This window comes from Desulfopila aestuarii DSM 18488 (assembly GCF_900143695.1).
Classification (GTDB): domain Bacteria; phylum Desulfobacterota; class Desulfobulbia; order Desulfobulbales; family Desulfocapsaceae; genus Desulfopila; species Desulfopila aestuarii.
The window spans coordinates 346,029-403,699 of sequence record NZ_FRFE01000001.1 but is presented as its reverse complement, the minus strand read 5'-3'; the positions used below and the strand labels follow the sequence as shown (position 1 = coordinate 403,699).

At 52.4% G+C, this 57,671-nt stretch carries 50 protein-coding genes (2 of these 50 cut by a window edge); 31 read left to right on the top strand and 19 right to left on the bottom strand.

The features are described 5' to 3' along the window. Both hpt and BUF15_RS01680 read right to left on the bottom strand, forming a co-directional pair. Positions 1–8, bottom strand: partial view of a hypoxanthine phosphoribosyltransferase gene (hpt, locus tag BUF15_RS01685; protein WP_073611684.1) — the beginning only. Its footprint begins 526 nt before the window's first position; only the first 8 of its 534 coding nucleotides appear in the window; it begins with the start codon at positions 6–8; its stop codon lies beyond the left edge, outside the window. A gap of 252 nt (positions 9–260) precedes the next feature. After that, a complete protein-coding gene (locus tag BUF15_RS01680; RefSeq protein ID WP_073611683.1) occupies positions 261–1,016 on the bottom strand; it encodes a substrate-binding periplasmic protein in 756 nt (251 codons plus the stop codon). 411 nt (positions 1,017–1,427) lie between these two features. Here BUF15_RS01680 and BUF15_RS01675 point away from each other — a divergent pair, with 411 nt between their 5' ends. Then, the gene (locus BUF15_RS01675) at positions 1,428–2,240 is read left to right on the top strand and encodes a DUF2092 domain-containing protein (protein ID WP_159441195.1); all 813 of its coding nucleotides are present in this window, start codon (positions 1,428–1,430) and stop codon (positions 2,238–2,240) included. 15 nt (positions 2,241–2,255) lie between these two features. After that, a complete protein-coding gene (locus BUF15_RS01670; RefSeq protein ID WP_073611682.1) occupies positions 2,256–2,762 on the top strand; it encodes a hypothetical protein in 507 nt (168 codons plus the stop codon). A 26-nt stretch (positions 2,763–2,788) separates the two neighbouring features. On the opposite strand, the gene BUF15_RS01665 is transcribed toward BUF15_RS01670, so the two are convergent. From BUF15_RS01665 to BUF15_RS01655, 3 genes are all read right to left on the bottom strand, one after another. After that, on the bottom strand, positions 2,789–3,952 hold the full coding sequence (locus BUF15_RS01665) for a glycosyltransferase family 2 protein (protein ID WP_084553341.1): 1,164 nt from the start codon (positions 3,950–3,952) through the stop codon (positions 2,789–2,791). Positions 3,953–4,054: 102 nt separating this feature from the next. Then, positions 4,055–4,627 carry a class GN sortase gene (locus BUF15_RS01660; protein ID WP_073611746.1) on the bottom strand — a complete coding sequence of 191 codons (573 nt, stop codon included), beginning with the start codon at positions 4,625–4,627 and terminating at the stop codon, positions 4,055–4,057. A 2-nt stretch (positions 4,628–4,629) separates the two neighbouring features. Then, positions 4,630–6,783 carry a marine proteobacterial sortase target protein gene (locus tag BUF15_RS01655; protein WP_073611681.1) on the bottom strand — a complete coding sequence of 718 codons (2,154 nt, stop codon included), beginning with the start codon at positions 6,781–6,783 and terminating at the stop codon, positions 4,630–4,632. 253 nt (positions 6,784–7,036) lie between these two features. Here BUF15_RS01655 and BUF15_RS01650 point away from each other — a divergent pair, with 253 nt between their 5' ends. After that, positions 7,037–7,732, top strand: a complete 696-nt coding sequence (locus BUF15_RS01650; RefSeq protein WP_073611680.1) for a response regulator — start codon at positions 7,037–7,039, stop codon at positions 7,730–7,732. A gap of 17 nt (positions 7,733–7,749) precedes the next feature. Continuing rightward, positions 7,750–9,903 carry an ATP-binding protein gene (locus tag BUF15_RS01645; RefSeq protein WP_073611679.1) on the top strand — a complete coding sequence of 718 codons (2,154 nt, stop codon included), beginning with the start codon at positions 7,750–7,752 and terminating at the stop codon, positions 9,901–9,903. A 9-nt stretch (positions 9,904–9,912) separates the two neighbouring features. Here the strand turns inward: BUF15_RS01645 and BUF15_RS01640 are convergent, their stop codons facing one another. Beyond that, a complete protein-coding gene (locus tag BUF15_RS01640; RefSeq protein ID WP_073611678.1) occupies positions 9,913–10,800 on the bottom strand; it encodes a LysR family transcriptional regulator in 888 nt (295 codons plus the stop codon). A gap of 189 nt (positions 10,801–10,989) precedes the next feature. On the opposite strand from BUF15_RS01640, the gene BUF15_RS01635 reads away from it, so the two are divergent. Then, entirely contained in the window at positions 10,990–11,190 is a 201-nt protein-coding gene (locus BUF15_RS01635) for a hypothetical protein (protein WP_143170597.1), read from the top strand. Positions 11,191–11,235: 45 nt separating this feature from the next. After that, positions 11,236–11,679: a C-GCAxxG-C-C family protein gene (locus tag BUF15_RS01630; protein WP_073611676.1), complete on the top strand. Its 444-nt coding sequence runs from the start codon at positions 11,236–11,238 to the stop codon at positions 11,677–11,679. A gap of 4 nt (positions 11,680–11,683) precedes the next feature. On the opposite strand, the gene BUF15_RS01625 is transcribed toward BUF15_RS01630, so the two are convergent. Continuing rightward, positions 11,684–12,910 carry a tetratricopeptide repeat protein gene (locus tag BUF15_RS01625; protein WP_073611675.1) on the bottom strand — a complete coding sequence of 409 codons (1,227 nt, stop codon included), beginning with the start codon at positions 12,908–12,910 and terminating at the stop codon, positions 11,684–11,686. 241 nt (positions 12,911–13,151) lie between these two features. Between BUF15_RS01625 and BUF15_RS01620 the strand changes: the two genes are divergently transcribed. The 7 genes from BUF15_RS01620 to BUF15_RS01590 all read left to right on the top strand — a co-directional run bounded on the left by BUF15_RS01620 (position 13,152) and on the right by BUF15_RS01590 (position 21,216). Then, on the top strand, positions 13,152–13,793 hold the full coding sequence (locus BUF15_RS01620; protein WP_073611674.1) for an HAD family hydrolase: 642 nt from the start codon (positions 13,152–13,154) through the stop codon (positions 13,791–13,793). 3 nt (positions 13,794–13,796) lie between these two features. Then, positions 13,797–14,813 (top strand): XdhC family aldehyde oxidoreductase maturation factor, encoded by a 1,017-nt coding sequence (locus BUF15_RS01615; RefSeq protein WP_073611673.1) that lies wholly within the window; start codon positions 13,797–13,799, stop codon positions 14,811–14,813. 36 nt (positions 14,814–14,849) lie between these two features. Then, the gene (locus tag BUF15_RS01610) at positions 14,850–16,085 is read left to right on the top strand and encodes a diaminopropionate ammonia-lyase (RefSeq protein WP_073611672.1); all 1,236 of its coding nucleotides are present in this window, start codon (positions 14,850–14,852) and stop codon (positions 16,083–16,085) included. A 125-nt stretch (positions 16,086–16,210) separates the two neighbouring features. Beyond that, positions 16,211–16,708, top strand: a complete 498-nt coding sequence (locus BUF15_RS01605; protein WP_073611671.1) for a putative pterin-binding protein — start codon at positions 16,211–16,213, stop codon at positions 16,706–16,708. A 20-nt stretch (positions 16,709–16,728) separates the two neighbouring features. Next, positions 16,729–19,101, top strand: a complete 2,373-nt coding sequence (locus BUF15_RS01600; protein ID WP_073611670.1) for a putative bifunctional diguanylate cyclase/phosphodiesterase — start codon at positions 16,729–16,731, stop codon at positions 19,099–19,101. 151 nt (positions 19,102–19,252) lie between these two features. Next, positions 19,253–20,077 carry a rhodanese-like domain-containing protein gene (locus tag BUF15_RS01595; RefSeq protein WP_084553337.1) on the top strand — a complete coding sequence of 275 codons (825 nt, stop codon included), beginning with the start codon at positions 19,253–19,255 and terminating at the stop codon, positions 20,075–20,077. 23 nt (positions 20,078–20,100) lie between these two features. Further along, a complete protein-coding gene (locus tag BUF15_RS01590; RefSeq protein ID WP_073611669.1) occupies positions 20,101–21,216 on the top strand; it encodes an NAD(P)/FAD-dependent oxidoreductase in 1,116 nt (371 codons plus the stop codon). Positions 21,217–21,297: 81 nt separating this feature from the next. Here BUF15_RS01590 and BUF15_RS01585 read toward each other — a convergent pair whose 3' ends face one another. Then, positions 21,298–22,119, bottom strand: a complete 822-nt coding sequence (locus BUF15_RS01585) for a crotonase/enoyl-CoA hydratase family protein (protein ID WP_073611668.1) — start codon at positions 22,117–22,119, stop codon at positions 21,298–21,300. Between the two features lie 120 nt (positions 22,120–22,239). Continuing rightward, on the bottom strand, positions 22,240–23,361 hold the full coding sequence (locus tag BUF15_RS01580; RefSeq protein ID WP_200802305.1) for an AI-2E family transporter: 1,122 nt from the start codon (positions 23,359–23,361) through the stop codon (positions 22,240–22,242). A gap of 329 nt (positions 23,362–23,690) precedes the next feature. On the opposite strand from BUF15_RS01580, the gene BUF15_RS01570 reads away from it, so the two are divergent. Further along, complete coding sequence (locus tag BUF15_RS01570; RefSeq protein WP_159441194.1) at positions 23,691–25,970, top strand: mechanosensitive ion channel family protein; 2,280 nt, start codon at positions 23,691–23,693, stop codon at positions 25,968–25,970. 124 nt (positions 25,971–26,094) lie between these two features. Here BUF15_RS01570 and BUF15_RS01565 read toward each other — a convergent pair whose 3' ends face one another. After that, the gene (locus tag BUF15_RS01565; protein ID WP_084553332.1) at positions 26,095–27,570 is read right to left on the bottom strand and encodes an HD-GYP domain-containing protein; all 1,476 of its coding nucleotides are present in this window, start codon (positions 27,568–27,570) and stop codon (positions 26,095–26,097) included. Further along, on the bottom strand, positions 27,468–29,432 hold the full coding sequence (locus tag BUF15_RS01560; protein ID WP_143170596.1) for a hypothetical protein: 1,965 nt from the start codon (positions 29,430–29,432) through the stop codon (positions 27,468–27,470). The genes BUF15_RS01565 and BUF15_RS01560 overlap by 103 nt, the downstream gene beginning before the upstream one ends. A 526-nt stretch (positions 29,433–29,958) precedes the next feature. Here BUF15_RS01560 and BUF15_RS01555 point away from each other — a divergent pair. The 11 genes from BUF15_RS01555 (at position 29,959) to BUF15_RS01505 (ending at position 45,355) form a co-directional block, all read left to right on the top strand. Further along, positions 29,959–30,948 carry an AAA family ATPase gene (locus BUF15_RS01555; protein WP_073611744.1) on the top strand — a complete coding sequence of 330 codons (990 nt, stop codon included), beginning with the start codon at positions 29,959–29,961 and terminating at the stop codon, positions 30,946–30,948. Between the two features lie 33 nt (positions 30,949–30,981). After that, positions 30,982–31,896, top strand: a complete 915-nt coding sequence (locus BUF15_RS01550; RefSeq protein ID WP_073611663.1) for a DUF58 domain-containing protein — start codon at positions 30,982–30,984, stop codon at positions 31,894–31,896. Then, a complete protein-coding gene (locus BUF15_RS01545) occupies positions 31,893–32,570 on the top strand; it encodes a DUF4381 domain-containing protein (protein WP_073611662.1) in 678 nt (225 codons plus the stop codon). Before BUF15_RS01550 ends, BUF15_RS01545 begins: the two co-directional genes overlap by 4 nt. Beyond that, positions 32,570–33,556: a vWA domain-containing protein gene (locus BUF15_RS01540; protein WP_073611661.1), complete on the top strand. Its 987-nt coding sequence runs from the start codon at positions 32,570–32,572 to the stop codon at positions 33,554–33,556. Before BUF15_RS01545 ends, BUF15_RS01540 begins: the two co-directional genes overlap by 1 nt. Positions 33,557–33,568: 12 nt before the next feature. Further along, complete coding sequence (locus BUF15_RS01535; RefSeq protein WP_073611660.1) at positions 33,569–35,500, top strand: VWA domain-containing protein; 1,932 nt, start codon at positions 33,569–33,571, stop codon at positions 35,498–35,500. Further along, positions 35,500–37,386, top strand: coding sequence for a BatD family protein (locus BUF15_RS01530; protein ID WP_073611659.1), 1,887 nt, complete (start codon positions 35,500–35,502; stop codon positions 37,384–37,386). Before BUF15_RS01535 ends, BUF15_RS01530 begins: the two co-directional genes overlap by 1 nt. After that, positions 37,383–38,138, top strand: a complete 756-nt coding sequence (locus BUF15_RS01525) for a tetratricopeptide repeat protein (protein WP_073611658.1) — start codon at positions 37,383–37,385, stop codon at positions 38,136–38,138. Before BUF15_RS01530 ends, BUF15_RS01525 begins: the two co-directional genes overlap by 4 nt. Positions 38,139–38,523: 385 nt before the next feature. Then, on the top strand, positions 38,524–39,450 hold the full coding sequence (locus tag BUF15_RS01520; RefSeq protein WP_073611657.1) for an ABC transporter ATP-binding protein: 927 nt from the start codon (positions 38,524–38,526) through the stop codon (positions 39,448–39,450). A 14-nt stretch (positions 39,451–39,464) separates the two neighbouring features. Then, positions 39,465–42,368 (top strand): Gldg family protein, encoded by a 2,904-nt coding sequence (locus BUF15_RS01515; RefSeq protein WP_073611656.1) that lies wholly within the window; start codon positions 39,465–39,467, stop codon positions 42,366–42,368. Positions 42,369–42,371: 3 nt separating this feature from the next. Next, positions 42,372–43,424: a DUF4340 domain-containing protein gene (locus tag BUF15_RS01510; protein ID WP_073611655.1), complete on the top strand. Its 1,053-nt coding sequence runs from the start codon at positions 42,372–42,374 to the stop codon at positions 43,422–43,424. A gap of 242 nt (positions 43,425–43,666) precedes the next feature. Next, complete coding sequence (locus BUF15_RS01505) at positions 43,667–45,355, top strand: sensor domain-containing diguanylate cyclase (protein WP_073611654.1); 1,689 nt, start codon at positions 43,667–43,669, stop codon at positions 45,353–45,355. Between the two features lie 36 nt (positions 45,356–45,391). On the opposite strand, the gene BUF15_RS01500 is transcribed toward BUF15_RS01505, so the two are convergent. After that, positions 45,392–46,048 (bottom strand): SH3 domain-containing protein, encoded by a 657-nt coding sequence (locus BUF15_RS01500; protein WP_073611653.1) that lies wholly within the window; start codon positions 46,046–46,048, stop codon positions 45,392–45,394. Positions 46,049–46,440: 392 nt separating this feature from the next. Here BUF15_RS01500 and BUF15_RS01495 point away from each other — a divergent pair, with 392 nt between their 5' ends. After that, the gene (locus BUF15_RS01495; RefSeq protein ID WP_234981075.1) at positions 46,441–46,776 is read left to right on the top strand and encodes a hypothetical protein; all 336 of its coding nucleotides are present in this window, start codon (positions 46,441–46,443) and stop codon (positions 46,774–46,776) included. A gap of 74 nt (positions 46,777–46,850) precedes the next feature. Here the strand turns inward: BUF15_RS01495 and BUF15_RS01490 are convergent, their stop codons facing one another. From BUF15_RS01490 to BUF15_RS01455, 7 genes are all read right to left on the bottom strand, one after another. Then, the gene (locus BUF15_RS01490) at positions 46,851–47,828 is read right to left on the bottom strand and encodes a hypothetical protein (protein WP_073611652.1); all 978 of its coding nucleotides are present in this window, start codon (positions 47,826–47,828) and stop codon (positions 46,851–46,853) included. 212 nt (positions 47,829–48,040) lie between these two features. After that, positions 48,041–48,421 (bottom strand): hypothetical protein, encoded by a 381-nt coding sequence (locus BUF15_RS01485; RefSeq protein WP_073611651.1) that lies wholly within the window; start codon positions 48,419–48,421, stop codon positions 48,041–48,043. A gap of 8 nt (positions 48,422–48,429) precedes the next feature. Further along, the gene (locus tag BUF15_RS01480; protein ID WP_073611650.1) at positions 48,430–49,032 is read right to left on the bottom strand and encodes a glycogen-binding domain-containing protein; all 603 of its coding nucleotides are present in this window, start codon (positions 49,030–49,032) and stop codon (positions 48,430–48,432) included. After that, complete coding sequence (locus BUF15_RS01475) at positions 49,029–49,502, bottom strand: RNA polymerase sigma factor (RefSeq protein ID WP_073611649.1); 474 nt, start codon at positions 49,500–49,502, stop codon at positions 49,029–49,031. Before BUF15_RS01475 ends, BUF15_RS01480 begins: the two co-directional genes overlap by 4 nt. A 1,069-nt stretch (positions 49,503–50,571) precedes the next feature. Next, on the bottom strand, positions 50,572–51,003 hold the full coding sequence (locus BUF15_RS01465; protein ID WP_073611647.1) for a flavodoxin domain-containing protein: 432 nt from the start codon (positions 51,001–51,003) through the stop codon (positions 50,572–50,574). 78 nt (positions 51,004–51,081) lie between these two features. Next, complete coding sequence (locus tag BUF15_RS01460; RefSeq protein ID WP_073611646.1) at positions 51,082–52,149, bottom strand: DUF362 domain-containing protein; 1,068 nt, start codon at positions 52,147–52,149, stop codon at positions 51,082–51,084. A gap of 290 nt (positions 52,150–52,439) precedes the next feature. After that, a complete protein-coding gene (locus tag BUF15_RS01455) occupies positions 52,440–53,447 on the bottom strand; it encodes a LacI family DNA-binding transcriptional regulator (RefSeq protein ID WP_268753148.1) in 1,008 nt (335 codons plus the stop codon). 274 nt (positions 53,448–53,721) lie between these two features. On the opposite strand from BUF15_RS01455, the gene BUF15_RS01450 reads away from it, so the two are divergent. The 5 genes in view from BUF15_RS01450 to BUF15_RS01430 are tightly spaced (at most 9 nt apart) and all read left to right on the top strand, a layout consistent with a single transcriptional unit that may run on beyond the window. After that, positions 53,722–54,774, top strand: a complete 1,053-nt coding sequence (locus tag BUF15_RS01450; protein ID WP_084553326.1) for a TRAP transporter substrate-binding protein — start codon at positions 53,722–53,724, stop codon at positions 54,772–54,774. Positions 54,775–54,783: 9 nt separating this feature from the next. Next, on the top strand, positions 54,784–55,329 hold the full coding sequence (locus tag BUF15_RS01445; protein WP_073611644.1) for a TRAP transporter small permease: 546 nt from the start codon (positions 54,784–54,786) through the stop codon (positions 55,327–55,329). After that, complete coding sequence (locus BUF15_RS01440) at positions 55,326–56,603, top strand: TRAP transporter large permease (protein ID WP_073611643.1); 1,278 nt, start codon at positions 55,326–55,328, stop codon at positions 56,601–56,603. Before BUF15_RS01445 ends, BUF15_RS01440 begins: the two co-directional genes overlap by 4 nt. Positions 56,604–56,609: 6 nt before the next feature. After that, positions 56,610–57,161, top strand: a complete 552-nt coding sequence (locus BUF15_RS01435; RefSeq protein WP_073611642.1) for a VOC family protein — start codon at positions 56,610–56,612, stop codon at positions 57,159–57,161. Positions 57,162–57,166: 5 nt separating this feature from the next. After that, positions 57,167–57,671 carry the beginning of a RuBisCO large subunit C-terminal-like domain-containing protein gene (locus BUF15_RS01430; protein WP_073611641.1) on the top strand. The gene runs 812 nt beyond the window's last position, so only the first 505 of its 1,317 coding nucleotides appear in the window; its start codon is at positions 57,167–57,169; its stop codon lies beyond the right edge, outside the window.

Below are 57,671 nucleotides of genomic sequence, written 5' to 3'. Positions count from 1 at the left end.
TCCAGCATATATCCTCCCTGGAGTAAAAGTCTCAAAAGGTTGTCACGTCGCGTTCCGACCGTCGGAACAATTATTCACCCTCTCTACCATGTACAATCAATTTTTCGAAACCAAATAGTTATCGTGAGCTGGTCTTTACTTGAACCAAATAGATAATTGCACAAACAATTCAGGGGACAGAAAAAAATCTTTTCTGTCCCCTGAAAAAGCATCATGAAGGCAATCGCTCAAAACCTTCTTGCTGTTTTGTCTCGCTCTATCTATTTCGCAGTATCCGTAATACCGTAGCTTTCCATGATCTTGGCAAACTCCCCGCTCGCTTTTATCTCTGTCAGCCCTTTGTTAAAGGCATCTACGATCTCTTGATGGCGAGGGTTGGCAAGGCCGGTGGTCAGATACAAATTTTTACTATCCAGGGGTTTTTCAACAAACGTTATTTTCGTCAGCATTGACGGGTCGGTTTTCGCGATCTGCGCCTTTGCCACGATTTCATCTTCCAATGTCAGGTCAATGCGTTTTACGAGTAATTTTTTCACGTTGGTGATAAAGTCGACGACATCATCCCGGGTAAAATCTTTTGGCTCAGCAAAATCTTCATTGTAGACGTAGCCCCTTATCGTCCCGATTTTTTTACCTTTCAGGCTCTCTAGGCCTGTGTAGTCAAAGGGGTCATCAACATTTTTAATAAATTTAATAGTGTTAACGGCGTATGGCTCACTGAACTGCATGATTTTCAGATTCTCATCGTTCATCCAAACATCAGGGAGGATATCAATTTTTCCCTCTACGACCTGAGTCTTAGCCCTTACCCACGGAATAAAATCCATTTTCACAGTATATCCCTGGGTCTTGTACGCAGCTCGGATAATCGCTAGTGACAGGCCCTCCTGCGGGTCTGACTGATCCACAAAAGGTGGATATGGATCTGCAGCTGCCGTAATCACTTTTTCTTCGGCCATGCACATGGAAGCAACCGACAATAACACCATCATCACAGCGATAAGTCTCATTTTCATAGGTGCACTCTCTTCTGTAAGTGTTTGATACCTACCAGGGAATTATTATATTCCCTTCGTCCTCAAATGAGCCTAGCAAAACGATAAGTAAATATCAAATCGAAGATTATTGTTAACGTCTTTATCTTTTGTTTTGAAATAGCATAGTGTAACAAATCGGATAGATAGTCGGTCTTCACAAATACCTGATCAAGCTTGGTAGAGAGAAAGCCGCTTTCCCCTTTTGCCATCCCTGGCAATCGGCTTTTTTTATAACATGTTGTTGAATCATCTATGCGCCCCGATGTTCGGATGGTATAGTAACTCTATCATTACGCAGAACTCTTCAAATCTCTTTGAATTTAGAACAGTTCACGTTATCCAGATCTCGGCACTCACCGCCGCTCAACACGAAACCACATGGAGGAAACCATGACCAATCGATGGCGAAATCGTATCGGAATGCTGTTGGTTTCAACACCGTTTCTGATGCTTTCCGCAACGGGATGTCTGGCAGCAAAACCCACCGCCGCGGAACCTGGCGATGAGATTCAAATCGAGCCGGAAGCAATGACAGCCCTCAACGAAATGGGCAACTACCTCAGAACCCTCAAATCATTTACCGTGAGTTCAGAAATGTCCATGGATGAAGTACTCCTTTCCGGTCAGAAGATCCTCCTCACCGGCACCACCGAGTACAGCACCAGACTCCCCGATCGTCTACGGGTTTCCTCAAAAGTTGAGGGGCTGGACAGAGACAACGAATATTATTACGACGGTAAATCCTTTACTATATATAGTAACCTGGACAAGTATTACGCCACCTTCGAGGCGCCGGATACCATCGGCAAGCTGCTCGACATTGCCGAGGATCGTTATGATGTGGAAATCCCATTGCGGGATCTTTTCTACTGGGGAACCGAGAAGGATCGGGGGGAAGATGTCCAGGCCGCCTATTTTATTGATACCAGCCGGATCAACGGTACACCTTGTAAACATTACGCCTTCAGACAGGAAGACGTGGACTGGCAGATCTGGATCGAGGATGACGACACCCCCCTGCCACTCCGACTGGTTATAACCAGCAAACTGGAAATAGGCGCACCGCAGTATATCTCCACCATGACCTGGAATGTGGCCCCGCAACTGACCGACAGCACCTTCGTGTTCACTCCGCCGGAAGGTGCTCATAAAATCGAGTTCGCCGTTATCGACGATCCCGAAGAAGAATCAACACAACAATAAGCGGAGGACATCAGCATGAAGACAAGATCACTTTTTTTTCGCGTCAACACCATTGCCATTGCCTCCATTTTCCTCATTGCTACCTGCGCTATCCCCCTTGAAGCCAGAACGACGGAAGGCAGAACCCGCACCAGTGTCCATCAGAAGAACAGGGCAAATATCAATACCAGGGATGTCCAGCGCAACAGGGATATCAACCGCAACACCAACGTCAACAGGAATGTCAATGTCAACAAAAACGTCAACGTCAATGTGAAAGGCGACAGACGGTACTATGACGGACGGCATTATTATGATTATAATCGGCATCATCATCACCATAATGACGTGGGAAGGGCTTGGGCGATAGGAGCACTTACCGGTCTGATGGTCGGTACCATCATCGCCTCCTCCTCCATGTCGCCGTCCTGCGGAACGGTCTATGTGAACGGCTATCCTTACAGGCAGTGCGGTAGCACCTGGTACCAGCCGCAATACGTTGGCAGTCAGGTTAATTATGTTGTGGTGAATCCACCCCGATAAACGGACAAAGGGAGAGACCGCTTCACTCAAAAGAGCAGCGGCCTGCTTTTGCGAAGCTCTTGCAGGTCGTAATGGCTACCGCGCCAGGATATGCCGCCGTTCTTCAGGGTTATCCAGGCGCCGCGGCCAATGATGTAGATGCTCATACACGGTGCCAGCACCCCACCGGCGACGGCAGAAAGAGGCATGCCGGAAAGCCTGGCACCCAATGCTAGTCCCAACAGCCGCAGCAGGACAGTTATGCCGAACAGCAGGCGTACCGAGCCAGAGGAGAAAAAGGGACCTATCAGTGGCAGGACGTTCAGGATGAAAACCAGCATCATCGACAAGAATGCCAGCCAACCACGATAGTGAACCACGGAAAAGACGTTTTTCATGAGCCCCGCCACCATTTCGATGGCGGTGGAGTACCAGCAGACCGTCACATATGGTTGGCCGAGCAGGCATTTTTGTTTCAACCCATGCTCTTTTACAATCTTGCCAAGCATGATGTCGTCAATCGGGTGCATGGCAATCAAACTATGTCCCGATACAGCGCGATACGCCTCGGCCCGCAACATATTGAAGGCCCCCACCCCCATGAAGTAACGGCTCTTTTCATCGTTTACCCGCCAGGGCTTGAACACAGCCAGCAGCCCGCTTGCCGCATCGAGAATCATCCCGTTTAACAGCCAACTTCCACCCACCTGCTGGAACATCAGTGAGAGGTGATCCAGCTGTTCCGTTTCCAGAACCCGTACGGCCCGACTCACCGTCGTTTGTTCCATCTCAATGTCAGCATCGGTAAAGATCAGGATCTCGCCTGTGGCATGATTGGCACCGGTCTGCAAGGCATGGGATTTCCCCAACCACCCTGACGGCAGTTCGCTGATGGTAAGAACTGAAAACGGTCTGGAGGATTCGCATTGGAGCCGTTCGAGCAATTGCGCAGTAGCATCAGTTGAGCGATCATTGACCACAATTATTTCAAGATGAGGGTAGTTCTGGGCTAGCAGGCTTTTCAGGGCAGGCTCAATGGTTTTCTCCTCATTGCAGGCCGGCACAATGATGGAGACAAGGGGGAAAGGTTCGACGACTTCGTCCGGGATTTCACCCAGCCACTGCATTCGCAAGAGACCCCAGCCGATATCGGCCAGGGTCAGGATATGGATAATCAGGATGGCAAATGCCAATACAACGAACATTGACATGGATGGCCTCGCACTGCTGACTGTTGCACCACTCTTGACCTCGATTAAGAGTACAAGCAAACATCATAGAGAACAAGGGTAGCCTTCAGGCAGCAGCAGAACTCAAACACCTCGACCCTCCTGCAACCTGGCAAAGACAACATACCGCTGGTCGGTCCCGGGTTGTATCGCGTCGAACGGGTAGCAGGTAACCAGGGTCAGCCAGGGGCTGTCGGACTGTTCGAAATAGAGCCCCTGATTGTGTTCGACATGGGTTGAAGTCACCTGAAAGGTGTGACTTCTCCCGTCTGCAGCCTCAATACTCAGCGTATCGCCCGGCTTGAGCTTTTCTAAAAAGGTAAAGCTGGTATCCCGATGACCAGATAGAACGCAGTTACCCTGCCCGCCAGGAGCTGCGCTGGAACTCAGGTGTCCCGGACCAAAAGCCAGGACTTCACCGCTATCGCCTTCCAGCACGATATGGTCGATACCAAGACGCGGAACCCTTAGCCGCGCCACCGGCCAACTGTCTGCCCAGGGCCAGGCTTTTACCGCCACGCCGGTGCGGACAGTCTCTTCCCACGCCTGGCGCAGCAGATGCTGGGCCAGCACGGCTTTTGCCTTCAGCCACATGCCGTCGCAGATTAACAGCCCCCCACCGGCAAGTAACGCATACAATGCTAATGTCATAATCATTTTCACTTGAACCTCCTCCGTAACAGCTGTAACAGCCCAGCCAGCATCAGGGCGATGGAACCACCCAGCATCTGCAGCGCCGCCGGTGTAGCCGTCTGAGATCCGCCACCGAAAATCTTGTCCATCTGCAGGCCAAAGGGTGCAGCTGTCTTCACCATAGCCTTTGACGATGGCGTACCCTGGGGACGGCTAACCTGTTTATCCACTGCTACCAGGCTGGTGTATTTGCTGACCAGCTGGTGGTCGAGCGCCGTCGCCAGCACTGTTTTTTTCACTTCAGCTTCATCTTTCCCAAGAGCCAGTGACTCCATTTCCGAGCGAATCTTCTTTCGCGCCCAGAGCGCCGCGATTCCAGGACGTGAACCATGATTCTCGGCATTTACGGAAAATTCCAGCCGCTTAGTGTTCTGCTCGCCGACGATCGTAAAAGTGGTCACCTCTTTCGGGGTGCGCACCGCCACCATCAACGGCTCACCAAAATAGAGGTCGGGGATGGGGTCCGGGTAAGATTCAAATTCCACAGATACACCTTCGGCTGTCATCATGGTGATATTGGTCAACGCCGGGCTTTCCAGCCGGGTGAGCAAGGCATCCATTCGGTTCCGCACTTCTCCGACATCGCCAATGGAGGTATGCGTTCCCCGACCGACTGTGGCGGCCCGGGTCATGAAATAACTATTAGGCGCCGAACCGATGCCAACGGTGAAGAGACGGGAATCGCCCAGCCGCTGGTGGATGAGCGCTAATAATTCTTCCTCGTTACCCACAGCCCCGTCAGTAAGAAAGATCACCTGTCGGATCCGCTCGCTAACATCAGAAGCATCGAGTGCCATTTCAAGTGCCTCGCGCATCTCGGTGCCGCCGTTAGCCTGAAGCATGTCGAGCTGGTCGATTGCTTCGAGAACCCGCTCATTGCTGGCCGCCACAGGAGAGGAGAAAAAGGACCGGGCCGAATCGTTAAAACAGATCACATTGAACCGGTCGGATGGTTGCAACCGATGCAACGCCTCACGGAGGGCCGCCTTGGCCTGGACGATGGATGGCCCGGCCATTGAGCCGGAGACATCAAGAATAAAGATGGCTTCACGTGGAACATGTACCTCGCTTCGCTGCTGCGGTGGCATCAGCATCAGGAGCAGATAGCGGTTATCACCCCGTACCTCGCCAAGAAGGGCGGCACCTGCCTGTTCGGTTTTCTTCGGCTGCCATTCCAGTACGAAATCCCGGTCAGCAAGTACCTTGCCGGTAAAAGTGAGGCTATGGTGGTCCTCCGATAACTCTTTGCTGTCCATCTGGTGGTAGAGACTCTTCAGGCCGGTTATGGGAAAACCGCTCATAAGATCGACAGCCAACATGGTCCGCGGCCCCTCACCCGACTCCGGAGGAGCCACCGGCGGCGTGATCTGCGAGGCATCGGGAACCTGGTCGGTATCCTGGGCCCAACCTTCACCGGTGAACGATACGGTGTGTTTTTCCACCGGCACGATTGGGCTGCCGGGGATATATCTCGGGGTGATGGCCATGGGAAATCGCAGGGAAAAGGTGTTGTCTGTGTACTGGACCAGCTGCTGGTATTCGATGATGATTGTCACTTTTTCACCGGGACCGATGTTGGCAACACGGGTGGTGAACATATTGGGGCGGTTCTGGGAAAGGAGCGAGGTCTTTTTGCCCTCCGCCTTGGCCTTTTCATAGATGGCCTTTGCTTCCTCACGCTCTTTTATTTCGCCGACAATCTCCCGCTCGCCGATCTTCATGCGGAGCCGGTCCACTGCACTCTCATCAGGCAACGGAAAAACATAGACGCCGTCCACCCAGTCCGGTCCACTGTTCTGGAACTCCTGGGCCACTCGCACCCGTGCGGCGATCCCACTCACGGTGATGGCAACATCCTGGCCGAGATGCAGGGCTGGAGAGCCGTTGCCAGCAGCGTCGGGAATGAGCAGCTCGCCCTGGCGGATATCATCAAGCCGAAACGCATCAGTCTCAGTCTGCTTATCGTCGGGCCGTATCGCCGCACCTGCCGGCAACAGACCACCACAGAGGATGATCAGCCCGATCACCAGGGTATAAATCAGCAGCATCAGGTTGCCCGGATCGAGCACTACATGTTTCTCTTTTGGTTCTTCCATAATCGTCGCTTTATTTTTATCCATGATGCACTCCAGTAATCTGTTTGCAGTGTCTCTTCGGTAATGAGCTCTTTTTCACGTATAATGAGTAGACACGACAAATGTGATTTTGGGCTGAAGCGATCATGACATCTGAACCAGCAAAAATGATCGATTATGACAAAGGGAAGGTACCGCTGGTAAAACGGGACTGATTTGGTTACGCTGAACTTCTTTGTCGGACTGCTTTTGCAGGTACAAAGCGCTCAACATAACATTTTTTCAGGGACAGGCAGTCATGGCGTATACCATCGCACTTGTAGAAGATGACGAAATGCTCCGGGCCAACTACACCCAGGCACTGCAGCGTGAAGGCTACCTTGTCGACAGCTACCGCAGCCGGCCTGAGGCCGAGGCCGCCTTTGCCAGAAAACTGCCCGACATGGCTATCCTCGACGTGATGCTGCTGGATGAAAAGGAAGGCGGCTTTGAACTGTGCCGGCAGCTGCGGCAGCTTTCACCCACCATCCCGATCATTTTTCTCACCGCCCGCGATTCAGATCTCGACCGGGTCTCCGGGCTCAGGCTCGGCGCCTGGGATTATCTCACCAAGAACACCACCACCCTTGATTTCCTGCCGGTTCGCATCTCTTCGCTTTTTAAGATGGTGGAGTCGCTGAAGGGCAAAACTGACATCCAGGAAACGGTGATAGAAAGCGGCAGCCTTCGCATCGTCGAAGAGCGAAAGCAGATCTACTGGCAGGAACAACTGCTCAATCTGACGCTTACCGAGTACTGGCTGCTGCTGGCACTGGCTCGAAGGCCGGGCCATGTCAAGTCACACGAACAGTTAATGGAAGCGGCCAACGTGGTTGTGACCAACAATGCCATCACCGCCCATATCCGCCGAATCCGCGACAAAATCCAGGAAATCGATCCCGACTTCAACGCCATCCGCACCGAATACGGGATGGGATACCGCTGGCAGGCCTGAAGGATCGGTGAAATGCGATGCGATTCTCCCTGCGTGTAAAACTGACCCTGGCCTCTCTCTTACTGCTCGTCATTCCATTTATCGGTTTTCGTTTCAGTGAAATCATCACCCGAGATCTGGTAGAGAGCCGCAAGGAGACGTTACTTTTTTCCGCCAGGGCGGTGGCCTCGGCCCTGGCCGGCCGTACCGGTCTGCTTGACCAGGAACTGTTTCACTCGCTCAACCAGAGCCGCGATCTCTACCTGTTTCACCTCACCAACCCGATCCGCTTAAACGGCAAGAGCGACGACTGGCTGCCGCAACTGAAAGAAGCAGAGGAATTTGCCGGCGAACACCTGCTGACCCCTGAAAGCAGCTATAGCTACAACTCCCTGCATTTCAAACATATGCTTGGTGTTCAGGGCGAATATCTCTACGCTATCTTTCTGGTCACCGACGACCATCTGGTCTACCGTTCTGAACAGTCTTTGGATATCGACTCTGCGGACCACCTGCAGATCGCTTTTGAGAGCCAGAATGGTACAATGCGCCGTTATCTTGTCTCGACCAGCGAACCCGGCTGGGTCAACGGCTTTCTCATGCCGGAAAACCCTGAAGAACGTCTGCCGGTCATACGAGAACCTCGTATTCAGGGAATGTGGTCGGAGACGACGGATGGCTATATCATTGAACTGCGCATCCCCCGGGATCTCATCGGCGAGCGATTCGCCTTTGCCATTGCCGATGTGGACGAGACCACAACACGCCAGACAACGGCCATGATCGGCACAGCCAACCCGGATCACCCAGAGAAACTGGGGTGGCTGCTCTCACCGTCAAAGACTATCGAGCATATTCTCCAGTCCATTGGCAGGCCCCAGTCACGCATTCTGATCGTCGACTCCAACCAGCGGGTACGAGCCAGTTTCGGTTCACTCACCCCTGAGAAACAACCGGAACAAAAAGAGACAAAATCTCTTCTCAGTTCAGTGAGTGGAGCCATCTACGGTGCCCTAGATCCGCTCTATCGGATCTTCACCACCCCTTTTACCGAGGAGTTCAAAACCCCGGTAGCCATGCCGACCACCCTGGACATTTCCGGCGTAAAAGAAGGATTACAGGGCAAAAGTACCATTACCCGCTACCGCATCGCCGCAGGCCAGGTCGAGGTCATGGCGGCCATTGCCCCCTTGAAAGAAGACGAAAAGGTGATCGGGGCAGTGGTAGTGGAGCAGACTACCAACTCCATCCTCGCCCTGCAGAATCGAGTTATCGAGGAAGCGCTCAGCCTCACCATCCTCGCCTTCTGTTTCGGCGCCCTGAGCCTCTTGTTTTTCGCCTCACGTCTCTCCTCGCGTATTCGTCAGCTGCGCGATCAAGCTGCCGGGGCCATCAGTAAAACCGGCCAGATCCAGGTTTCGCGCATTCGCACCAAAGCCCGTGATGAGATCGGTGACCTTTCCCGTACGCTCAGTTCCATGCTGAGCCAGCTGCGCGAACAGAGTATCTACCGGGAGACCATGGCCGATAACCTCGAGCATGAGATGCGCACGCCGCTGGCAGGTATTTCCGCCTCGCTGAAAAACCTGCGCGGCGAGATAGACAATCCGCCGGAACGGATCCGCAACTATCTGGACTGGGCCCTCAGTGACGTGATGCGTCTTGAAAAACTCCTGAGTGCGATCAGAGATGCCACCAATCTCCAGGAAGCACTCGACCGCGACAGCCACGAAGACTTCAACCTCGCAGAGGCGCTCCAGGTCTGGCTTCAACACAGCTGGCGGCAGGCTTTTCCAGAAGTGGACTTTTACTACGACAGACCGGAAGGCGACATCATTCTCCATGGTGATCCTGGCCGTATCCGTCAGCTGCTCGATAAGCTCATTGAAAATGGGGTGAGTTTTAAAAAGGAAGGGACTCCGATCGTCATCGGCCTTAAACAACTGGATCGAGATATTGTGCTGACCGTCATTAATGAGGGACCGCCTATCCCTGAAGAGCTCCGGGGCCAGATCTTCAACTCTATGGTCTCACGGCGCACACGACACGACTCGCGCCCTCATTTGGGCCTCGGTCTTTACGTAGCCAGGACCATCATGCTGCACCATCAGGGCAGCATCTCGGTCGACAACCTCACCGATGGTCGGGAAGGGGTGGTCTTTACTTTGCGTTTTCCGGCAGCAGCAGTATAGCAACAAGCATCATGGCGCATCCATCTCCCATATCCGGGAAAGATTAGCGAACAATGCCTGTAATATTGGCTCGTCCCGACGTCGCTTCAAACAGGCGATCGAGAGCTTGAGGTATAACTCTTCCCCCTCCCAGATTGCCAGTTTACCGGAATTGGCATCCTCCACCACATCCTGCTTCAACATCAGCGATAGACCAACACCTGCCCGGATCATAGATTTGATAATTGACTCCTGGTCGACCAAAGCCACCCGCTGAGGTGCAATACCATGTCTGTTGAACAGCTCGGAAGCGACGGTATGAAAAGGGCAGTCGTCAGGTGTCATGATCCAGGGAAAGGTACCGAGATCCTTGGCTGTTGCGCCTGCAAGATCAGCCTGCCATTCGCCAGGACCGGCCACAACAAGGGGGAGTTTTTGCAATTCAGCAGCATAAAGCCTCTCTCCATCAATGTCCCCATACATAAAGCCGGCATCAAGAGCATCGTTTTCCGACTTCTGCAACACCTCGCCAGACATAGCCTGCAGCAGATGAATATGCAGCTCCGGATGATGTGCCTTCATGGTGGAAAAAAGCTCAGAAATGCGAAGCGTCTCGGGCTCAGCGTTGATGCCGATACGTAATTCTCCCTGCAACACACCCCGCATTTTATCGGCCTCCCTGGTCATCTCATCGATGGTTGTGAGTACCCGTTCAGCATGTGCTTTCAGTTTCACTCCATCGGCAGTCAACAGCATACCTTTCGGCGTTCGCTGAAAGAGGCTGAGTCCCAGTTCGTCCTCCAGCGCTTTTATGTGAGCGCTGACAGCAGGTTGGCTGGCATACAGCCGTTTGGCAGCCCTGGTAAGATTCCCCTCTTCAGCAACCACCGTAAATGTTTTGAGTTGGTAGAGTTCCATATCAGCTCGTGAATTGGTTTTTTACAAATGTATTGAGAATATACCTGAGATCTGTCGACAGAAGCGATCATTTTATCTGAATACCGTCATCCGAAAGCACAATTGGACGAAGCATCGCCACCGGGCTATTGTTCTCTCGACTTCATGGGTTTGACAAAACACCTCACCATCATCTGCCGGAAGGGCATCATGAAACGACGAGCACTCATTGGCCACATCCTGATCTATATTCTCCAGCCTGAAGACACTTCAACCGTTTTTGCAGAGAATTTTCCGTCGTCTCTCAAAAACATGGAGATCAACATTATCCGGGTGCGGATATTGAAAGCAATCTTCTGGACAATTATCGCAATAATCACCCCGATCGGTTTCGTTCTGATCACGCATTGATCATGAACGTAACCCGTCAATTCTTTAAAAGGACAAACACTTACAATGACCGACTCAACACTCATACCCACACGAGTAGCCCACTATTACAGGGTCGATAATCTGAGCTGCACCACAACGACCTTGAAAATTTTATCGGAAATTTATGATGTGGAGATATCCCAACAGGTGTTTGACGCAGCACTGGGATTACATGGCGCCGGCAAATATGGCGCCCAATGCGGGCTGGTCGAGGGCGGGCTGATGTTCATCACCATTTTCGGCAGAGAACTTGGCTTGCCAGATGAACGATCGGTGCTGACATGCAACCAGTTTGCACAGGATTTCGAGCAGCAGTTCAAAAGCCTTATCTGCCGCGAGCTGCGTCCCCAAGGATTTTCGCCGAAACTCCCTCCTCATCTATGTGAAAAACTCACATGTGAAGCTATAGAGTTTACGGCAAAATTCGTCCAGGAACTCTTCGAACCGGCTGACCTGACCTGCAAATAGCGTTTTATATTACTCTGCTGTCAGCCCCGAGAATCCACAGCCTGCCTTCGAGCCACTCTTCTCGCTCCTTACGCAATCTGGTAGATTCTTCCGCCAACACCGTCCAGCCGGTGTTGGCGGCGGTTGTGCGAATATAATCTGAGGAATAGGCGAATCTTCCGGTCTGCCGCAGACAATAGCCTGTGCCTTCCAGGTATTCCGTGGAAAAACAGAACAGTGCTTCGGGCAGGGCAATACTGGCCAAAGATGAAAATATTTGCTGCAGTTCCCCGACATAGATAAAAACATCGGTGGCGAGAAACAGATCATAGTTGCAAGTGGCTGTCTGCAGAAAATTACAGATACTGTCCTGGTAGAGCGCACTGTAACATTCCTTTTCTGCCGCCTGTCGGAGCATATTTGCCGATAAATCGACCCCATCCAACACGCGCAACACATCCTGGAAGGCAACGCCGGCCAACCCTGTTCCACAGCCGAGATCAAGACCATGGTCATAGATGATCTTACGTGTCTGGCATCTTGCAAAACAGCTATAGAGCTGCCGTGGGTTGTCATAACCCAGTCCGTCCACCAGGCTTTGTTCAAACCCTTCCGCATAGGCATCAAAAAAACTGCGGACGTACACATCAGGAGCGCAATCAAGAGTTTTACCGGAAATCGAGGCAAGCATATACTTCGCCGACTCGTCTTCCGGTCGTAGAGCAAGAAGCTGTTGATAGCATACTGCTGCCTGCTCATGATCCCCCTGGCGATGATAGAGATAGGCAAGGTTGTTCAACGCCGGCAGATAATTGGCATTAAGAGCCAGTGCCTGGCTATAGCAGGTAATTGCCTGGCTGTCATCATGGATTTCACGATAGCAACCGGCAAGATTATACCAGCAGTCGGTATGATCCGGCATTGTCACGAGAAGCTGGCGAAAAACGTCAATAGCTCCTGTGATGTCGCCCGTTTTCTTCAGGCAGAGCGCGAGATTGAAACCCATATCGGCGTCATCAGGCTGCAGGTCATGGGCCAGCGAGAACTCTCTCAGCGCCTTAGAAAAATCTTCCAGACTGTAGTAGACCAGTCCAAGATTGTAGTGCAGCAGAGGCGCGTCAGGAAATGACTGCAGAAGCAGCAGATAACCCTTTTCAGCCTCGGCAAAACGCCCTTCTGTCTGAGCGGTGCAGGCCCCGGCGAAAAGACGATTCAGCTCGTCTTCCTGGCAGCTTTCTCGGGAAATGTCCATGGTGTGGTTGGTCCTGTGAAAAATGATGGAGATCTGTACGACCTGGACAACACAATTGACCCGCCGCAGGAACGAAAACCACCATACCTCTTTTCATGCGCTACGGGGCAAAAATGTTTCATCATGCTCATTGAAGCAACGCCACACCGAAAAACCACTATTTTCCACGAAAGATGAGAATTGCCCGGAACTGCTCCCTGGTGTATCCTCAGATCTCACCCTTACCATGTGGAGAAGCACCATGAAAGTTTATGACAGCTATCTGTTCGATGCAGATGGTACCCTCTTTGACACCGTCGATCTCATCTGCACCTGTTTTGACTATATCTCTCAAAAATATGCTAACATAACCGTGGACCGAGCCACCATCATCAGTGGCATCGGCGCACCGCTCAGAAGCCAGCTCATCACCCATCTCGGTCCGGAACTCGACCACGAAGTAATTTTGAGTGATTATCTCCATTACCAGCTGTCGATCATGGAAGATAAGATCACGCCGTTTCCCCATGTGACCGAAACCCTCGCTGCCCTCAAAAATGCAGGCAAAAAGCTGGCGGTGGTCACTTCACGCCGACGACTCAGCCTTGATAAGATCCTGGACGCAACGGATACCGCCAAATATTTCGACGTACTGATAACCCCCGAAGATACCCTCAAGCACAAACCTGAGCCAGAGCCAGCATTAAAGGCCATGGCACTTCTTGGCGCTGACAGATCAAGCACTGTGTTCACCGGTGATGCCCACTACGATATCTGCAGCGGGGCCAGTGCCGGGGTCGACACCATCTTTGTCAACTGGAGCCATATCGAACGCTCGTCGCTGCCTGTACAACCCACCTGGGCCATCGACTCCCTCACTGAACTCACTCTCGGGCTTGAGTAAGCAATGCGACACGTTCTTGATCATCTCGTAGAGACCCTCAACCGTGATGAATCCGCAATTCTATGCACGATAATCCGCAATACCGGTTCAGCCCCCCGTACTTCTGGCGCACGGATGCTGGTGACAAGGAGTGGAGCGCTGGCAGGCAGCATTGGCGGGGGTGCCCTCGAAAACGCCTGTCAGGCCAGGGCCAGGCAGATGTTCGAGAGTTCTGAAACCTTTGCTGAGATGACTTTTCAACTCACGGCCACCTTGGCAGCAAAGGATGGCCTCATATGCGGAGGCAACGTATCGATCCTCCTTATGCGGATCGAACCGGAACAACATCCATTTTTTGTCAAACTGCAGGAAACATATCGAAGCCGCAAGCGGCCTCTTCTGGTAACGGCCCTTGCTTTTGCTGATGTCCCCCCACAGTTGACATTGGTCACTTCAGACGAACGCGGTGAGCTCCCCACTGACATTTGGCGAGAAATACTCCGCCAAAACAGTCGACACACTTCCCTCACCACCTATGCAGGACGAGAGTATTTTATCGAACCGCTCCTCAATCCCGGCACAGTCTATCTGGCAGGTGCCGGTCATGTAGGACTGGCGACCGCTACCTGTGCAGCCTTTGCCGGCTTTGATGTTGTGGTCATGGATGACAGGGCCGAGTTTGCCAACAGAAGCCGCTTTCCCAAGGCTCATGACATACGGCTGCTCTCCTCCTTCAACAATTGCCTGCCCAAAGAACTGGGAGCCGAGGACTATGTGGTCATCCTCACGCGGGGCCATCTCCATGACCGGAATGTCCTGGCCCAGGCACTTAACACCGATGCCGGCTATATAGGCATGATCGGCAGTCGAAGAAAACGCGAGGCCATCTATCGGTCGCTTCGTGACGAGGGGGTCTCCGAGGCAGAACTGCAGAGGGTCCACTCCCCGATTGGGCTTGACATCGGTGCCGACACTCCGGAAGAAATAGGCATCAGCATCGTTGCCCAGCTTATCCAGACCCGGGCAGGCACAAGACAATGAGTTTGTCGTTCTGTCCCTTATAGTATCAGGTACATCATGCCAACATTCTATCTCAACCCGCGTGCTTCTCACGCTCCCTATCCGCCAGAACTGCAGCATATTCTTAACATTGGAGCAGCTGCCGAAAGCAGAGCCTGGCTGAAGCACTGGGATCGTATCAACATGCAGGGAACTCCGTTACGGGAGCTGCCAGGGCTGGCAGCCCGACTCGGAATGAAGAATATCGTCATAAAAGATGAATCACTCCGTTCTCAGGTCGGCAGTTTTAAGGCTCTGGGTGCCCCCATAGCCCTGGTGCGCTTGCTGCTTCGGCTGATGCCGGAGAAACGACTGAACATTGATGCCCTGTTCATGGGCAGCTATCGAGAGCTCCTGCAGGATATAACTGTCATAAGCGCCACTGACGGCAACCATGGCCGGGCCCTGGCGGCTGCCGCCCAGTCGGTTGGCTGCCCCTGTGTCATTGTGCTGCATGGTGGCGTCAGCAGCGAACGGGAAAACGCCATTGCAGACTACGGTGCAAAAATCATCCGCATCGGCGGGAATTATGACGAGTCCGTCGAAGAGGCGGCCCGCCTTGCCAGCGAAAACCGATGGTATGTGGTATCCGACACCTCCTATGAAGGCTACGAGGATATCCCCCGCGATGTGATGCAGGGCTACGCCATTATCGGGGCCGAAGTGATCGAACAGTGCCTATGTCGCCAGGAGACCCCTGCCTTCTCCCACGTTATTCTCCAGGGCGGTGTTGGCGGGTTCGCGGCAGGAGTGGCGAGTTTTCTCTGGCAATATCATGGTAAGCACCGGCCCCAGCTGATCGTGGTTGAGCCGCGGGAAGCAGACTGTCTCTACCAGAGCGGCATCGCCGGTCAACCAGCCAAGGCAACTGGTGCGGTTGACTCACTCATGGCGGGTCTTGCCTGCGGGGAATGTTCCCCGCTTGCCTGGAAAATATTGCAGCCGTGCATCGACGCCTTTCTTGTCATCGAAGACGAAGCAGCCGTCAGAGCAATGCAGGTGCTTGCAGCCGGCAGAGACCAGGATATTCCAATAATCGCCGGTGAGTCAGGCGCAGCGGGCCTTGCCGGATTACAGACGCTGCTGGCAGATGAGCAGCTGAAAAAAAAGGCCCGGCTTGATCACAACGCGCATGTTCTGCTGATAAATACCGAAGGAGCCACCTCGCCCTCAATCTATCATCAACTCGTTGGGGAAAATGCACTTTCAGTGAAGGTACGGCAGGACTGCTGGCAAAACCGAAGGGTAAAATAGAGCGACATTGATGAGAAATCAGGACTCGTATAGTCATTCTCCGCCTCCATTCATTTTTCCCCTGTAATATCATTACGCACATCTTATATTTGAAAGAACCTACACCAAATCTACTGGAGGTTCCGATGAAAACGCTTTTGGCCTATATCCTCCTGCTTGTTGCTCTTCCTACAACCATTGCCCTGGCTCTTGACCCGCCCCAGGGTACGGTACTGCTCACCATCAACGGAAAAATCACCACCACCAACACCGAAGGCGCTGCTCAGTTTGATGTGGCCATGCTCCAGGCCTTGCCGCAAAAGACAATAAAAGCCGAAACACCCTGGACCGCAGGTGTCACCAAATTCTCCGGTCCGCTGCTGCGAGATGTGCTGCAAATGGTGGGTGCCAATGGTGACAGTTTGCTTATGACCGCCATCAACGAGTACCAGGTGAAAGTGCCAGTGACCGATGCAAATTTTTTTAACTGCATCCTTGCGATGTCAGTAGATGGTGAAATATTGACCATACGCACCAAAGGACCCCTTTGGCTGATTTATCCCTGGGACACGTTTGATGCCCTCAGAACCGAGACCTATTACTCCCGTTCTATCTGGCAGCTCAAAGCAATCGAGATTCAGTAAGCATTGATGGGCATCTGCCGATGATCTCCCGCCGTCTGAATATCACCTCCTTGGGACTGCTTCTCACGATCGTTGCCGGAGGTGTCGGCCTGATCTTGCTGCTCTCCAGCCTGCAGGAAGAGCTGGCTATCCAGCGCCGCATCTTTCGTGAAGATAGGGTGTGGCTTGCCGGCCAGCTGGAGCGGGAAGCGAGAATGTTCCGACACGCCGTACTGATCTATTCCGAAGGCAACAACTCGGTATCCCATGAAGAAATGAATCAGCTCTTCGATGTACTATGGAGCCGGATCGAGTCCATGGATAAGGGACAACTCGGCCAGATGTACCTGCAGCTTGAAGGCTCCGCAGAAGCACTGCAATACGGACGCACCATGCTCCACGATCTCGAACCGGAGGTGGCCAAGTTGCAGCCCGGAGATCGGAGCACCCGCGACCGAATCCTCAACCAGGTCGACCAGGCAGTGGAGCAGTTTTACCAGATTGCCCGCCGCTCCTCAGCCTTGAATCTCAAGCAGCAGGAGGCACGACGACGTAATTTTGAGCAAACCAGCTCACGGGCTATGTCAATGGTGCTGGTCATCTTCGTTTCCGGTGGCATATTGGTGATCCTCCTCACCATCAAACAGCGGGCAATCAACCGATTGACCCAAACATTGGAAGACAAAGTCCGCGACCGCACACGGAAGCTGGAGGAAAGCAATGAACGGTTGCTGATGCTTTCCGTCGCCATTGAACAAAGCCCTGCATCGGTGATCATCTGTAACTGTGATGGTTTCATCGAATACGTCAATCCCCGTTTTGAACAGGTTTCAGGCTACAAAGCCCATGACGTTATCGGCCGCAATCCCCGCTTTCTCCAATCGGGCCGTACTACCGACAGCACCTATGAAGAAATGTGGAGTACTGTTCGAGCGGGTCATGAATGGCAAGGCCAAATCTGTAATCAACGACCTAATGGTGACCTTTACTGGGAACAGATGTCGCTTACCCCAATCAAGGACACAAGCGGAGCAACCATCCGTTACCTTGCGGTCAAGGAGGACATCACCCAGCGCAGACAATATGAAGAACAGCTGTTGCGCCAGGCCAATTTCGACAGCCTGACCGGCCTCCCCAACCGGATGCTGGCCATCGACCGGCTCAACCAGGTGCTCCGGCAGGCCCGTCGTCGCAACGCGTCTGCCGGACTGATGTTTGTCGATCTCGACCATTTCAAACGCATAAACGATACCCTGGGACATGAGGCGGGCGATCAGCTGCTAAGGGAAGCGTCACAGCGTCTTAGCGGATGTCTGCGTGAAGGTGATACCGCTGCACGGTTCGGCGGCGATGAATTTATCGTCATTTTGCCGGAACTGAGCAGCACAGACGATGCCCACCATATCCTGCGCCGGATCATCGAGGCCTTCAGCCAACCGTTTATGATCGCTGGAACCGAGATATTTACATCCACAAGTATTGGTATCGCGCTCTATCCCGGCGACGGAGACAGCCCCGCGCTACTCCTTCGAAACGCCGATGCCGCCATGTACCAGGCCAAAGCCGCTGGCCGCAATACCTACCGCTTCTTCGTTCATGAGATGAATGAACAGGCACAGTTAAGAGCGAGAATCGAACATCATCTGCGCACGGCCCACGAGCGCAATGAACTGCAGCTACGCCTGCAACCCATCGTTGATACCGAAACCGGTCGTCTGGCAGGAGCAGAAGCACTTCTGTACTGGCTCTCACCGGAATTGGGCGAAGTCCCTCCGAAAACCTTTATCCCTATCGCGGAAGAGTCGGGCCTGATCGTTGATATTGGCAACTGGGCCCTGCTTGAAGCCTGCCGTGAAGCCAAACGCTGGCAAAATGCGACAGGTACCCTCATCGATATCTGTATAAATATCGCTGGCCGCCAGTTCCGGGACGAGGATTTCCCCAAAACTGTTCGTAAGGTTCTCGCCACCACGGATATTACACCATCACGTATCTGCCTTGAAATAACCGAAAACACCCTGATGGAAGATGAGCACCACGCCCGAAAAATCATAGAGCAATTGGTGCAGATGGACTTGCGAATAGCCCTTGACGATTTCGGCACTGGCTATTCAGCGCTGAGTTACCTCGGTAAGTTTCATATCGACACCCTGAAAATCGACGGCAGTTTTCTCAAAAACGTTCTTCCCGACTCCAACGAAGCCACACTGGCTGCAGCCATCCTCTCCCTCGGCAGGAGTCTGCAGCTCAACATGGTAGGAGAAGGCGTCGAGACTCTGGAACAACTCAACTTTTTACGCGCGCACGGTTGCCCGATGTGCCAGGGTTACTATTTCAGCAAACCGCTTCCTGTAGCTGAATTTGAAGAGTTGGTGACAACATGGGAAACAACCCTTAGCAGTAAAATCGGATAACTCACCTACCATTCTCGCCAAATTCCATTGTCTCAAGGGCATAAAAGCGTTAGGCTTATATGGTATCCCTACCTTAATAAGAAAGAACATACATCTTGACGTTACAGGTTTTTACATTAAACCTTATCCTAAAGCCCGGTGGAGGTGCATCATGCGCTGGAAGCAGTTCTTCACCCCGGTCCAATCTATGGATGGACTTGAAACACGTAAATTTCTGGAACAGCTTTCTGGAGATGACTACAATCTCATCGATGTCCGTCAGCCGGGCGAATATAAAGATGGCCACCTCCCCGGAGCCAAACTGATACCGCTTGGCGATCTCGCCGATCGCGCTAGAGAACTCGATCCGGACAAACCAACCGTGGTCTACTGAGCCATCGGAGGGCGCAGCCGGGTTGCTGCGCAGATGCTGGCAGGAAAAGGGTTTGGCAAGGTTATCAACATGGCCGGCGGCATAAAAGGCTGGAACAGTGAGACAGCGGTGGGACCGGAAGACCTTGGCCTGTCGCTTTTCACCGGACATGAGTCTCTTGAAGAAGTCCTGGTTATCGCGTATTCACTGGAGAAGGGTCTTTTTGATTTCTACATCTCCATGACGGAAATAATAACAGACACCAAGGTCAGACAGCTCTTCAACCAGTTATCAACCATTGAGATCAAACATCAGGAGCGGGTTCTCGCCGAGTACAACGACCTGAAAAAGAACCACATAACCCGTGAAGAATTTGAACAACAGCCGGCTGCAACCATGATGGAAGGCGGGCTGACCACTGAGGAGTACCTGGCGCTCTACAAACCGGATCTCGATTCGATTCGCGATGTGGTTTCACTGGCCATGGGCATCGAAGGTCAGGCACTTGACCTCTACTCGCGGGCTGCGGACAGGGCCTCAAACAAAGAGGTGAAAAACAGTCTTTTGAAAATCGCCGATGAGGAAAGGGCCCACTTGAGACAGCTTGGAGCCCTACTGGACTAACTTTCTGCTGATCAAGGAAAACCATGACCAAAAAACTGGTAATAGCAGGCGCCGGCCACGCCCACATGCTGACCATGGCCAGGCTGCGGGAGTTTGTCGATGCAGGCTATGACGTCACGGTGATCGGGCCCTCCGAATATCACTATTATTCCGGCATGGGTCCAGGTATGCTTGGCGGCTCATACCAACCGGAAGAGATCCGCTTCGCCTCGAAACTTGTCACAGAGAAGATGGGTGGCCGCTTTGTTCTTGGTCAGGTCGAAAAAATAGATCCCTCTGCCCAACTGGTCCATCTCGATTCCGGTGAGGTCATTGGTTATGATGTTCTCTCCTGCAATCTCGGTAGTCAGGTTCCCAAAGAAGCAGTCGAGGGGCCGCTTGATGATGTCTACATGGTAAAGCCCATAGAGCGGCTCCTTGAAACCAGAAAGAGAATCATTGAGCTCGGTGCGGAAAAGCCAATCAGGGTCGGGGTGATAGGCGGGGGCCCTTCTGCGGTGGAGATTGCAGGCAATATCTGGAGGATTGGCCAGGAAAACAACATGCACGCCATCGCCATCACCGTTTTTGCCGGCAAGCAATTGATGCCGCATCACCCCGACAGCGTTCGCCGCCGGGCCACGAACTCCCTTCAAGCGCGCAACATAGAGATCCGTGAAAACTGTCGGGTGGGAAGTATCAAGAAAGGGAAGGTAACCGACACCAACGGTAACGAATATCTCTTTGATATCATTATGGTTGCGGTAGGCGTAAAGCCAAGCAAGGTCTTTATTGAGTCAGGCATTCCCACCGGACCGGACGGAGGTATGCTGGTCAACGAGTTTTTGCAGAGTCCGAAATATCCGAACATCTTTGGCGGCGGGGACTGTATCTGTTTCGAGAAATCACCGCTCAACAAGGTCGGGGTCTACGCAGTACGTCAGAATCCAGTCATCTTCCATAACCTCCTGGCCGCTCTCAAGGGAGACGCACTGCAACCATTTTCACCGGGCGGGAGTTATCTGCTCATCTTCAATCTCGGGGACGATACCGGCATCCTCCATAAATGGTCAATCCAGTTCGGTGGCAGACTGGCCTTTTTGATAAAAGATTATATCGACCGAAAATTCATGCGCACCTTCCAGGCATTGGAGAGCTAACTGATACAGCGCATATTCATAGCTACTGACAGTTCAGTTGAGACTGACAGGCAAAAGACATGATCAGTCACCCATCAACTCTCAGTCCATCCCACGAAACCTGGGCTTTCGTTTTTCCCTGAAAGCGGCCAGAGCCTCAAAAAGATCTGCCGAAGGAATGATATTGGTACTTACGGATGCGACATATTTCAGGCCGCTATCGATCGCGCCCTCAATTGCGGTATTGAGAACATCCTTGGTGGCCTCCACAGCAAGAGGTGAGTTTTCGGCAATCTCCTCTGCCATGACCTGGGCCGCGCTCATGAGTGCTTCCGGAGATGCATAAACGTCATTGACAAGGCCTATCCGGCAGGCACGTTCGGCATCGATCGTCTTCGCCGTCATGGCAAGCTCCCTCGCCAATCCCTGGCCAACAATCAGCGGTAACCGTTGCAGCACCCCAACATCTGCGACAAAACCGACCGCAGCCTCTTTGACGCAAAATAGAGCCTCTTTTGAAGCGAGGCGGATATCGCAAGCCGTGGCAAGATCAAGCCCAGCCCCAAGGCAGAATCCATGAATCGCGGCAATGACCGGTTTCCGGCAGCGCTCAACCGAACTAATTGCCTGCTGCAACACCTGGATCTTCGGCAAGAGACTCCACTTGGTCGCTCCCGACTGGTCCCTGTTCTGCAACTCCGGCAACTCGGGAACCATCTCCTGAAGGTCTATACCGGCACTGAAATCATCCCCCTTACCGGCAAGAATCACAGCCCGTATCTCTCTGGCAGCCGACAGCTCACTAAAGATTTGTGGCAGTTCCAGCCACGCTGCCTTTCCCATGGCGTTTTTCTTTTCGGGTCGGTTCAGCCAAACCACCGCAATTGGTCCCGATTTTTCAACATGATAGAACGTCGTCGTCATCTTTTAACCCCTCCTTTGTTTTTACTGCAATCTACCACAGGAAGGTTCGTATAGAAAACAAGATATTAACGTTCACGTAAAATAGATATGAAAAAGATGATCATAGCCGATAACGATGCCCTATGAAGCCGATGAATCGATAGGCTCCGCTTCCACATCCGGGTTTGTGTCCACCCACCTGATGAAGATTTGATAACCAAGAGCGAGGAGTGTGGCCCCGATGAACATGCCAAGGATCCCGCTGCTCGCCATACCTCCCAATGCACCGAGCAGAATCACCGGCATCGGCGCATCAACCCCTCGACCGAGCATCAGCGGTTTCAGGACATTATCCACAGTACCGGCCACTATCAGCAAAACGGTAAAACTGATTCCACCGACAGTTGAGTAATCACCAATAAACCAGATATAGCCTATGGCCGGCAGGGTCACCAGCAGCGCCGGCAACTGGGCAATCCCTAACACCAGGACACATAACGACAGGACTCCAGCCCAGGGGATACCGGCCAGGATCAGCACCAGGCCGATCAATAGTGCCTGAATGCAGGCGATGCCGATAACGCCTGCTGCCACCGCCCGTATCGTACCTGTTGCAAGTTTGGTGAATTCCTTCCCCCGTTCCACACCGGCAATACGCTGGAAAATCCTCTGCATTGCTTTTCCTCCCGACGTTCCGAAAGCCATGATGATTCCGGCAATAATAAACGAGAAGAAAAAAAGCAGCATCGTCCCCCCCAGTCCGGCAACGATTCCCAGGGCTTTTTTTGCCAGTTCACCAATTTTCGGCTGCATGGACTGCAGCACAGCCGGCAGGTCACTATGGGCCTCCGACCAGAATTCATACAGCTGCTCACCAACAATAGGCCACTCGCCAACACCAGCTGGAGGCGCTGGGACCTCCAGGGTATTGTTCTTTAAATCGTTGATCAGGCCATGGATGGAATCACCCAACGAACTGACCAACAACGTGGTCGGAATGACGATCACCACAATGCTGAAAAACACCAGCAAGGTAGCAGCAAGCCCCTGCTTGCCACCGATCCGGCGAGCAATCTGCTGATGGATCGGGTAGGTGGTCACCGCCAGGATCAGCGCCCACAACATTAACGAAAGAAACGGTGAAAATATCCTGTAACAGAGGATGATCATCGCAAGGAGCATTCCAGCCCGGATAAAAACATCCAGCAGCAGGGCGGAAATGCGCTTTTCCTGTTCATGGTCAGGGTTGGGAGCCATATTCATGAGCCATTCCTTTTTTAAAAAATTCGATGTTCGAGAACGTTGTCGCACAATTCTTGGATGAAGGGCAAAGGCAACGAATGCCTATCAAGAGTATGAACCATTTTCCTGTTACTGTCCAACGTGAAAAAAATATCTACTCCAAGGAGAGAGCGATTTTTTGCTTTCGACATTTTCACCTGCTGCAACATCTCATATTCAACTGATATCATAATTACTCTTTTCCTTTCCCTTGTCCTCCGGTATCATCACCCCTGAGGTGTTAGGAACCTCTGCTTTCTGACTGATAAAAAATTTCCGCCGATACATTATCTCTAGTTATGGGAGGTGCTATGAACCACAATCTCACACGTATATCCTGCACAGTACTGTTCATGTATCTGTGTCTTTTCGTTCCACTTGCATTTGGCGCAAGTACACCACTCTCCCCTCCTGCTCAACAGACAACAACAGTTGCCCAGGCAACTACTCCAGCTCCAAGCCAGGAAGTTGCCCAGAAGGAGCACAAATCTCCTGCTGTCGCCCTATGGCTGCATATGCTGGATACAAATGAATACGCCGAAATAGAAAACAGTAGTGTATTAGCCTTTGCGCCCCAGGTTCCAGGCGACCTCGCTCGGGTTCTCGCATCCGTCGGGGGCGAAAATGGTGCAAAAGGGTTATTTCACGCGCTGTTTCTTGTCGTTGTCTCCCTCGCCCTTGGTTTTCTCATCGTTTTCACGGCCAAACGTTTTGCTGGAAAAGTCATCGCCCAACTCGAACAGATTTCCCCTCCAGCAGGCGATAGCATCTCCGCGCTCTGGGCAGGTTTTGTGCAATCAATACCTCGTCTTGCCAGCGTCGTCCTGCTGGCAGTGTCATCAACACTCATCTTTCTCTTTCTGGGTGACAATGTAACGGTCGCCGGACGAATGCTGTTTCAGCTCATCCTGGGTATCGTGCTCGCTATTGTAATCTGCTCCTTGCTCAGCAAGATTGTTTTTGCCCCACAGGACAGGATGGTGCGGCCAATGGCCCTCAACGATTCTATCGCAAAATCCCTTTACCGCGCGACCGTCATCTCAACTGTCGTTATCCTGTCAGGTAAAATGACTGGTCGTTTCATCTTCGACCTCGGCGCTCAGCCTCAGACCGTTTCCTGGGTGGCAATCATTATCGGCACCACCGTCATAGCCGTTTTGTGCAGTCTGGTGATCTATCTTAAAACCCCTGTCTCAGAATCATTGCAGGCAGATAATAAAGGGGAAGGAAACGGCTGGATCAGGGAACAACTTGTCTCCTATTGGCATGTCCCAGCGATGCTCTATCTTTTTTTCGCGTGGTTTATCTGGCTAGGCGAGGAGCTTTCGGGAACCATCGTCAGAGACAATTCGTTTCTCATCAGTTTATTTATCATCCCCATTTACATCGTAGCCAGTTACGCCGGCCGATCCATCATCCGGTCCGTAATAGACTCTCTCGGCGTCGGGACAGTGCTCAGCCCGGCGACGAGCAGCGAGAAAACAGATGACGACGCAGCAGCCGCCATGGAAGGGGCACTTGCCCGTAAAAAAGAGATTGAATCGAAAACCTACCTCATTTTTCGTATTATTCTGGTCTCTGCAATGGCAACGTGGACCCTGACACTCTGGGGATACGATATTCCTTTTGCCAAGGATGCCATGAAAGCCATATTTGAATCACTCATCACCTTGGCCCTGGCATTGCTGGTCTGGCGCCTCGCATCAACCTATATTGCAAGGAAGATTGAAGAAGCGACCCCGCCACCTTCTGAAAACGCCGAAGATGACGACAATGAGTTCGGCGGCGCTGCCCCTGCCAGCCGCAGCCACACCCTTCTACCGATGCTTCGCAAGGTGCTTGCCTCGACCCTTATTCTCATAGTGAGTCTGACCATCCTTTCGGCCTTAGGCATAAATATTGCCCCAATTCTCGCCGGTGCCGGCGTGCTTGGTCTGGCAGTAGGCTTTGGCGCCCAGAAGCTCGTCTCAGACGTTCTTTCCGGCTTTTTCTTCCTGCTCGACGACGCGTTTCGTGTCGGTGAATACATTCAGGCAGGATCAATAAAAGGAGCCGTTGAAGCAATTACGTTGAGAAATGTTATGCTGCGCCATCATCGCGGCATGCTTCAGGTGGTGCCACATAGCGATCTGGGAGCAATCACCAACTATATGCGAGGTGGCATTATCGTGAAATTCCCGCTGGAATTCCCCTATGACACCAATATCGATAAGGTGCGAAAGATTATCAAGAAGGTCGGTATAGCAATGCTCGAGGATGAAGAGCTGGGCAACGATTTCATCCTGCCGGTCAAGTCCCAGGGCGTGAATGAAATCACCAATTCCGTCATGATCATCCGGGTCAAATTCACGGCCAAACCCGGCAAGCAGTTCACCATTAAACGAGAAGCATTCCGACGTATTACCGAGGCACTCACCGCCGCCGGTATCCATTATGCCCATCGCAAGGTCATTGTTGATTTTCCCGAAGACAGCCACCGCGACACCATGAGTGAAGAGACAAGAAAAAAAGCTCTGGAGGCCGGTGCTGCCGCAGTGATTGCCGCTGAAGCTGAGCAACAGCAGCAGGCCCTGCCTGTAAAAGAGGAATGAGCTGTGAGATAAATATGCTGTATTTCCGCTGGCACTGCGTCTCATTTACCATGCAGCACGATGAACTATTCCCAAATGACGGAGCAAAACCGGGTCGACAAAAGTGAAACCGGTTTTGCTCCGTTCAGCATTCCCGCTCAAGCCCTGTTATATACAATTTTTGAGATTCGGGACTGGCAAGATCAAGTCGATATCCGGGAGATCCTTTGTATTCTTCTGAGTCTTCCGCAACACTGATCTCGATCTGCGGACGCGAGAGATTTTTCCCCGCCGAAACAACAACTCCTTTGCGACCGTCCGATAGCTTTACAACATTTCCCGGAGGATAGAGGCCCACGACAGCAATGAAATGGGCAAGCAGGGCCGGATGATAGGTACCTTTATCGGCGAGCATGATCGAATAGGCCTCATGCGGGGAAAACGGCGGTTTGTAGGGCCGGATGGCTGTCAGCGCCTCAAAGACATCACAGATCTGCATGAGTGCCGTCAAAGGATGACGGGGCAGCCAATCCGGCAACTCGGGATACCCCTTACCGTTGTAGTGGATATGGTGTCCCCAGGCCACAGCAATATCCATGGCTGTCGTATTCGTGTGACCAAGTAGTATTTCGGCTCCGAGTGGAGAGTGGCCCTTCATAACAGCAAATTCATTGTCAGTGAGCCGATCGGGTTTGAAAAGAATCTCTTCCGGAATTTTGCTCTTTCCTACATCATGCAATAGGGCCGCCGTGCCCAGATCGAGTAGGGTCGTATCATCAAGTCCAAGGGTGGTGCCAATATACACGGCCAGGGATGCAACCCGTACTGAATGCCCCACTGTGTAGGTATCGAAATTCGGGTAGTGAATATGTTGCATAATATCCGAGAAATTTGAACGGGTATATTGCAAGAGATACTCACTGACTGACTTGGCACTCTCAATATCGATATTGCACCCGAGCAACGCGTTGCCGTGAGCGCTCTCCACAACATCGAACAGTGCCTGAAAAAGAAGATCCGGAGACTGCATCACCAAATCGGCGTCTTTACCCATCCACGTAAACTTCCTGTCCCTGGGAACCATCTCGGAAGGATCGCTATACTTGTAGGCAACCGTGATATTGTTTATGCCACGGGAAAGCAGCAGCTGTCGGGCTTCCGTCAAACTCCCCACCGGCTGGGAAAGCTCGACATTGAGATCTAGAAGGCGCGCTATATCCTGAACAGACACGGTGCGAAGGAAAGTAAAGCCACCGCAACTGAGCCTGTCTGCCAGCTGAACCAGTTGATGTCCGACCACACTGGGGCCGGTGAGTCTCCTGCCGTTGTAAATAAGGGTTCCCTCAATTATCCCGACAAAGAGTTCTTCTTCCTGGGATGCTTGAAAATATGCGTTGAGGCTTTTTATAATATTAGACACAACTTCCCGAACTTTATTGTGTTTGGCAAAATACAGTTTGCGGATTCCCATTCCCCGGGAGAGGAGGATCAAGAAATCATTGAGCTCGCTATCGACTTTCATGACACACTCTTTCTTATTGTCTTCGAGCGCCGCAACGCCCTGAGGGAATCGGCAGCCTTCTTTCGGCACATCACCGGCCATTCCGGAATCAACAGCCATCGCTTGGACTCGATAATCGTTTCCAGGGTCGGTTTTCCTGCTTCCGCATGCAGTTCACCGATAATTGAGATAGCCTTCAACACGAATGATTCAGACCGATTTTCCCGAGGCAAGGCCAAGAGAGATTCTGCAATTATCTCACCGGCAAGCCGCGCGGCGTCTACTGATACCGGTGCATGGGGCTTCGATTGTTGCAGATAGGTTCGAAGAAATTGCACATGCAACGGATTTTTTTTGTCAAAAAATGGGACCACCGTTTCGATGGTTTCGCCAGGAGGATGCAAGGTGAAATCCTGAATGATTCTCGATACCAGTTGCGACTGCAGCGAGGTGTTTAACAACAGGCTAAACAGCTGATAACTATCTGGCTGGAGGTTCGAACACACATCGGGGGCCACGGTATTCTCTTGAAAACTATCAAGCTCCTGCAAAAGAGGAAGACTACTTTTTTGAGCCTCCATCGGCAGACTGCTGACCCTGTAACAGAGATAGTGAAAGTCAGCAGGAGCCCTCCTGCTGCCAAGACGGATAAGCTCATTCACCGCATGAGGCCAGACTTTCCGCAAATCCTGGGGACTGCAGTCATCAATTATCTGATTCAGCAACACGATGGAAGAAGCCGGTTGAGAACGTCGTAGGGGCGGCAAAACTATCTTCAAGATGCTGGCAAATCTGGTCTGCTCAACCCTACGCAAAATGCACTTCATTCCCTGCACCAGAACTTCCCATTCCGATTGATCCAGCTTGCTGGTGAGGATATTCCGCATTGATTGAAATATACGTGCTTCAATGTCCAGCGGTAGTCCTCGCTCCAGCTGAAGAAGCAGTATCCCTAGCTCTTCTCTTCGATCAGGTGCAAAGAGTTTGCTGAGCTGTATTTTCCCCGGGTGGTTCAAACGAACGAACTCATCCAGCTTCACCAATGGCACCACGGGAAATGCTTTTTCCCCGGCCTTCCTGTCAGGCGAGATTTTCTTCAACCCCTCTTCTTGGCCTGCCGGCTGATTTTTTACCATTGAAACAAGCAGATTTATAGCCTCCTTTGAACGCTTCACCGAGGTATGCTGTTCAAGGGCCTGAAGAATCGATGCCAGGGAATTCAGACTGTCAGCAGATGAGGTGCTGCCCGTACCGGGACCAACTTGCTCCTCCCCGGTTATCCGGATCAACATCATTTCAATATCCTGCCAGTCAACATGGGGTATATCGGCTTGCGGGGCGATATCCGCTACATCCTTGGCCGCCAATGACTCCATCACCGCCCGGCAGCGCGCCAACTGTTGCCCGGCAACGCCTTTCTTCTGCAGTCGCTCCATAAACTGCTCAAGAGACGGCTGTGCTCTTTCATCAGACGAAGATTTACCGGACACAGTTGCAGCCTGTGTGGTGAGAAATTCTTTCTGGGTAATCCGAATAGAATAGGGCAGATCATGAAAATCTATCTGCTGAAAAAAACGGGACGACTGGACTTGGGCTTGATACTGCAGCATTTTCTGGAGAAAGGAAGTGATCTCACTCGCCTCGATCTCGCGATCAATTTCCAGCTCGTCAATTCCAAGAGTTGACAAAATTGAGACCAGTTCGTTGGTAAAGGCACTGGTCCTGGGAATTTCGATATTTTCCAGAAATAATTGATCGTTCCGAAGAGAAAGGTGAACCGATGAGTTGTCCCTCGCCACCCTGGCAAGATCGCGTTGGAAATTGCCCGTAGCTTTCGTTAGGACAGAATGGCCATCAGGATAATACAACCCAATCTTCATGAGCCGTTGCAGCGAATGCATCAGGCTCTGGACATCAGATAGGCTGGAAAAAGGTTGTCGTTGATCAATTGCTGTCATCGCCTTCGACACAACACTGGACATAGCAGATTTTGGTTGAGTCCCTAGTAAGGAACTGTGTACATCCAAAACACACCAGACAAGCCCCCCTGTCCCTGTCCACATCCAGCATACCCAATGTCTCACCGAAATGAAAATTTTTTTCCAAAAATATTCGCATGTTGCAGATAAAATACTACTGTAATATGGCACCTTGCGCGATATTGGGTAGCTGATCAGAAAAACAACCACAATATGGCCTCTTCTGTAATTACTATTTTGCCCATTATCACCATCAGTATATTTGACAACTCCAGCAACTTATCATTACAAAATCAATTTACTAGCTCCCGAAATCATCGCGAGCCCTCCCAACATTACAGCATTGTAATGCTCTGGAAAGAGCGTGGTAATGTAAAGTTGTTATAGTGCAGTCGTCAGAGAAAAAAACGTTTCCTATTGAGATGAATACATATCGAGGATCGCGATGTTCAGACAGAATCAGCAGACGACACTCCCTCCGGCAGCTCCTCCTGCCTCTCCGAACCCGGCCCCCCCTCCGGGTGACGCCATATACCGCTCCATCCAGGAGATCAATGAATCGGTCCAGCGTAGCTCCGCGTGGCTCCCTCCCCTGCGCCGCGAAATTGGCAAAATGATCATTGGTCAGGAACACCTGGTGGAGCGGTTATTGGTGGGGATGCTGACCGGAGGTCATATCCTGTTGGAAGGTCTGCCGGGTCTGGCCAAGACTCTTGCTGTCAAAACCCTGGCGAAAGCGGTGCAGACTGAGTTTCGCCGCATCCAGTTTACCCCTGACATGCTGCCGGCCGATATCATCGGCACCGAGATCTACAACCCGCAACAGACAAGCTTTGTGGTCAAGCAAGGGCCGATCTTCTCGTCACTGATCCTGGCCGACGAGATCAACCGGGCCCCGGCCAAGGTACAGTCCGCCCTTTTGGAAGCTATGCAGGAAAAGCAGGTGACCATCGGCGAAGAGACCTTCCGGCTACCAGAACTGTTTCTGGTGCTGGCCACCCAGAACCCCATCGAGCAGGAGGGCACCTATCCCCTGCCCGAGGCCCAGGTCGACAGGTTCATGCTGAAGGTGGTGGTCAACTACCCCTCCATGGCGGAAGAGCGGAAAATACTTGACGCCATGGATAGTACCGAAGCGGAGATCAACGTCATTCCGGTAGCCAAGCCCGAAGACATCCTGGCGGCGCGCAAGGTCATGAACAGTATCTACATGGATGAAAAAATCCGCGACTATATCGTGTCGCTGGTCTATGCCACCCGGGAGCCGAAAAAATTCCAGCTCGATCTTCAGGGCTATATCGAGACGGGCGCCTCACCGCGTGCGACAATCAACCTCAAGCTGGTGGCGAAAAGTCTCGCCTTTCTTGCCGGACGCGGCTACGTCACCCCGGACGATGTCAAGGACGCGGCCATGGATGTGATGCGCCACCGGTTACGGATCAGTTACGAAGCCGAGGCCGAAGGAGTGACCAGCGAGGATATCATCCGAAAAATTCTCGATACCGTGCCGGTACCGTAAAACCTCTTCAGCGACTCTCATCGACAACACGGCATGGAAGCACAACTCACCAAAGAGATTCTAAAAAAGGTCAGGCAGGTTGAGGTTCGCACCAACCGGCTGGTCAATGACAGCCTGGCCGGCAGCTACCAGTCCGTCTTCAAGGGACGAGGCATGAACTTTGACGAGGTGCGCGAATACGTTCCTGGCGACGATATCCGCACCATCGATTGGAATGTCACGGCCCGCACCGGCATCCCCCACATCAAGAAGTTCACAGAGGAGCGGGAACTGACCATCATGCTGATGATCGATATCAGCAGTTCCGGCGATTTTGGCTCAAGCAGTTCCTCAAAGCGGGAGATCATGGCGGAGATCGGTTCGGTGCTGGCCTTTTCCGCGGTACGCAACAACGACAAGGTAGGACTGATCCTCTTTACTGATTTTGTCGAACTCTATATCCCACCCAAGAAGGGCCGCTCGCACATTCTGCGGGTTATCCGCGAAATTCTCTACTTCCAGCCGCAGGGCAGTCGAACCGAGCTGAAGGTACCCCTTGATTTCATCAATAAGGTTGCCAAACGACGCTGTGTGGCCTTTCTCATCTCCGACTTCTGCCTGCCCGGTAATTTCATCGATTCGCTACAAACCTTGCTGCCAAAGGTGCGGGTCAGTAACCGCCGGCACGATCTTATCTCGCTGATCGTCTCCGACCCCCGCGAAGCTGAGTTGCCGGACGTGGGCTGGATCACCCTGGAAGATGCTGAAAGCGGTGAGCAGGTGGATCTCAATACCTCCGATCCGGCGATCCGCCACAACTATGCCGAACTTGCCCGCCAGCGGCGCAGTCAGCTCAATCGGGCGATCCGCTCCTCCGGGGTAGATTTGTTGGAATTGAGCACAGACACCTCCTATATCCCGCCACTTCTCGGTTTTTTTCAATCACGCATGCGGAGGGCGGGACGATGAAAGTTTTTTGGGTATCGCTTGCCGTATTGTGCCAAATGATGATCTTCTCCTTTCTGCCGGGTATTGCTGCTGCTGACGACAAGCAGCCCTCCTCTCTCCAGCTGCTCCAGCAGCAAGCCCCCGGTCAGAAAGGACCGCAAAATGTTGTCCCCACCGACCTGCACGATATTCACGGGCCGATCAACTTGCCCGAGCCGGTGCCATACCTCCTTTACAGCCTTATCGGGCTGGCCACACTGGTTCTGCTTTTTGTGCTCTACTGGTGGTTTTTCCGCCGCAAAAAGCCAGACCCGCCACCCATTCCCCCCGGTGTTGCGGCCCGCGACGAACTGATGCGGGCCAGGGAAATGATGAACCCTGAACAAGCCCTTGGCTATATGGAGCGTGTTTCGGGGATTCTGAGACGCTATCTGGAAGCACGCTTTGGTCTCCCCACCACCCGACAGACCACCCGCGAATTCTTCCAGGATATCGCTGGAACCACCCCAAAAGCGACAACGCTTGCGGCGTTCAGCGGCGAACTGAAAATATGCCTTGAGCAGTGCGACATGGCGAAATTCGCCCATCAGCCCGCCAGTATCAGTTATCTGCAGGATATGGAAAACAGCGTGCTCAACTTCGTCAACCAGACCGAGCAACCTGCAACTGAAAACAGTTCAGGAGGCACCAGGTAATGCGTTTTCTCTACCCTCACCTCCTCTGGCTGCTCATGCTGCTGCCATTACTTGCCGTACTGCGCGGCAGGATGGGCGCGGCACCGGCGCTCCTCTTCTCCTCCACCAGCCTGGTCTCGTCCCTTGCCAGGGGGAAGAAAACCAGGCCGGCTGCCCTGCTGTCGGGAATGCGGCTTCTTGTGCTCGCCCTCATTATTCTCGCCGCTGCACGCCCGCAGCAGGGCAATACCACCACCGAGGTGCAGGCCAGCGGCATCGATATCTTGCTGGCAGTGGATGTCTCCGGCTCCATGGAAGCCATGGACTTTACCCTCAACAATCAGCCAGTGAACCGACTTGAGGTGGTGAAAAAGGTGGTCGATGAATTTATCAGCGAACGGCCCAACGACCGTATCGGCCTGGTGGCCTTTGGTGGCCGGCCCTATCTGGTCTGCCCGCTCACCCTTGATCACGATTGGTTGCGTAAGCGACTGGAATCGCTCTCCATCGGCATGGTAGAAGACGGCACGGCTATCGGTTCCGCCATCGGCAGCGGCACCAACCGATTGCGTGACCAGGATTCAAAATCGCGCATTTTGATTCTGCTCACCGACGGTATGAACAATTCCGGCCGCATCCCGCCGCTGGTCGCAGCTGAAGCGGCCGAGACACTCAATATCAAGGTCTACACTATCGGTGCAGGTACCCGGGGCGAAGCGCCGATGCCGGTTACCGATCCTTTTGGCCGTAAGCAAATTCGCATGGCCCGGGTCGATATCGACGAAAAGACCCTTACAGCGGTAGCTGAAAAGACCGGCGCCCAGTATTTCCGCGCCACCGACACCAAATCGCTCACCCGGATTTACGACGAAATCAACCGGATGGAAACCACTACCCGGACCATCAAGAAATTTGAAAATTACCGGGAGCTGTTCCCCTATCTGGTGCTGGCAGCCCTTGGGTTGCTGGCGCTTGAGATCGGTGGCCGGCGCCGACAGTTGCCGTAGAGAACGAACGACATGGACCTTCTGCAGTTTGCCCAACCATACTGGCTTCTTGCCGGCCTTATTCTTTCAGGTGCCACCCTTCTGCTTCTGCACATGCTGCAGCAAAAGCGGCAGGCCACGCTTGAAAAATTTGCCGGGGCCCAGCTCCTTGGACGGCTGACCCGGCATGTCTCTACCACCCGCCGCCGCCTGAAAAATATCCTGCTCATTTTAGGCATCTTCCTGCTCTTTGCGGCGCTGGCCAGGCCACAATACGGCTCGACCTGGATCGAGGTAAAGCGTAAGGGCATAGACATCCTCTTTGCTCTCGACACCTCCAACAGCATGCTAGCCGAGGACACCAAGCCCAACCGGCTGCAACGGGCACGGCTCGGCATCATGGATTTTGTCGCAAAACTCGAGGGCGATCGGATAGGGCTCATGCCTTTTGCCGGCACCGGTTATCTGATGTGCCCACTCACCCTCGACTATGACGCTTTCAACAACTCCCTTGGCACCATCACCACCGACATCATTCCGCTTGGCGGCACCAATATCTCCAAGGTGATCGAAGAAGCAGAATCAGTGCTGAAAAACGACGCCAACCATAAGGTTCTCATCCTCCTCACCGATGGTGAGAACCTTGAAGGCGATGCCATCCAGACGGCTAAAGCAGCCAAAGAGAAGGGAATGACCATCTACACGGTGGGGGTCGGCACTGCCAGCGGCGAATTGATTCCTCTTCCAGGAACAGGCAAGGCCGGTTTTGTCAAGGATGAGACCGGCAAATATGTCACCTCCAAACTCGATGAAAAGAGTCTCACCGAAATCGCAGAGGTCACCGGCGGCATCTACGCTCCACTTGGCAACAGTGGCGAGGGACTTCAAACAATCTACCAGCAGAAACTGCAGCTCATTCCTAAAGAAGAGCTTATGGAGCGGCGGCAGAAGGTGCCGATCGAGCGGTTCAGCTGGCCGCTGGCCGCAGCCATTTTCCTGCTCTTCCTCGAATACCTGTTACCTGAAAGGAAATCCGGCCTTAAGCTCTCACTTTCCGGAATCGCTTCCGCCGGGCGCAGAATAAAAAAACTGGTGCCGATGGTTTTTCTGGCCCTGGCTCTTGGTTCCACACCACAGCGTGCCCTAGCCTCAGCCGCCGAAGATGCCTACAACAGTGGCGATTACCTCAAGGCTGCAGAGCTCTACAATAGGGCATTAAAAGAGCATCCTGATGACCCGCAGCTTCACTATAATCTCGGGACCACGGCCTACAAGAACAATCTCCACGACGAAGCCATCGCCGCCTTTAACGAGGCGTTGAAAAGCGACGACCTCTCACTGCAGGAGAAGGCCTATTACAACCGAGGTAACGCCCTGTTCCAGAAAGGGGCTGAAAGCCAGCAGGGTAACCCGCAGCTTACCAAGGAAAAGTGGCAGGAGGCACTCGACTCCTTCGATGGAGCTTTGCATCTTGATCCCGAAGACGCTCTCGCTCGGGAAAACCGGGCCTATGTCGCCAAGAAACTGGAAGAACTTGATAAGCAAATGCAACAAAACCAGCAACAGAACAACGAAAAGCAGGATCAGCAGCAAAAGCAAAATGAGGATGACAACGGTCAGGACAACAAACCGTCCGATGACCAGCAGCAAAAGCAGCAACAATCATCTGATGATCAACAGCAGCAAGAGCAAAAAGATAATGCCCAGCCAAAGGATCAGCAAGCCGACCAGGAGAGTGGCGGCGACAAAGATAAAGAACAGCCTCAGCCAGCAACAAGCCAGGATAAAGAGCAGGATGCAACCGCTGCCGATCAGGACGCAGAGCAGAACCGCGACAACAAGCGGCGAGAACTTGGCCAGATGACCAGAGAAGAGGCGGAAAATCTGTTGAATGCCCTGAAAAATGAGGAGGGTGAACTGAATTTCGTACCCAGGGGCGAACGATCTGTAGAGAGGGACTGGTAATGAAACGTCACAACCCAAAAATAACCATTCTCGGCGCAGGGGTGGTTGCAGTGCTGGCACTTATCGCGCTGTTCTCGCTGCCGGCAGCCAGCCGGGCCGAATTCAGCGTTAACGCCACGCTCAGTTCCACCACCTTCTCAGTTGACGACGGCGCCCAATTGAGCATCACCGTCAACGGTACTCGCTCAGCTGATCTGGAAATTCCCGAGACAGACACCAGCAGCTTCGAGATCATCCAACGCGGTAGAAGTAGTCAGATCAACATGATCAACGGAAATTTCTCCTCAGCTATCACTTTCACCTGTATCGTCAGAGGATATAAGTCGGGTAAATATACCATCCCGCCGATTACCATAAAAAGTGACGGCACCAGCCGCACCACCGAGGCTATCCCCTTTGAAATCACCGATAGCGGCCAGATGGGCCAGAGCGGTTCCGGCACTGCCGTACTGCCTTCACCATCGGCCTCGGGTGCATCAGCCGGTGGCGACGCCGCCTTTCTTCGTCTCAACATAGACAAAACATCCAGTTATGTTGGCGAGATTATTCCCGTTGAGGTAAAGGCCTATTTCAAAAAGGGCTTGCGCGCCAGCCTCAACAGTGCGCCAACTCTTGTCGGTGACGGCCTGGTGATGCCGCAGCTGAATGAGAAGCCAGTGCAAACCGAGGAAATATTTGGCAACTCACGTTACTCGGTCCTCACCTGGCAGACGGATATATCCAATATCAAGGAAGGGAAGTATACGGTTCACCTCGAGTTGGATGCCACCCTCCTGATCCCGGAGAGACGAATGTCGACCTCCATTTTCGGCCAGTCACCGTTTGACGATGACTTTTTCGATAATGTCTTTGGCGGCTATAAGGAAAAGCCGATCAAGCCTGTGAGCGAGGAGATGACGTTTACTATCCTGCCGCTGCCGGACGAAAACCGGCCAGCCGGCTTCACCGGAGCAATCGGTAATTTTAACCTGCAGGTCGCAGCAACGCCTATTCAGGCTGAAACCGGCGAACCGCTGACCCTGACCATGACCGTTAGCGGAACTGGCAATTTTGACCGGGTTGAAGCTCCCGCTTTTCCTGAATCAGATCAGTGGAAGACCTATACCCCGGCTGCTACATTCACAAAAGGAACAGGCGGTGATCACACCGGCAACAAGGTGTTCGAACAGGCGATTGTTGCCAAAAGCGGTTCGGTATCCGAGATCCCGGCGCTTGCCTTCTCCTACTTCGATCCGCAAAAAGGAAAATATATCACCAGGGAATCGTCCCCTATTCCCGTATCCATAACCGCCAAAACTTCTGTACCCGTTCCGACTCCGGCTCCGCCGGTCAGGGGTAATGAAGCTGCACCGGCAGCAACTGTCGCTCCTAAGCAACAACCGGAATCGACATCAGCACCTATTGGCGGTCTCGCTCCCTTGCGGCTGGAGTCGGGAAACACCACCAGCGCCATTACCCCGCTCTATACCAGACCGCCTTTCCTGGCCGTTATGGCCATCTGCGTCCTGGCATTGCTGATGCTGACCGTGCTCAAGATATATCGACTGCGTGAGGACGCCCACCCGGAGGACCGCCGCAGGCGCCAGCTGGGTAAGGCTCTGCAGGATTCATATCAGAGCATGGATCAGGCACTGGCCCAAGAGAACAGCAGCGTATTCCTCGCCGTTTGTCGCACTGCCATCCAACAGCACCTGGGGGCGATCTGGCACTGTCAGGCGAGCGCCATTACCAGTGCAGATCTGACAGCACGTCTTTCCTCCTCCAATCGGCTTGTGGAAATTTTCACCATCGCCGAGAAGGCTGCATACAGCGGCGCCCTGCTCGACCGTGAAACTATGCAGGACTATGCGCGAGCGGTGAAAAAAGAACTGGAGGAACTGGTATGAAACGATATCTCCTCCCTCTTCTGCTCAGCGTCATGACGGCATCTTTTCTGATATCTGCCGCCTTTGCCGGAGTCGACAACAGTCGTTTCCAGGAGGCGAATGGTGCCTACAGCCGTAATGATTTCGAAAGCGCTATCGCCATATATGAAGAACTTATCAGCAACAATGGTTACAGCGCGGGGCTCCTTTACAACCTCGCCAACAGCTATGCCCAGGCAGGTCATACCGGCAAGGCGGTGCTGAACTATGAACGGGCCTTACAACTTGACCCCAATGACCCTGACATCCTTGGTAACCTGCAGTTGGTGCGGGCAGCCAACGGAATTTTCAACCCTGAAGCAACCACACTGGAACATTTGCTGCACCTGTTCTCCATGAATCAATGGATCGGCATCGGCGGCCTGGCCTTGGTGCTCCTCACCGTGGGTCTGCTGCTTTCCCTCCAACTCAAAATCTCACCACGGGCCATGATGGGGCTGGGTATTGCCTGCTCAGTTGTAATGCTCGCGTCGACCATCGCCACTCTGGAGTTGCATGTTGAGTGGACCGGCTCGGTGGTGGTGCATGAATCGCGCCTCTTGATCTCCCCCTTTGAAGGTGCCGCTACAGCAGGCAATATCCAGGAAGGGCGGATGGTCTCTTCCGGCAAAGAGCATGGAACATACGTTTTTGTTGAAGATGAAACCGGCCGCAAGGGGTGGATTGTCCAGTCCGCCATCGAGCCGGTGATTCCTTCGGATCCCAGGAGATAAACGATGAACGGTAATACGCCAAATCGCTCTCGGACTACGATAAAGACATAGCAACCGATCCTCGATTGCCTTCTCAGCTTTCCCGGTAACCAAATCGAAAAGGGTATTGCACACCAGTCGCGGCACAGAGTGTCCCAGGCGTGTTCCGTTTTGAACAGTTCCCTTTTCAGGCGGATACCGGAATTTTCGGCAACCGTGAATATCAACACTTCGCTTTTGCGCTTTCCATGACGCGGAACGTTGTCTGTTTTTATCTGCGGAAGACCTTTTCAGTCCCCCAGTAAAACTCCCTCTCCGCCTGCCTGTGTAAGCCTTCGGCGAAAAGCTCCTGTTCACAGCTGCCCCATGTGCTGTATCCACGAACAATCATTTTGGAGTGAAACCTATGATCAACCTCGACAAACTGACTCGAAAGTACGGAGATTTCACGGCGGTCGATGACGTGTCGTTTGCAATTTCTCCGGGGGAGATAGTCGGTCTGCTCGGCCATAACGGCGCCGGCAAGACGACCATCATGAAGATGATTACCGGCTATCTCGAACCGACCAGCGGTTCAGTAACCGTGGACGGAATCGACGTTGTTTCCGATCGCCGCAAGGTGCAGCGAAAGATCGGCTATCTGCCGGAAAACTGCCCGGTCTACCCAGAGATGACGGTCATCGATTATCTCGATTATTCAGCGTCCTTACGAGGAATTAGAGCAAATGCGCGGCTAGCTATGATCACTGAGGCCATTTCCCGTACCGGTCTGAAGGAAAAAGCAACCTGGCCCATAGCCAAGCTGTCGCGGGGCTATCGTCAGCGAACGGGTGTGGCCCAGGCCATCCTCCACCGGCCTGACATCCTTATTCTCGATGAGCCCACCAACGGACTCGACCCGACCCAGATCCAACAAATGCGCTCGCTCATCACCGATCTGGCCAAACACTCGACGGTCATCATCTCCACCCATATCCTCCAGGAGGTACAGGCCATCTGCGATAGGGTGATCATCATGAAAGACGGCAGGAAGGCGCTCGATGCCCGCCTGACCGAACTGAACCGCAATGATCGTCTGCTCATCATCATCGACGCCCCGCCAGCCATAGCGGAAAAAGAACTGGCCAGGATGACCGGAGTCGGTTCAGTAGCGGTCAGTACGGCCCATGGCAGCAGCACCCATACCTACGCCCTCAACCTCGAAACTCCCGAGAACCGGCAGCAGACTGCCGCCACAATTGCCGCCGCCGTCCATGAGAAGGGGTGGCAGCTCTTTGCAATGCATTTCGAGTTCCGCAATCTTGAAACGGTCTTCGCCGAGATCAGCGCCTAAAGGAGAAATGACCAATGACTACCATTCTACGCATAACCAAAAAGGAGTTCGGCGCCTTTTTCAGTTCACCGATCGCCTTTATTTTTATCGGGGTGTTCCTGGCCGCCACCCTCTTTATCTTCTTCTGGGTCGAGAAATTTTTCGCCACCAATATCGCAGAAATCCGTCCACTTTTTTCCTGGATGCCCATCCTGATGATCTTTCTCACCGCAGCGGTAACCATGCGCCTCTGGGCTGAGGAGCGGAGAGCGGGGACGCTGGAATTTCTGCTCACTTCGCCGGTATCGCCCTGCGATCTGGTGCTTGGCAAGTTTTTCGCTTGCCTGTGGTTGGTCGGTGTGTCGCTCATTTTGACCCTGCCGCTACCCGTCACCGTCAGTTTTCTTGGACCTCTGGACTGGGGCCCGGTTCTGGGCGGTTATGTTGCCACCATGTTTCTCGCTGCTGCGTATATCGCCATCGGGCTTTTTGTGAGCGTCAAGTCGGATAACCAGATCGTCAGTCTCATCACCAGCTCGCTTATCTGTTTTCTTTTCTACCTGATCGGCTCCGACATGCTGATCGGTTTTTTCGGCAACCGAGGCGCCGAACTTCTGCAGCTGTTGGGTTCAGGCTCACGATTTGAGTCGATAACCCGGGGAGTTATCGACCTGCGCGATCTCTATTACTACCTGGCCATCATGGGCGTCTTCATATGCCTCAACATCTACGCCCTTGAGAAAATCCGTTGGGCGGACAACCCGGTAAACAGCCGTCATCGCAGCTGGCAGCTCGCAACAGCTCTCCTGATCGCAAATTTCATTGCTGCCAACTTCTGGCTCGCCCCGATTGGCCAGTTACGGGCCGATATGACCCACGGCCAGATCTATTCGATCTCTGAAACCACCCGTAGCTACCTCGGCCAATTAAAAGAGCCGTTGCTCATCCGCGGTTACTTCTCCGCCCAAACCCATCCGCTGCTGGCGCCGCTAGTGCCGCGCCTTCGCGATCTGCTGGCAGAATACGCGGTTGCTGGCGGTGACCGGGTCCATGTGGAGTTCATCGATCCCACTGAACACCCAGATCTTGAGCAGGAAGCCGGCCAGAAATACGGCATCAGGCCGGTTCCCTTCCAGACTGCTTCCAAATACCAGGCAGCCGTGACCAACTCCTATTTTGACCTCCTGATCCAGTATGGCGACCAGTTTGAGGTGCTCGGCTTCCGCGACCTTATCGAAGTAAAGGTTCAGGGCGACCAGGATCTGCAGGTAGAGCTGCGTAATCCCGAATATGACATCACCCGCTCGATCAAAAAGGTGCTCTACAGTTATCAGGGCGGCGGCGACCTGTTTGCGACCATAGCAAAGCCCGTGACCTTCACTGGGTATTTTTCTCCCGATGACCGGTTACCGAATGAACTGGTTACGTTGAAACAATCGATTTCCGAACTTACCGCCGAGATGAAAAAGGAAGGTGGCGAACACTTTACAGCAACCGTTGTCGACCCCGATGGAGGTGACGGCAACATCGCCAAGAAGCTAGAAAACGAGTACGGTTTTCGGCCGATGGCCCTCTCCATCCTCGATACCCGCAGCTTCTGGTTCTATATGACCCTTTCAAGCGGCGACGAGATCGTCGAGATCCCGCTACCGGAAGATCTTTCCAAAGAAAGCATCAAGCGCGCCATGGAAACGGGTCTGAAACGGTTTGGTGCAGGATTTGCCAAAACCATCGCCCTCAATACCCCACGGCCCCAGCCCCCCATGCCGCAGTACGGCATGATGGAGCCCCCGGGTCCGCAATTTAACGTCCTGCATCAACTGCTGGAAAAAGAACACAAAATTGTGGACACAGATCTTGCCAGCGGTCATATGCCGGAAGAAGCCGATCTATTGATGGTGGTGTCTCCAGAATCAATGACGGACAAGCAGCTCTTTGGCATGGACCAGTTCCTGATGCAGGGCGGCACGGTGGTAATCGCCGCCTCACCCTACACTATAGGTGTGAGAAATGGCCTCACCGCTGACAATAAACCGACCGGCCTGGAGGAGTGGCTCAAATTCCACGGTATCACCATTGGCGATAAGCTGGTTATGGATGACCGAAACAGCGCCTTCCCGATACCGGTGCAGCGAAAAGTTGGTGCTTTCACCGTCCAGGAGACCAAACTGGTGAATTACCCCTATTTTGTCGATATCCGTCCGGACGGTATGAATCAGGAGAGCGGGCTGATGACCGGTTTAAACCAACTGACCATGACCTGGCCTTCACCCATCAGTGTTGATCACGACAAGAACAAAGAGCGGAAGGTCACCCGCCTGCTGGAAAGCTCGGATGACAGTTGGCTCTCCACTTCTACTACCATAACTCCTGATTTCCAGACCTACGGTGAAGCCGGATTTGCTGCGGGCGACGACCGCGATCGTCAGTTGTTAGCCGTTTCTGTCGAAGGAAAGTTCACCTCCTATTTCGCAGGTAAACCCTCACCTCTGGCAGCCGCCGAGGCCATGACAGCCGCAGATCCTGCTACTGCCACTGACAAGAGTGAAGAGACCAAGGGCGTGATCACCCGGCAAATTGACCATTCGCCAGAGAGCGCCCGGATCATCGTCTTCGGTTCCTCCACCTTTGCCAGTGATGACGCCATCAGCATCAGCTCAAGCACCATGCAGACCAGCTACCTGAACCCGGTTCAGATGCTGACCAACACCGCCGACTGGTCGCTGGAGGACCGTGGCCTGCTCTCTATACGTGGCCGTGGTCACTTCTCACGCACTCTGCTGCCAATGTCCAGGGATATGCAGATGGTCTGCGAATATCTGAATTATGCACTGGCGGCGACTGGTCTGGTACTGATCTGGTTTATCAAACGAAATATCGTGCGGCGAAACGAGAAACACTCTCTCGCCTTACTGCAGGAGAGCTTTGGGAGGATATAAACGATGAAAAAAATAACTATTGCGGCGGCCATCCTGCTGCTGGTTCAGCTGGGACTCGTGGCCTTCAGCCAGATCACCAACCGGAAGGATATGAGCACCTCGCCGGAGACACCTTTTCTCGCGGTGAAAGGTGAAGAAGTCACCGGTCTTACGATTATCGGAGATAAAGATGAAAAAGTGATACTGGAGAAAAGAAACGGCGCCTGGATTCTGCCGGAAACCTTCGACCTGCCCGCTGATCAAAAGCAGGCGACCACCCTGATCGATAAGCTCGTGGCACTGAAACAGGGCTTTGTGGTTGCCAGCTCCAGGGAAGCCGCCAAACGGTTCCAGGTAAGTGAAGATAGCTTTGTACGCCATCTGGTGGTGCACCGCAACGATACCGTGGCCGGTGACCTCTTTATCGGCACCTCACCGGCCTTCCGCCAGGTCCACGCCAGGAATGCGGGTAGCGACGACATCGTCGCCGTGAACCTGTCCACCTATGAATTGGAGACCGATAGCGACAAATGGCTGGACAAGACGTTGCTACAGGTGAGCGACAAGGACCTGGCCGGTATCGAGTATGCTGATTTCTCACTCATCCGGAAAAAGGTGGAAAAGAAGGATTCTCCCTCCACCTGGCGGCTGGCGGAAAAAGATGGCGAGAATCTCGACGTTACGGTTGCAGGCGAACTGGCCAACGCCATTACCGGCCTGACAATCACCTCGGTCATCGATCCGCAGGAGAGCAGCAAGATCGCCATTGAAAAACCGGAACTGAAGTTCACCGTGCACACTGTAAACGACACGAATCTGGAGTATGCCTTTGCCCAAAAAGACGACAACACCTTTGCCGTAAAGCGTTCGGACAAGGAATTGCTTTTTGTGGTCAGCAAAGCAAGTGTCGAACAGCTCAAGAAATACAATCGTGATGCACTTCTTGTGATACAACCGGAAGCGGAGCCAGAACCAACAGCTGCGGCCGCAACCGAGACATCAGCAGCAGAGGCTGTTCCGGCGCAATCGGCCCTGCCGGCAGTTCCTCCTGTTCCGGCTGACCCTGCCGGTAACTGATGCCCATCAAAACGGGGCTGGTGCATCTTGCCGGCCCCGATATTTTCCCCCTCCCTTGAGTTCCCTACAGCAATCTGCTACAACTTGAGAAGGTTACCGGTATTTTACATTGTCAGGCAGACAGTGTTATCCGCCAATGTCTCGGAAACCCGTTACCTGCCTGTCGGACTGGTACATTTCACAGCTTGACCACACCACCGGAAAATACATTACCAGAAAAACCGGCTTCACCGACTCACGCTATGAACATAGACAACAGTTGGCAGCGACCAGGTTCGATCCGGAATAGGATTCTCTTCTTTTCCATTCTCGTTACCCTCGTTCCGTCCATTGGTATGGGCTGGTTCTGGTATGACATATCCCGAAAGACCACCACCGCCAAGATTGAACAGCAACTCACCGGTTCGGCGGATATCATCGAGCGCGAAATAGGGCTCTGGTTCAAGGAACGCAACTACGACCTGCGGGTATTCTCCAACTCTTTCGTGGTTCCGGAAAACCTGGGGATCTATCAGCGTGAAAAAACCAGCACCACCGGGCCATCAGAAAAAACGGAAGAGGCCCTAAAAAAGATCAGTACCTATCTCGGGATCATTATCACCAAATTTCAGAATTATCAAACCCTTGCCGTGTTGGATGCGGGAGGAAAAGTTCTTGCATCCTCCAGCCCTGTGCTGCAGGAAAAATTTGTAATGTTGCCGGACAACTGGCAGGAGCAGGTACAACACAACCAGTATTTCATCGGCAACTATTTTCTCACCGACCCGGAGGGCGGCCCGCTGGTGTTGATTGGTATTCCACTGATTGAAAGCACTGAGAACGCGGTTATCGGCTTTTTTGTGCTGGAAGCCCATCTCGACACAATACGGAGCCTGGTCACCGGTTCGCTTCCAGACCGCAGAATTCAGAATGGCAGCGCCGTCACACTCCTTGAAAAAGACGGTAGAATCATCTTCAGCAGCACTCCGACCGGTTCCGCTGACACCGCCGATATCGTAACGGAAGAAGCCCTGAAACTTTTTCAACAGCCAGGCATTCTCCATGAATATGTGAACAGGAAGCAGGTCGCCGTTCTGGGCATGGGTTTTTCCTTTACCGAGCTTCCCTGGTATCTTCTCATGGAGAAAAACAGGGATGACGTCTATGCCACGATCATGGAGGCACGCAACCAAATTCTGCTGATCACTGCGCTGCTCTCCGTTGTTATCGGCGGGACAGCAGTCATCATCGCCCGTCAAATCATTTTCCCCCTCAAGGAATTGATCAAAGGTGTGCAGCAGGTGGCTGGCGGTGATCTGCAGGTCTCGGTACCGGTGCGTAGAAAAGATGAACTCGGGTTAGTCACCACCATGTTCAACGAGATGGTCGAGCGACTGCAGGAAAACCAGACCCGGCTTGAGGAACTGGCAACCACTGACCCACTCACCGGTCTTGCTAACCGCAAGCAAATCATGACCAGCCTTGAGTTGCAATTGGAAGGATTTTATCGGCATGGCACCAGCTTCTCCCTGCTGATGCTTGATATCGACTTTTTCAAAAAGGTGAACGACACCTACGGCCATCAGGCTGGCGACAGTATACTGGTAGAGATAGCCAGTATTCTTGGCACCATCCTTCGAACCCTCGATACCGCAGGACGTTATGGCGGAGAAGAGTTCGTGGTTATCCTCGATACCGCAGATCAGGCCCAGGCAGTACAGAGCGCAGAGCGTATCCGGCGAGCCGTGGAGCGGCACGTATTTTCCTGGAATGGGCATGAATTGCGGATAACCATCAGTGTCGGGGCCAGCGCCATACACCCAAGCGACGAAACAGTGAACAGCCTGATCGCCAGAGTAGACGAAGCTCTCTATCGGGCAAAATCGGAAGGGCGGAACCGGGTGTGTATCCCAACCATTATGGAAACAGGAGAGGTCCTGAATCAGGCATGAGGTGCACTCGCAAGTGAATGCACTATGGAAAACCCATCATTGCAGCTTTTGGGGAATAGAAAGCAGGGAGTAATATATCCATCCGCCCCTGCCGTCCTGCAGTGAAACCTTGATCCAGTACCCTTTATGGCCAATAGCGGTAACGCTTGTCCCCGGCTCAACCGTCGTGACCAGTTTCCCTCTCTTGCCAGGGGCCTTTCTGATATTGCTCATTTTGGCAACTTTCAAGTCAAGCGGGGCGATGAAATCGTTGTAGGTTTCCGGTACGATCTTTGCCTCACCCTCATCGTTGAAACGCTGCCTGCTAATCAGCTCCAACGCCTGTGCTGCCAACAAAGTGGCCTGCTCATAGCGATCACTTTCCAGTTCACGGTTACTCTGGGTCATGAATCTGTCTGCTTCGGCAAAAAGTTCCTGATCCTCCGGTCTGCTTCTCTCCCGTGCCGTCTCTATTTCCGTTGTGACTTCGGCCAGGTAGGCTACTGTTTCCACCCTGGTGTTTGCAGCCGGAGTGCGGATGGTATTACTGGCAATCCCCTTGGCTAATCCCAGACCGGCCGCGCGCAGGCGGGCAATCTCTTCCTTTTTCTGGACCAATTCCATCTGCAGCCTGGCCGTTACCACATTCTGCAGTTCAAGCCGAGCCTGCAGGTTGTCCACTTTGCTTTGCAGCACCTGATTCTGCTCGGCCATTTTCGCTTCCCGGTCTTCAGCTCTCTTTAGGGCCGTGCAACCACCAGAGAAAAGAGCAGTTGCCAGCAAAATTGTGAAAGTGCAGCCATACAACGCGTATCTTAATCGAGATAGTTCCACAATCCAGCTCTCCCCGCTTTGTTGAACCAGGCACATCCGTTATCCCTGCATACAGTTTATAACCTGTTGCCTGACAGTCCAGGACAGAAACATTCACATAGATCCTGAGTACTTTAGCATACGAAGAGTAGAGCAACAAGGATGCATTCGGCACCATCGTAGAGACAGGTCCTTCCAACTTTTTTGCCCTGGATAAACAGCGAAAGATGAAATGTTCTGTGTTCATGGTTCGCTATTTGTCCCAAAGAGGAATTTGACGACAGACACCATCTATGGTTAACATGAAGGACAACTTGAAACCCTTGCCTATACTGCACCACCTGCCGGGAGCTGTAACAACGGATATGATCATTCGCCTAGCCGACAATACCGAAATAGATACAGACAGAGACCTCAGCTCCGAGGAGAGGCACATCCTCCAGAAACTGCTGTGCTACAAACATTTCGTTAACTCAGTGGCTGAGTTCAGGGAAAAGAAAGAGACCGCCTTCAGAGTGGGCTGGAATAACTCCGGCCCCATCCGCGAATCCGAGGCAATGGCCCGGGTGGCAGTACAGCTGGAAAAAGATCTGCAGGTTCGTCTTCGCAACCTGGAAGAATCTACCTGAGAGTTTGTCTCTTGAGAAAAAAGAAGCGGTAGCCTGATCAGAAGGTTGGCAGAAAGTACAACGGCAGTTGCAACTTATTTGCCTTTCTGACCTTGACCTCCACTGTCTCCGCCAGCTGATCCACCGCCACCGCCATTACCTCCGCCGCCACCGCTTCCACTGACTTCGCCTCCCCCGCTATTCTGCCCACTATTCTGTTGGCCGCCGCCGTTATCCTGCCCCTGCTGCCCTCCCTTACCAGCACCCGTATCCGACTCCGGCTTCGTTATCTGCTCCACCCGGCCGTTCATTCCGGTCTGCACAGATTTTCGCACCTCGACAATATCCGCACCAGCCTCAATTTTACCAAACAAGAAGTTCGCTTGTTCTCCAACCAGGCGTCGATCACCTGTTTTTCTGAAATTGGCTGTCATATTGCCAAAATCAACGCTATCGGCCCCTTTTACCAACAAGCTTGAGGCCATATCGGCAATCAACTTTGAATTGACACCAAGCCTTCTGAGCTCCTGGGTAAAGACCAGCGTTTCCCAGATGAGTCGATCATCACGGGTTCGGTCGTTGTTGCGGCGTGTTTCATCACGCAGTAGTGAAATAACCCTACCCAGATCCTCTGGAGCCATCCCGGCAGACTGAGCATTGACCAGTAGCTCCAGGACAGCGCCTCCACCATTTTTTTGTAATCCAAGTTCCTGCAGATACTGCCCAGCCCGAGTGTATCTTTCACCCACCATAGTCACGGCCCGTATTATCTGCTCTGCAGATGCGCCTTTGACGATGCCTTCGTTGATCTTCCCCATTAGTGGCCCCGAAGGTACCCCATGACTGACCGCTTCACTGAGGCCAGCGTGAATCCGCGAAACCTCATCTTCTGTGAATCCTGAACGTTGCATGGCTGATTTGAGCTGCGTCAGCTCGCCGGAAGCAATACTCTCGCCGAGAAATCGTTCGGTAGTCGTTGGGGAACCAGCGTTCCCACCACTCCCCGTTACGGCCAGAGCGGTCCCCTGTATGAGAAAAAATCCTAAAACAACTGAAAGACAAAGACCTTTCATACTCTCCTCGTTTGTCGGTTTGAAATCGAAAACCAACTCTTCCCCTCTCTTTTTGTCCAAACCTTCCCGTTAAATTACCAGCGAAACGTCTTGTTCAACACCATATCCCAGCTGCGCCGGGGTAAATGGTTGGCGTGTTGCTTTATTAAACGGATCAAAGAAAATAAGGTTACAATTCAGGTGAATAAATGCAGTTCTCGCCACCGAAATCATCATTTTCCCGAAGCAGGCAATCTGGGAGAAATTTTTTCCCGTCTATCATATAAAAATATCGAAACGATTCGTTGCCAGGCAAAGAAATCTGCCAGGAGCCGTCTGGTGTAAGCATAGCCGGCTCTGCCATAAATCCGTTCAGCGATGAATGGAAAGTCACTTGACGGGCAGTCGGCTGGAACAGCGTCAATGTCGAAGGGACTTGAGAATTCTGGAGAACACGAGGGGACACACAGCTGCTCAATGCGGGCAGAAGGCAGAGAAAAAGCAGGGAGAATTGCTTCACCTGTAAAAGGATCGAAGGAGGTCTGTGCACCAGTTTCGTAACGGTTGGTAAGAGTCTCAACATCGTAGAGGAAAAATGCGAGAAATCTACCCATACTCCGGTTCAACTGCTGGTCTGGTCATCATTGATGAGACCGGCAATATTCAAGATGGAGTTCTCGCCTCCATAATCGTCAGTTTCACGGTCTAAAACAGTTGGATCATAGATCCTGGTATGCTGCTCAATCAGATAGCTGTAACGATACTCACCCGGCGGAAGTTGCATCTTCAGTGTCCAGTAGCCACTATTCCCTACTTTCTCCATGGGGATGGGAGACCAGTTGGAAAATGTCCCAATAACGCTGGCCTCTCCGGCATCCGGCAGATACAGTACAAAACGATATGTCTCATCCCCCGAAACAGCCGGTACCGTTGGATATCGAACAAACGGAAAAAGTGCCGCAAGACAGCAGGCCAGAACAAATCCACCGACAAACGAAGCGGGCCTAAGCAGCCAGCGCCTCTTCACACGCTCGGGTTGCGGCTGTATTACATTGGAAACAGAATGCAGATCGGCCAATGCCGTACCCAGGGTGAGTTCCTGCCGGAGCAGGTCCCGCGCTGTATCAGAAAACTGTTTATTATCGGCCACTGCCTCGATGAAATCAATTTTTTCGTGCAGTGTCAACTCATTATCGATAAAGAGACTGATAAGATGATCGTTCATGGCCGGTTACCTAAAATGTTTTTCAACTGTATTCTCGCCCTGTGAATTCTGACTTTGATATTTGATTCGCTGAGATGGGTGATCCTGCTGATCTCTTTGTAGGAAAGATTACTCCCCGCAACAAGACGAAGCAGTTTTGCATCCACCACATCCAGCTGGTCAATTGCCTGCAGCACCTGCCTGGTCTCTTCACGCAGGATAACCTTTTCCTCTTGATTCATTCCCGCCAACTGATGATGATCCTCGAGAGGATCTTCGGGTCTCTGCTTTCTGAAGTGATCGATGATAAGGTTACGACAGATGGTATACAGAAGTGAGGTAGTCGGACTCGACTGCCCATACGCCCCGATATATTTCACAAAAGACTCCTGGGCAAGATCTGCAGCAAGAGACGGATTGCCCGTTCGCTTGAGGATGTAGCCGAAAAGCCTGTCTTTCTGGCTTGTATAGAAATCCTTGAAGAGATTCATGTTCTCTTGACATTGTCTGTTTTGACTGGGTTGAGATAGTCATCAACACACCACTTCGCCTGACACACTAATAGAACAATACTGCCCGGCTGCAACATTCGATATTAAATGTTGCCAGCTGTTCAGATCATTATTCTCATGGGCCTTGCCCAGCTTTTAGCCTCATGTCCAATAAATAGACTATTGCAACATAGGCTCTGCAGATAGACACGTTTATGCATGTAGAAAGTTACAGAAAAAGTGAACGGTACCCTGATTTTTCTGCATGCAAATAAAAGGGCTGCTCATGTAACCATGGTCGTCCTCATGCGTTTAAAAGACAATGGTAGTCTCGTCCAATGAACACTCTATGAGGTGACGACATGAGGAATCTGGTAAAAAAGCATGCTCTTCAAAATACCTGCAGTCCAGCCTTCACTTGTCGGGCAACATCACCTACGGCAAATCCTGCTATCCCTCTCAACAACCAAGAAGACAATCTCCAAATACTCGAGCATCTCCCGGTCTTCATCTACCTTCTCACCAAAGATTATACGCTTTCTTACGTGAACCACGCCTTCCGTAAGGAGTTCGGAATACCAGATCAGTTTACCCGTTGTTATTCCATCCTGAGAAAATCTAATGAACCCTGTAATCCGTGCCCAGCTATGGACGTTTTTTCAGACAACAAAGAGCGGGTATGGCAGTGGCAGGACACGCTGCGAGGTAATATGTATCAGGTACACGATATTCCCTATGGCAATATCGAAGAGACCGCTCGAGTTCTCGGAGTCGGAATAAATCTCACACGAATAGCTCATACTGAAAAAAAACGAGAACAGTACTTCTCTGCAAACGATTTTCTCAGAATATGCTGCTACTGTAATAAAATACACAACAAAAGCGGGGAGTGGCAGAGAGTTGAAGCCTACTTCTCAGAAGAACAGAATATACGCTTTTCACACTCCATCTGTCCGCAGTGTATGCATACACACTACCCCGATATTATGTGAAAAAGGGTTGAGCAACGATTACCCTTCTCTATGACATATGATTCTTACGCCTTAATTATCTGGGTTTTCTTTCATTATTATAGTTTGGCAGCCAGTTCCTTCCCATAGGCCTGCGCCACCTTGATGCCGCCATCCACCGAGCTTGTTTTCAGCATCAGCGGACCGTTGGCCATCTCCATTTGGTAGATGTTTTTCATGGTATCAAAGATCCGTTCAGCCGCCTCGCCGCTCCAGCCATAGGAGCCAAAAGCTCCACCTATTTTCCCTTTGAGTTCCGCCCGTTCGGCCAGGAAGAGAAAGGTTTTCATCCGGTCCATCATTTCCCCATGATAGGTCGATGAGCCGAACACATAGATGTCAAAACCGGCCAGCTCCGTTTCCCGTCTGATTTCAACCACATCTCGAAGAGTAACGTCAACTGCAGAGAAGCGCAAACCCTCCCCGATCAGCTCACCAATGCTTCTGGTTTCTCCGGATCGACTCGAATAAACGATAAGCGCCTTGGCCATGATATTTTCTCCTTATCAATTTGAATAGTTGCAAATTCATGTGCAACGGCAAGTTTCCGTTTCAAAACTACAACACCATCAACACTTGATCAGGTCGTACTCAAGACTGCCAAATCCCAGTTCCGCCGCATAATCAAGCTGAAACCGGTAGGGGATATCATACGCCAACTGTGACAAGACCTTACCTGCCCTTTTCTCCACCAAGTCAAGGGAAGCAGCATCCAAAGCCACCGGATCACGGGAAATGAGAATGCCAATATCCGGAACGATCTGTTCGAAAGTGTGGCCCATACAATCGCAATCTTTTGATATCCGGGTCAGGACATTGATATAGAGACCTTTCTCTGGAAAAAGAGAGCAGACTCCCATAGCATGTTCCACCACCTTTTTCTGCAACTCTTCATAGGTTGCACCCCAGTTAAATTTCACCGCATCAAAACGGCACATAGCCAAACACTCCCCGCAACCGATACATTTTGCATCGTCGATCACGGCCACCTCATCATTCATAGTAATGGCATCTTGTGGGCACCATTTAACGCAGGTCTCACAGCCTGTGCATTTCTTGACCACGATTTTTGGCTTGGCGTTAGAGTGCTGCTCCATTTTCCCTTTACGGCTTGCACAACCCATACCGATGTTTTTCAAAGCCGCACCAAAGCCAGCGGCTAAATGGCCGGTAAAATGGGAAACTACGATTAAACTATTACATTTGGCAAGCAGGGCGGCAATATGGACAGCGCTGTAGACTTTTCCCTCTATTGGTACCACCGATTCCTCATCGCCGAACAGTCCGTCAGCCATAATGATGGGCATGCCGGTGGAGCTGTAGTCAAACCCCTGACTATGGGCATGGGCAATATGGCTGATAGCGTCGCTTCTGTGGCCTTTATACAGCGTCGAGGTTTCAGTCAGAAAGGGAACCCCACCCTTGCTCTTAACAGCATCTCCAAGCATTTTCAGGTGGAGTGGCCGGGCGTAACCAAGCTTTTTCGATTCTCCGAAATGAGTCTTAACGGCTACCACATCCCTTTCAACTATGGAATCAAGTAAATGTTCTGCCTGGATTGCCACCTCCATTCGCCAGCACAAGCTCGAATCATCTTCGTTTTCAGCCGCTTCAATGAAATACACTTTTTCGCTCATGGTCGCCTCTTCGGTCAGGGAAATCGTTTTTTCATACTTGAAGAAGCCGTGGCTGTATCAACTCGGCTTCAGGCTGACAGGTGTTGAAATCTTATCCTGTTCCCGTATAGATAACAAGATTCTTTCTTGAAAAGGTGACCCAGGGAAAGGACATCACGCAATGGAAACCCGAACCCTCGTCATTAGACTGCAGCAAATGGATAGGAGGTAAAACCTCACAGGATAAGGTTTGGTCAAGATATACGTAGCACCCCATTCGGTAGTAGCTGTCTCGATATCCCGTCTCCTCGTTACGGCAGGTTTTCTCTGCAGATTATGCGCATTGCTATATCCGGGATACGCTCCGTCGGGCTCAACCCATTATGGATGTTGGAAAAGATATGACAGACATTTTGAACGATGGTTAGCGGATTCTGACTGATCAACACATCCATCGTCCCGTCGATGAGTAAGGACCGTGTGTCGTCGCTCAGTCCATGACCAATAAAGACAATGGAATCCGCCTTTCCCGCTTCCCGTAGGGCGCTTGCCACTCCGCCTGAAGATCCGCCAATATTATAGATGCCCACCAGGTCCGGATGCTGCTGCAAAAGCGATACGGTTAACTGGTAGTTCTCAACGAAATCATCATGACCTTCCCGCACCCCGATAATTTTAAGCCCCCGGTAGGATTCCTGCATAAGGCTGAGGAAACCCATCTCGCGTTCGTTATGGGCGAGATAACTCAAGCTGCCGGCGATAAGGGCAACTTCGCCCTCCCTGCGCCCGCAGAACCTGCCCAGTAGAAAAGCAGCAGTCCGGCCAACCGCGCGATTGTCAAGTCCGACAAAAGCGGTGCGCTCACAATGACTGACGTCGGAAATAATGGTGACAATCGGGGTACCTTTTCTGCTTACCTCATTGATCGTTTCACGCACCACCGGATGTTCCAGTCCCATCACCGCAATGCCATCATATTTTGTCTCATTGCTCCGAATTGCCTCTGCCAGGGCTGACGGATCAAATCCTTTGACCAGTTGGCAGTCACAACGTGTCTGAAAAGGTGGGGGAACGCTCTCTGCTGAACGGATAAGTCCCGCCAGTTGCTCAAGATATGGATTTGTTCCTTCCGGCAGTAAAAAAACAAGTTTACGGGACACACCAGGGACCGCTGGCGTTTGTGATGTGAAAATGTATCCAAGTTCTTCGGCGGCCTTCAGCACCCTCCTCACGGTCGCCTCACGAACCCCTCCCCTGTTGTTTAAAACTCTGTCGACTGTTGCCGTGGAAACCTGCGCCGCAGCTGCGACTTCAACAATACCCGGGCGTGGTCGTTTGCTGTTTTGCGAATTGATACCTGTACCTCCCTGCTTTCCTGCTCTACGGAAATCAAAAAAACGTATTAAACCGGACCACTATGCCATAAATCAGCCAGTGGGTGAAGATGTATTCCGACTTCATCACCTATATGTACATCAAAATACATCAATAATTAAAATAAAGAAATATTTTGACAATGACAAGAAAATTAGATATTCAATAGTTGATTGTCCAATCAAATACCATCAAATTCAATCAAAAATGGAGGCGGCCATGAAATTCCTGCACACACTTCAGCGTTACAACTACTCCGGAAAGGTGATTCAACACACTCGGTCGGCACTGTATTCTGCGGTTGTCTGCCTGACGTTTATCGCCGCAACCGCTCTTAATACGCAGGCCAAGAGCCTGGAACTTCGCTATGGCCACATGAACGCGCCGTCAAGCGTTGCCGGCCAACAGGCCGATTGGCTGGCCGAAGCCATTGCAAAAAACACCAATGGTGAAGTGAAAGTAGTGGTCTATCCATCATCCCAGCTGGGCAAGCTGCAGGAACTGGCCGAGGCGGTTTCCACTGGTGCCATCGCCCTTTCCCATAACACCGCCGGCGGTTTCGGTTCTCTCTACAAACCCTTTGCCGCCCTTGATACTCCATACCTGTACCGAGATCTTGACCACCTGATGAAGGTAACCGACATCAACTCCCCGGTCATGCAGTCAATCAATGATGGAATTATCAAAAGTGCTGGTGTCCGGGTGCTCTATACCTACTATTTTGGTACCCGGCAGTTAACCGCTAACAAAGCGGTGAAGGGCCCTGCGGATCTTGCCGGGGTAAAAATCCGCTCCATCCCGTTTCCGATCTATACCACTGCCGTTGAAGGTCTGGGCGCTGTAGCAGTTCCGGTCGACTGGTCTGAAGTCCCCACGGCTCTCGCCACCGGTGTCGTATCCGGCCAGGAAAACCCGGTCAATGTTGTACTCACCAACAAGCTGTATGATGTGCAGTCCCATATGATGCTGACCAGTCATATAATGGCTGCGCAGGTTATTGTGATCAATGAAGACACCTGGCAGAAGCTGAGCCCTGAGCAGCAGGAAGGTATCAAAAAGGCTGCTGAAGAGGTTCGGGCCAAAGCATCTGCCGCAGTCAAGGATCAGGAAACAACGGAACTGGCCGAACTGAAAAAAGCCGGCATGACCATCATCGGCCCGGAAGATGGTCTTGACGTGGAAGCTTTTCGGTCAAACGTCAAGAAGCTGGTTGAAGAACGTTTTTCTTCTGAATATGGCGACCTGTATAAGCAGATCAACGATATCAAGTAGAGCTACATCATGCAATCATCCGTCCGCCCCGCCTTTCTTGAATTCTGCGACAGGCTGCTGTCCGGCCTCAGCAGGTCTATGCTCATCATCGCGATGGTTTCATTGGTGGTGATGACTTTCCTCATAGGTTTACAGGTTGTCAGCCGCAACCTGTTCAACCTGGGACTGCCGTGGGCGGACGAACTAGCCCGTTTCACCGGACTTGCAACAGTCTATTTCACCATTCCCCTGCTACAGTATCATGGGCGGCATATTGCTGTTGATGTCTTCAGCAGCCGCCTGAGTGGTTTGCCAGCCAAGGTTCTCACCGCTATCAATGAAATGAGTGTTCTGCTCTTTTGCGGCCTTTTGCTGCTCAGTTTCGCGACCTTTCTTCAACGCGCAGCCCATTTCGCCACCCCGGCCATCGGCATGCCGAACTGGCTTTTTTATGCACCGCCGCTGGTGGGTCTTATTGTCTGCACCCTGGTAACTGTCCTTCGGCTGGTGTGCCAGATTGGTTTCGGCGATACCGGAACCATGGATTCATCTCTGCATCGGGGGAACATCTCATGAGTCTGCTACTGCTGGTTCTCTTTTTCCTCACGCTGCTCATGGGCGCTCCTATTGCCGTCTCAATGGGACTTTCATCGGCGGTTGTCATTCTCCTGAACGACCTGCCGGTCTCGGTGTTGGCCCAGCGCTCGATCAACGCCCTCGACTCTACTCCGCTTCTGGCCGTACCACTCTTTATTCTTGCGGCAAACATCCTGAACGCTTCAGGGGTCACTGAGCATATCTTTGAACTGATCCGCCTATTTGTCGGCCGGATCCGAGGCGGGATCGCCCAGGTGACGGTTTTAGTAAGTCTCGTTTTTTCAGGAATTTCAGGAGCAGCCCTGGCCGACATCGGTGCGCTTGGCAACATGCAGATCAGGATGATGCGTGCTCAGGGCTACAAGGATGAATTCGCAGCCGGCATCACCATGGCAGCAGCCACCATCGGCCCTATATTTCCCCCCTCAATCCCGATCATCATTTTCGCTGCCGCAGCCCAGGTGTCGGCAGTGAAACTGCTGCTGGCCGGGATCATCCCGGCCCTTATCATCACAGTGATGCTGGTCGGGCAGATCGCCATTATGGCCAGGATCTATCAGCTTCCCCGTGACACCACCACTCCTTCATTGAAGGTGATCGTCCGGAAATTCATTATTTCCCTGCCAGCATTGTTTGCCCCGGTACTGCTTATCGGCGGGCTGGTCAGTGGTCTCTTCGGTCCCACGGAAGTGGCAGGGGTCACAGTCATCTACGCGGTACTGATTGGTAAGCTCTTCTATCGAAAACTCACCTGGAAAGGTTTGGTCAGCTCGGCCAGAGAAACGGTCGAGGCCACTGCCAGCGTCCTCTTTATCTTCTCCACGGCGGCACTCTTTGCCTGGGTGTTGACCATTGATCGGGTTCCGGTAGCGGTCAGCGAGTTCCTCCTAGGCGTATCAGACAATCCGGTGGTACTGCTGCTGATCGTCAACGGCCTCCTTCTTGTTGCCGGTATGGTCCTGGAATCCATTGCCGCCATCCTGATCATTGCCCCGATTGTTACGCCGGCCCTTGCCCATGCCGGTGTCGATCCCATCCAGCTTGGCATTGTCTTCGTGCTGAACCTGATGATCGGTCTGCTGACCCCGCCTGTTGGCATGAGTCTCTACATGGTCAGCATTATCGCCGGCATACCACTGCCGAAAGTTATCCGGGGAGTTTTGCCGTTTTTGGTCTCCCTCCTGTTGTCGCTACTACTGGTCACGTTGGTACCGTCGTTATCAACCTGGCTGCCAAACTATATGATGAAGTGAGATATTATGAGCAGATTTTTAGGAGAAATACGCCAGCTCGGCTATGTCGTCGACGATATCGAAGCGGCAATGAAATATTGGACCGATGTCATGGGAGTGGGCCCCTGGTACTATAACCCAAGAGTTCCGATCAAAAATTACCGCTACTGCGACGAACCATATCAAGTGCATAACTCGGTTGCCCTGGCCAATTCCGGCAATGTTCAGGTCGAACTGATTCAGACTCGGGATACCACCCCATCCATGTACAAAGATTTCAAAAGTCTCCAGGGTAGCGGACTGCAGCATGTTGCCTTCTGGACCAACACCTTCGATGCCGACCTCAAGCAGATGCTCGAGATGGGCTATGTCGTGAAAATGCGCGGAGAGGTGGGAGAGAACGGACGGTTTGTCTATTTTGACAAGGAATACCACCCCGGCACCGTCATTGAACTCTCGGAGGTTATGGGACCAAAAGGCGAGTTGTTTCGCATTATCCGCGAATCGGCAGTGGGTTGGGACGGTACCGACCCGATCCGGCCGTTTCCGGATCTCACTACTCTGAAGGTACGTGGGTAACAGTTATGCCTACAGAACAGATCATTGCTGAATACCTGGTCGAAACCCCGCTCCCCATTGAGAAAGTGGCGGCTGTTATGGCCGGCGAGCAGAGTTGCGGTACCTTCACCAGGGTAGCCGGTGAAACCGATGAACTCAGATCCCGGGCTGCAGCGACAGTCATGGAGATCGAACTGCTTGATATAGTCACAGACCCTTCGCTGGAAAGCCAATACCTGCAGAGAAAGGGTCTGAACGGACCCTTTCAGCGGGCCAGGGTCACCATTGGTTTTCCGCAGGCCAATGTCGGCACCAACCTGACGGCCTTGGCCGCAACCGTTGGCGGCAATCTTTTTGATATTGGTGAAGTGAGCGGCCTGCGCCTGGAGGCTGTCTATCTACCAGCCTCTTTCCGCAGCCATTTTGCCATGCCGGTTAAAGGTGTGGCTGGTACACGTGAGGTGCTGGGGGTGTATGACCGGCCACTGTTCGGCACGATCATAAAACCAAATCTCGGTATGAGCCCTGAAC

Bases quoted from the DNA above. Each gene is read 5' to 3' on its own strand.
- BUF15_RS01450 (WP_084553326.1), top strand. From the start codon at position 53,722: ATGAAATTCCTGCACACACTTCAGCGTTACAACTACTCCGGAAAGGTG.
- BUF15_RS01565 (WP_084553332.1), bottom strand. From the start codon at position 27,570: ATGGCTGTTGATTCCGGAATGGCCGGTGATGTGCCGAAAGAAGGCTGC.
- BUF15_RS01535 (WP_073611660.1), top strand. From the start codon at position 33,569: ATGGACCTTCTGCAGTTTGCCCAACCATACTGGCTTCTTGCCGGCCTT.
- BUF15_RS01600 (WP_073611670.1), top strand. From the start codon at position 16,729: ATGATCTCCCGCCGTCTGAATATCACCTCCTTGGGACTGCTTCTCACG.
- BUF15_RS01590 (WP_073611669.1), top strand. From the start codon at position 20,101: ATGACCAAAAAACTGGTAATAGCAGGCGCCGGCCACGCCCACATGCTG.
- BUF15_RS01545 (WP_073611662.1), top strand. From the start codon at position 31,893: ATGAAAGTTTTTTGGGTATCGCTTGCCGTATTGTGCCAAATGATGATC.
- BUF15_RS01515 (WP_073611656.1), top strand. From the start codon at position 39,465: ATGACTACCATTCTACGCATAACCAAAAAGGAGTTCGGCGCCTTTTTC.
- BUF15_RS01640 (WP_073611678.1), bottom strand. From the start codon at position 10,800: ATGGAACTCTACCAACTCAAAACATTTACGGTGGTTGCTGAAGAGGGG.
- BUF15_RS01665 (WP_084553341.1), bottom strand. From the start codon at position 3,952: ATGTCAATGTTCGTTGTATTGGCATTTGCCATCCTGATTATCCATATC.
- BUF15_RS01580 (WP_200802305.1), bottom strand. From the start codon at position 23,361: ATGAATATGGCTCCCAACCCTGACCATGAACAGGAAAAGCGCATTTCC.
- BUF15_RS01650 (WP_073611680.1), top strand. From the start codon at position 7,037: ATGGCGTATACCATCGCACTTGTAGAAGATGACGAAATGCTCCGGGCC.
- BUF15_RS01645 (WP_073611679.1), top strand. From the start codon at position 7,750: ATGCGATTCTCCCTGCGTGTAAAACTGACCCTGGCCTCTCTCTTACTG.
- BUF15_RS01480 (WP_073611650.1), bottom strand. From the start codon at position 49,032: ATGAACGATCATCTTATCAGTCTCTTTATCGATAATGAGTTGACACTG.
- BUF15_RS01505 (WP_073611654.1), top strand. From the start codon at position 43,667: ATGAACATAGACAACAGTTGGCAGCGACCAGGTTCGATCCGGAATAGG.
- BUF15_RS01550 (WP_073611663.1), top strand. From the start codon at position 30,982: ATGGAAGCACAACTCACCAAAGAGATTCTAAAAAAGGTCAGGCAGGTT.
- BUF15_RS01655 (WP_073611681.1), bottom strand. From the start codon at position 6,783: ATGGATAAAAATAAAGCGACGATTATGGAAGAACCAAAAGAGAAACAT.
- BUF15_RS01485 (WP_073611651.1), bottom strand. From the start codon at position 48,421: ATGGGTAGATTTCTCGCATTTTTCCTCTACGATGTTGAGACTCTTACC.
- BUF15_RS01585 (WP_073611668.1), bottom strand. From the start codon at position 22,119: ATGACGACGACGTTCTATCATGTTGAAAAATCGGGACCAATTGCGGTG.
- BUF15_RS01675 (WP_159441195.1), top strand. From the start codon at position 1,428: ATGACCAATCGATGGCGAAATCGTATCGGAATGCTGTTGGTTTCAACA.
- BUF15_RS01495 (WP_234981075.1), top strand. From the start codon at position 46,441: ATGGTTAACATGAAGGACAACTTGAAACCCTTGCCTATACTGCACCAC.
- BUF15_RS01660 (WP_073611746.1), bottom strand. From the start codon at position 4,627: ATGATTATGACATTAGCATTGTATGCGTTACTTGCCGGTGGGGGGCTG.
- BUF15_RS01635 (WP_143170597.1), top strand. From the start codon at position 10,990: ATGAAACGACGAGCACTCATTGGCCACATCCTGATCTATATTCTCCAG.
- BUF15_RS01465 (WP_073611647.1), bottom strand. From the start codon at position 51,003: ATGGCCAAGGCGCTTATCGTTTATTCGAGTCGATCCGGAGAAACCAGA.
- BUF15_RS01605 (WP_073611671.1), top strand. From the start codon at position 16,211: ATGAAAACGCTTTTGGCCTATATCCTCCTGCTTGTTGCTCTTCCTACA.
- BUF15_RS01680 (WP_073611683.1), bottom strand. From the start codon at position 1,016: ATGAAAATGAGACTTATCGCTGTGATGATGGTGTTATTGTCGGTTGCT.
- BUF15_RS01460 (WP_073611646.1), bottom strand. From the start codon at position 52,149: ATGAGCGAAAAAGTGTATTTCATTGAAGCGGCTGAAAACGAAGATGAT.
- BUF15_RS01630 (WP_073611676.1), top strand. From the start codon at position 11,236: ATGACCGACTCAACACTCATACCCACACGAGTAGCCCACTATTACAGG.
- BUF15_RS01625 (WP_073611675.1), bottom strand. From the start codon at position 12,910: ATGGACATTTCCCGAGAAAGCTGCCAGGAAGACGAGCTGAATCGTCTT.
- BUF15_RS01620 (WP_073611674.1), top strand. From the start codon at position 13,152: ATGAAAGTTTATGACAGCTATCTGTTCGATGCAGATGGTACCCTCTTT.
- BUF15_RS01670 (WP_073611682.1), top strand. From the start codon at position 2,256: ATGAAGACAAGATCACTTTTTTTTCGCGTCAACACCATTGCCATTGCC.
- BUF15_RS01475 (WP_073611649.1), bottom strand. From the start codon at position 49,502: ATGAATCTCTTCAAGGATTTCTATACAAGCCAGAAAGACAGGCTTTTC.
- BUF15_RS01510 (WP_073611655.1), top strand. From the start codon at position 42,372: ATGAAAAAAATAACTATTGCGGCGGCCATCCTGCTGCTGGTTCAGCTG.
- BUF15_RS01440 (WP_073611643.1), top strand. From the start codon at position 55,326: ATGAGTCTGCTACTGCTGGTTCTCTTTTTCCTCACGCTGCTCATGGGC.
- BUF15_RS01570 (WP_159441194.1), top strand. From the start codon at position 23,691: ATGAACCACAATCTCACACGTATATCCTGCACAGTACTGTTCATGTAT.
- BUF15_RS01530 (WP_073611659.1), top strand. From the start codon at position 35,500: ATGAAACGTCACAACCCAAAAATAACCATTCTCGGCGCAGGGGTGGTT.
- BUF15_RS01435 (WP_073611642.1), top strand. From the start codon at position 56,610: ATGAGCAGATTTTTAGGAGAAATACGCCAGCTCGGCTATGTCGTCGAC.
- BUF15_RS01540 (WP_073611661.1), top strand. From the start codon at position 32,570: ATGCGTTTTCTCTACCCTCACCTCCTCTGGCTGCTCATGCTGCTGCCA.
- BUF15_RS01445 (WP_073611644.1), top strand. From the start codon at position 54,784: ATGCAATCATCCGTCCGCCCCGCCTTTCTTGAATTCTGCGACAGGCTG.
- BUF15_RS01525 (WP_073611658.1), top strand. From the start codon at position 37,383: ATGAAACGATATCTCCTCCCTCTTCTGCTCAGCGTCATGACGGCATCT.
- BUF15_RS01560 (WP_143170596.1), bottom strand. From the start codon at position 29,432: ATGTCCAGTGTTGTGTCGAAGGCGATGACAGCAATTGATCAACGACAA.
- BUF15_RS01490 (WP_073611652.1), bottom strand. From the start codon at position 47,828: ATGAAAGGTCTTTGTCTTTCAGTTGTTTTAGGATTTTTTCTCATACAG.
- BUF15_RS01500 (WP_073611653.1), bottom strand. From the start codon at position 46,048: ATGGCCGAGCAGAATCAGGTGCTGCAAAGCAAAGTGGACAACCTGCAG.
- BUF15_RS01615 (WP_073611673.1), top strand. From the start codon at position 13,797: ATGCGACACGTTCTTGATCATCTCGTAGAGACCCTCAACCGTGATGAA.
- BUF15_RS01520 (WP_073611657.1), top strand. From the start codon at position 38,524: ATGATCAACCTCGACAAACTGACTCGAAAGTACGGAGATTTCACGGCG.
- BUF15_RS01610 (WP_073611672.1), top strand. From the start codon at position 14,850: ATGCCAACATTCTATCTCAACCCGCGTGCTTCTCACGCTCCCTATCCG.